Genomic DNA, 56427 nt, shown 5'->3' on the forward strand with positions numbered 1-56427 from the left:
GGCACGGAGCATGCAGCGCCACCTGCTGGCTGACCGAACCGAGCAGGGCCCGGCGGAAGCCGCCGTGGCCGCGGCTTCCCACGACCAGCATGTCGGCACCCTCTGCCTGGTCCACCAAGACCTCGGCGGGATTGCCCCGCACCAAGCGCTCGTGGACCTGGGAGGCACCGCCCTCGCCGAGGACCGTGCGTACCTCCTCGACCAGACGCCGCTCGGCCTCCTCCTCGTCGAAATCGGCGTCCACCGCCGGAGCCGACCACGATCCCGCACCGGGCAGGTCCCAGGCGGACACCACTTCCACTTTCCCGCCCACCAGGCCTGCGTACCGGACCGCCCAGCGCAGCGCGGCCCGGGACGAAGGCGATCCGTCGACACCCACTACAACGCGCGGAGTCTCAAGCTGGCTGTCCATCCCGACTCACCCTTTCGATGGCTGTACATCCACAGTGTGCGAGGCGGGTACGCCCCGCCACGCGGAGCGGCCGTACCCGCGCTCATGACTCGTGCGCCACGCGACGGCCCGTGAGCCGGACCGGGGTGAGTTTCATCCAGTGGGTGCGCGGGCCGCCGGCCCAGGGCTCGGACCGGGCCGTGGCCGTCAGGTGCTGGATCTCCTCGGGGTCCGTGACGGATTCCAGCTCACCCACGGCCAGGACGCTCCAGCCGCCGGCGGTGACGTCGTCGATGTTGTCGATCTCGAAGGCCACCTCCGTACCTGCCGCTCTGGCCGCGAGGGCTTCCGCGGCGGTGCGGAACGCGATGTCGGGGCCTGCGATCAAGTAGTTGACCGGGAGGACGGCCGGCCCTTCGGGGTTGAAGACGGCGATGCGTCCCACTCCGTGCGTACCCAGCAGCGTTCGGCACTCGTCCTCCTCCAGCGACACCAGCGCGGTGTCGCGGCGGGCGGTGGAACGGCCGCGGACGCGGCCTGCGCTCGCGCCGGTCAGGTCGTCGACCGTGACGCCGAGTACGTCGGCTATGCGGACGAGGGTGCCTATGGCCGGAGAGGCCGAGTGCTCCTCCAGGTAGGTGATGTAGTTGCCGTCGGCTCCGCACTTCCGGCCCAGTTCTTCACGGCTGAGGCCGAGGGCGGCGCGTCGGGCCGCCATGCGGCGGCCGAGGTCGGTCCGTCCGGCCGGCTCGTCGGCATGCTGCGGTTGGATGCTCGGCGTGCTCTTCACGGCACTCACTGCTCCTGGGGCGGTACGGCGACGGTGTCGTGCTGCGGTCCGCCGAGCACGACCTTGAGGGCGCCGGTGTCGCCGGCGCGGGAGAAGACGTCGTACGCCTCTTCCATCTGGTCCAGCTCGAAGCGGTGGGTGACCATCGCGGCCCCGGGGAGGCGGCCTGCGGCCATCATGCGCAGCAGCATGGGGGTCGAGTGGGTGTCGACGAGACCGGTGGTGATGGTGACGTCCTTGATCCAGAGGTCTTCGAGGTGCAGGGTGGCGGGCTTTCCGTGGACGCCGATGTTGGCGACCCGTCCGCCGGGGCGGACCATCCGGGTGCACATCTCGAACGTCTCGGGCACACCCACGGCCTCGATGACCACGTCTGCGCCGAGCCCCTCGGTCAAGTCCTCGACCAGCCGCTCGGGCTCCTCCTCCGCGTTCGCGGTGGCTTCGGCACCGAGGTCCCGCGCGGCGGTGAGCCGGGACGCGGCGAGGTCGACGGCGATGATCCGCCCGGGGCTGTAGAGCCTCGCCGTGACGATGGCGGCCAGGCCGATGGGTCCGGCACCGACGACGACGACCGTGTCGCCGGGGCGCACGTTCCCGTTGAGCACGCCCACCTCGTAGGAGGTCGGGAAGATGTCGGCGAGCAGTACGGCATCTTGGCTGCTCACGGCGCTGGGAAGCGGATGGACGGAGAGGTCGGCGAAGGGCACGCGTACGTATTCGGCCTGGGTCCCGTCGATGGTGTGGCCCAGCACCCAGCCGCCGCCCCCGCGGCACTGTCCGTAGCGGCCCTCACGACAGAAGCGGCAGCGGCCGCAGGCTGAGATGCACGAGATCAGGACGCGGTCGCCGGGGCGGACGCTGCGCACGTCGCCGCCGGTCTCGACGACGGTGCCGACGGCCTCGTGACCCAGGATCCGTCCGGGGGTCACTTCGGGCACGTCGCCCTTGATGATGTGCAGGTCGGTACCGCAGATGGTGACGGCGTCGACCCGGACGATCGCGTCCGCGGCGTCCTTGATCGAAGGGTCCGGGACGTCCTGCCAGGAAGTCTGCCCGGGGCCCTGGAAGACGAGTGCCTTCATGACTGCGGCCTCTCTGTGCTGCGCGGGAAGGGGGTCACCGCCAGGCTGTGCCTACCTGCCTCCGTCCCGCTTGGGCCGGTCGGCCCCTCCAAAGGGACCAGTCGGGTCTCTCTGTCGCGTCGTGGTGGGTGCGACGGTGGAATCCGGCGCCACCCGTCCAGGTCCGCCGACCGGGGCCGGACGGCCCCGCGGTCTGACCCGCGCGGCCCTCCCAGGGCCATGACCGGCGAGGCAGGGTGAGGACGAAGGGTTTGAGGCACACCATGAGCGCCGGCGGCACACTCCAGGGCCCCAGGACGCACCACACCCAGGCAGCACGCCTCCCCACCGAGCCAGGGCGTACGCAGAGTCGCCGGAACCGCGGGCCCCTACCCGGTGATGGTGACGCTGCCGAGCCATAGCAGGTCACGAGCCCGGGTCATCGCCACGAAGAGCTGGCTGCGCAGCAGTTCCTCACGCTCCCGGGCCGTCTCCGACGTCTCCGTACCGCCCGCCGTGTCGGCCTGGGTCCCGTTCGCGAGCACCGCATCGTGCCGGGGCAGGAAGACGTTCTTGAACTCCAGGCCCTTGGCCCTGCGATAGGTGCCCAGCTTCACCGCGTCGACGGCACGGCCGTCGTAGTGCTCCAACTGGCACACCGGGATGCCCCCCTGGGTGAGCAGCCGCTGGTAGTGGCCGATGGCGCGCATGGAGGGGCACAGCAGGGCGGTGTCGGCAAGCGCCCCATCGGGCAGGGCGCGCAAGGCGTCCAGAAGTTCCCTGTCGTGGGCGTCCACCGTGGGCCTGGTGACGCGTACGACGTCCCCGTCGTGGTAGGTGAGGTCGACATCGCGGCGGCCCGGGGTGCGCATGCCGTCGAGGTCCTCGAAGGCATCGTCGGCCACGACGGTGAGGGCCGCGTCCAGGATCTGCTTGCTGTTCCTGTAGTTGGTGCGCAGCACCTGCCCGCGGTCGCCGCGGATGTCGATGCCCGCGTCGGTGAGGCGGAAGCCGCCCGGGTACACGGTCTGCTGGCCGTCGCCGACGAGCAGCAGACCGTTGGGCACATCACCGACGAGCGCGTGCAGGAGGCGCACGCCGACAAGCGTGAGGTCCTGGACCTCGTCGACGATGACGGCCGCGTACGGGGGCCGCTCGCGCCGGCGTGACGCTTCGGCCAGGGCGAGGGAGAGGACGTCGTTGAAGTCGTGGACGCCGCGCTCGCCGCGCAGTGATTCGTACGCCTCGTACAGCTCCCACACCGACTGCCGGTGCGTACGGTGGAGGCTCGCTTTCCTCCGCCGCCTGGGGACGGTCGCGTACTCCTCGAAGCGAGTGAGACCTCGCCCCTTGATGACGTAGTCGATCTCTTCGTGCCAATAGGTGGGGGCCGGGTCGAGCTCCGCCAGTCGGCTCTCGCGGCCGACGTGTTTCCAGGCGAGGCTGAAGGCGGTCTCGGCCTTGTCCCCGTGCAGCCGCACCGGTATGCCCCGCTCCTGCAAGAACTCCTGTGCCCAGGAGTGGAGGCTGCGGAAGTCCACCCGGTCGGCGACGGCCGGGGCCATGGTCCTGAGGAAGGTGCTCTGAACACGGGGCAGGTTGTTGGCGAAGGTGACGTACAGGATGCGGCCGGTCGTCCGCCTGGCCAGGTAGGCCGCACGGTGCAGGGCAACGACTGTCTTGCCGGTACCCGCCGGTCCGCTGATGCGTGCCGGGCCCGACCAGTTGCGGCGCACCAGTGATACCTGATCGGGGTGGAGGAAGGTCATCCACTGCTCGATCGGCGCCCGCATCGCCCCCTTCAAGGCCGCATCACGCAGCCCTTCCAGGTCGAACAGCCCATCTGAGGAGCTTCGTTGGTGGCGCTCGGGTGCCGACGGCACCTGCTGGTCGACCGCCGACCCCGCATGATCCGGGAACACCCGCTCGAGATGGTCGGCGATCGCCCGGACCGACTCCACCCGCAGCCTGTGCCGCTGCGCCAGCAACACCGGGCCGATCTCGTGTTCGCCCAGGAGCCGTATCCGGCCGAGGCCCGCGTCGCGACTCTGCCCGGCGAACACCATGAGCGGCTGGACCGCCACCGGTGACATTCCGAGGGAGGCCACTGCGCTCTCGGCAGCCTTCGTGGCGGCGAGCAGCTTGGCCGCGTGTTCCTCCCTCGGCTCGCCGCCGGCTGTGACGTCGATGACGAAGACACCGCCGGGCCCCACCAGCAACATGTCCGCGTCGGCGGTCCGCGGCCCTGGCCACCGCCGGTCGACGCACAACCGCCACCCGCGCGCGGTCAGTACCAACAGCTGGGCGAGAACCCGCTGCTCGCCCTCGTCGGCCGCTTCCCACCGCAGGGCCTGCCGGCGGGCGGCCTGCCACTGCTCCCGGAGTAACCGCTCCTGCCGCCGCGCGTCCTGCGCCCGCTGCGATGCCGCCCCGCCTGCCCCCATACCCAGCCCCCCTCGTACGCGGAGTAGCGATCATAGGACGGAACGCGACCGGAACGGCAGGGCGCATGGCCGCCCGCCGTACGACGGTCCGGCCCGTGGCTTGCCGCAGCCAACCTCGGGTCGTCCCCGAACGTCCGGCCTGGTTGCTCCTCTTACGATGGTCGAATCGACAGAGGAGCAGCGTGGATCTCAGACCGCCGGTACCTGCACGGAGACTTGGACCGCATGCGTTGACCGAGGACGGGATTGCGGCCTTGCTGGCCCGTTACGAGTTCGGCGACGCCTGCGTCCGCCGGGTCGTGCTCGATCAGGAATTCGGTCCACAGGGGCGGGGGCGAGTCGCCAGGCTCGTGATCGATGCCCGGGTGATCGACGAGGGCCTTCGATGGGAGCCAGTATGCCTGGACCTGTTCGGAGTGGACCGATTCCGAATCGACGAGAGCGGTGACTTCGCCTGGACGCTCTACGATCCCCCGCAGTTCACCCGCTTCGACGGGCTGATGCAGGTGGACCTGTGCGCCGAACGCTTCGGCAACCTGCACCCGAGGAACGCTCAGGAAGCCTTCGAGGGCTCCGAGTTGGTGTTCGCTGCGACCGACGGCAGTTGGAGTGCCCTCCAGCCCTGGGAATCATGACGCTGCGCTGATCCTGCTGCGCACGCACCGGGTCAGCTGCCGATGCCGAAGTGCACGTACCGCGGTTCCACGTTGCGGCGGTCGAAACCGCCCTGGAGGGTGTAGCCGGAGGCCACCCACTCCGAGGATTCCGGATCATGGCGGTGACAGGTGAGGTAGTCACCCCACTTGCCTCCTAGGGGGCCGTGCGTGCTGGTACTGGTAACGGCCAGCCGCCATTCACCGCCGTCGCGGAAGCCGACCACGTGCGAGGGATGCCTCGGGCCGCCGCCGAGGAACAGCGTGACGCCGACGATTCCTTGGGCGTTCGGGCATGCCGCGGGCTGGGCGTACGCGGACTCCTGGCTCCAGATGTCAGGCTCCTCCACCAGAGCCTGAGTGGTCACGTCGACGACCGCGGCCTTGACGTACGGCATGGGTCGTCCGGATCGGGGCCCGGCCGTCCACAGGAAGCCCGCACGGGTGCCGCTCACCCAGCCGCCGGTGATGCGCGAGTCGGTACGGGTGAGCCACTCGACGCCGCCGGGTCCGGGAGCGGAGAACGGATCACGGGTCCACGAGCTCACCTGCACGTCGAACGAGCCCACCGTGTTCGAGCCGTCGGGCCAGCCGTGGATCCGCAGGCTCCGGCCGCCTTTGTGGCTGGCGAAGAACATGCTGTCGGCCGCGCCCTGGGTGAGCCGCAGGGAACCGTTCTGCGTCGTCGTCCACCACTGGTACGTCAGCGCGGTCCTGGCCTTGAGCGCGTCGAGGGGCAGCTTGAAGACGAAGGCGCGCTGCCAGCGGCCGGCAGCGTTGAAGGCGTTGAAGGTGATGTAGAGGTGGTTCGAACTCACTGCCGCGTCCGGGTAGTCGAACCACATGTCCGTCCATGAGGGGTCCAGGTCCAGCGGACTGAAGTCTTGCCAGTTCCATGCGGTCGGGTCGTCACCGGGGGCGTACGCCACACGGAAGACGTTGCTGCCCGCCTTGGCGCTGTACTGGAGGATCCAGATCCAGAGGTCCCGGGTGGGGTCGTAGAGGACGATCTGGTCGCAGCAGAAGCCGCCCGCTGCAGAGGGCAGCGCGGTGAACGGATCGACCAGGGACCATCCCGCACCGTTGTCGGTGCTGCGGCTGGCGAACCAGTTACCGGTGATGAAGATGTTGTCGTGGGACGTCGCGACGGTCGGCTCGTGGATGGTACCGGTCTGGATGCCGGTGGCGTTGTCGTCGAGGCCGATGTTCTTGATGAGGCGGACCTGAGCCATGACTGCTGTCCTCCGTCACTGCTCCTCGGGCTCGTCGAGCTCCTGGGGAATGGTTTCGGGCACCTGGTCCTGAGCGGGGCCCATCGGCTTGCGACGTGGGCTGAACCTCGCCTCACGGGCGTCGAGCTCCTCGGGTGTCGGCGTACCTTCCGCCGACTCGGCCAGCGCCCTGGCCCGCTTTCCGGGCTTCGTCAGTGACTTCGGCTTACGGGCATGGCCCACATTCGCTTCCTCCGCCGCGTACGGGGGGCCCTCGGTCCGCTTCTCGTTCGACATCTGGCAGCCTCCGGTTCCTGCTGGTGAGCTCACTCGGTGCGCGGCTGCAGCGCCTTGGCCCTGCGCCATTCACCGCGCGCGAGCAGCGAGAACGTGAGCGTGGCGCAGACGGCGAGGGCGACGATGACCCATTCGAGCGCCCCGCTGTGCTGGTCGGGGTCGACCCCGAAGACCTCTTCGATCCAGTCGCGCCAGACCAGGGTCACGATGAGAAGGATTCCGCTGATCGTGGCGGCAATCGCCTCGATCCAGCCGCGCATACGCACATTACGCATCATCTTGCGCACCCTTCGCGATTCCACGGCCGGACCGGCCGCTCCACAACCGAGGCCAGGGTGAGCGCGCCCGGCCGGACGGACGGGCGACGACGGCCCGTCAGCGGCAGCGCCACTGCAAGCAGGAGGCAACAGAGGATGCCGGGCCGAGGCCTCACTCTCAGTAGGCGCCGCACCCCCGGAACTGTCAAACGCACCGGTACGGGGCGTGCCGTGGAGCGCCGTCTGGACCTCCCGGCGAAGAGCGTGGGCACCCTTCTGCAACAACCTTCAGGTGGGATGGGTGTCGTCGTGCTGGAGTGCGGTGCGGACGCCGGTGATGACCACGGCGATCAGGCAGAGGGCGATGACGGTTTCGGCCCACAGGAAGGCGAACCAGTCCATCACGCAGCCGATCGGGGGTGTGCCGGGAGCGTTGTTGCGGAAGGCCGAGAGGGCGAACAGGGTGGCGGCCATCCAGCCGAGGGCGGCCCAGACCAGGCCCTCTCTGCGGATCGTCAGGTACCAGGCCCCGATGAGCACGGACGCCGCCAGTGCCCACATCACGATCATCATGAAGACCGTGAAGACGAGCAGGCTGCCCGATCGGGCCAGCCCCAGCCCCAGCGCCACGCCGGCAGCCTCTTGCTCTGACGAGGTGGGTGTCGCGGAGATCGAGAAGAGCGTGTCGCTGTTGGAGAACAGCATCCGCACCGGCACCTGCTTTCCGTCCAGCTGTGCCCAGAACTCGATGTCGGTCTCGTAGGTGTCGAACGGGTAGTCGCTGATCGATCCATTCGTGAGCGCGACCTGCACGTCCCTGATCGTGAGCCGCTCGTGCGCCTCGAACTCAAGGTCGCCGAGGGTCTGCGCGGAGGTCTGGAGGCTGAGATCGGCCACCGGGGCGGTCCCCTCCTCCTCGCCGAGGGACCCGAGCGGGGTGACCCGGACCCGCAGTTCCAGCTCTCTGGCCGCGGCGTCGACGCGTTGGACGGTGGCCTCCACGTCCACCCGGTCGGCGGCTTGGGATCCGACGGTGTGGACCGTGTCCATCGCCTGCCGCTCGGAGAACTGGAGCCACGACCCCACGGACACCGCCACCAGGATCAGGATCGCGATGGGCAGCAGGACCGGCAGGATCGAGGCCCCGGAGCGGCGTGGGTGACGTGGTTCCCAGGTTGGGGCCATGGTGACTCCGACGAGGTGGGAAGGGAATGGACTCGTCCGGCCCGACGCCCGTCCTGGTCACCGACAGCGGTGACCAGGACGGTGGCTTCGGAGCTGAGCACGAGCGGTTTCAGGGCTCGGTCTTGAACTCCGGCGCCTCAAGGCTCTTCAGGCATTCGGTCTTCGGTGCCTCCGGGTTCTCGAAGAACGAGACGGCAATGTCCTGGGCGCACTTCGAGGTGGCGATCACCACGTGCGGCTCGTAGGGGATCGTGACGACCTTGGCCTTGCTCAGCGTGCGGGCGACGTACGGCCCATTGTCCGCCCCGGTCTGGGCGTCGAACGCACCCGACAGCGCGAGGGTGGGGATGTCGCTGCGGGTGACGTCCCTGATCGAGGGCGCGGCCGCGGGGACCTTCCAGACGTCGCAGTCCGGATGGAGGGAGGTGAGCAGCGGGGCCTGGGCCTGCACCGAGCGGGGGAACGACGGGAACTCTTCCTGTCCGCCCTGGAGCGCCGCGTCCCTGCTCTCGTACGGCGTCCACGCGCTGCAGAAGATGCCGTAGGCGAGACCGTGCGAAACCACGCCGATGCCCTTGGGGTTGAGCCTCCAGCCCGCCCACTGCTGGGCGATCCGCTGCGGGTTGCCGTTCGCCAGCTCGTCGATGGAGAGGGGTACGGCCTCCGCCGTGTGGGTGGCGGAGGTCAGCCAGTTCACCAGGGTCCCGCCGTCCAGCACGACCTTCACCGGCTTCTCGCTGCCGGGGAGCGTGACGGTGGTGGTGACCGGCTTGGCTTCGAGGTCGCTGACGAGCTTCTCGAAGGTGGCCGACAGGTTCGGATAGCGCTTGTTGCAGGCAGGCTGGTCCGCGCAGGCCTTGAACAGGCCGTCGACGCCCTGCCGGAAGCTGCTCCAGGTCGAGGCCGACCCGGCCTTGGACGGCGGCAGGATGCCGTCGATGCCCACCGAGCGGAGACCCTCGGGGTGCAGGCGCATGGAGACGAGCGCCAGGTGGGTGCCGTAGGAAATGCCGTACAGGTTCCACTGCTTGATGCCCAGCGCCGTGCGCAGATCGTCGTAGTCGGCGGCGCTCTCGGTGTCGTTGTAGGCACTGAGGTCGACGCCGCGGGCCGCCAGCTTCTCGCGGCAGGCCTTCGTGGCCTCGACGTGCAGCCGTTCGGTGGACGGAGCGTCGTAGACGAGGCTGACCACCTGTCCGTTGAACTCGTCGATGTTGGGGCAGAGGAGCTCCGGGTCGGCCGAGTACGTACCGCGCTGGGACATGAGGATCACGTCACGGTCGCGGTTCAGGCCGCCGTCGACGGCCATCTTCGCCTCTCCCACCGCATCGTCCCCGGGTCCGCCCGCGAGCCACACGATGGGGTCGGGTTTCGGTGTGCCGGCCACGGCCGGCACGATCGCGACACCGAGTTCGATCGTTCGACTGCTTGGTTTGGCGCGGTTCTCGGGCACGGTGAGCGTTCCGCAGCGGGCCTCCTTCAGCTCCTCGATCGGTTCCGCCGTCTTCGGGCAGGGACCCGGTTCGAAGCTGGCGTCGCCCACCGTCCGGGCGACCGTGCCGATCGGCGCTCCGGTGCCGTCGTCGGTACGGGACTGCGCCTGGGCGGGCGCTGTGAGCAGGCCGGTGACGAGGAGACCGGTCGCCATACCCGCCGACGTGGCCAGGAGTCGTCGTGTGGTGCGCCGACGACGGCGCGCTTGCTGGAGAGTCATCTGCCCTCCCGGCTATTTCGGGATGATCGTGAACGGCTGGGGCTCGAGATCGTCCACGCAACTGGTGTCGGGCGCGGTCGGGCGAGCGAGGAACGAGGCCAGCACGCTCTGCGCGCAAGGCGACTGCGGAACAACCCAGTGGCCGATTCCGGGGACCAGCACGGAGGTCGAGTTGGACAGGTTGCGGGCCACGCCCTTCGCCCAACTCGCCCCGGTCTTCACGTCGAACGTGCCGGAGACGACAAGTGCCGGCACCGAGCTGAACGTGGGCACCCGCTGGACGGACGCGCGGTCCGGAACGTTCCAGACCCCGCACACCGGATACTGGAAGGGCAGCTGCGGAGCCTGGGACAGGACCGTGTCCGGCCACCCGGGGAAGGCCTTCTGCCCCGCCTTCAGCACGTCGGCCTCCGAGTACCCCGGAGCCCATTCACTGCACGCGATCGAGTTCGTCAGGCCGTGCGCGAAGTCGCCGACCTTCTGGACCGAGCCGGCCGCGCGGGCCTGCGCGAAGCGCTCCGGGTTCCCCTTGCTGAGTTCCTCGAGCGCTGCGGGCATGTCCTTGGGTCGGGGGGTGAAGGCGACGATCAGATTCAGCAGCGCGCCCCCGTCGAGTACGGTCTTGACCGGCTTCCCACCGTCCGGCGGCGCAACGTTCAGCGTCAGGGGCTGCGCCTCCAGCTTGCGGACCTGCTCCGTCAGGAGTTGGGGAAGGTCCGGGTACCGGTCCTTGCAGGCGGGCTGCGCCGCGCACGCCGCGAAAATGTTGTGGATTCCCTCGGCGGTGCTGCCCCATGTCCACGGCAGGGTCACGAACTGGGAAGGTGCGATCGAGTCGATCGCCACGGCGCGGATTCCCTCGGGGTGGAGGCGCAGGTAGGTGAGGGCCAGGTTGCTGCCGTAGGAGTAGCCGTAGACGTTCCACTGGGAGATGCCCAGCGCGTTGCGCAGGTCGGCGAAGTCCGCGGCGTTCTCGGTGCTGTTGTAGGCGCCCAGGTCGACTCCGTCGGCCACGAGGCGGGCCCGGCAGTCCGTCACCGCCTTCAGCATGATCTGTTCCGCCTGCTGTGCGTCATAGCCCAGGCCCACGGCCTGCTCGTTGAACCGGTCGACCTCCGGGCAGGCGAGGTTCGGCTGGTCGTAGAGGTTGCCGCGCTGGGCCATGATGATCAGTTCGCGGTCCTTGTTCAGGCCGGAGTCGATCAGGAACGGGATGTCGTCGAACGTGTCGGCGCCGGGGCCGCCCGCCATGAACACCACGGGGTCCGCGGCGGGTTTGTCGGAGGCGGCCGGGATCCTCGCCACGGCCAGCTTGATGGTGCGGCTGTCGGGGCGGGAGCGGTTCTCGGGGACCTCCAGGAAGCCGCACTTTGCGTCACTCAGCGCTTCGATGGGCTCGGGCGGCTTCGGACAGGCGCCCGGCACGAACCGGGGGGTTACCGGGCTCGGCTGCCCGGCGGGTTGGGCAGGTGCTGACGCGGCGCTACTGGGCGTGGGGCCGAGTGCTGCCAGGCAGACCAGAGCTGCCCCGGCAGTCACTGCGGGGATTCTGTGCTTTGGCATGTGATCTCGTTCCTCTGCCGACATCGACGGCGGCCCTGCTGTGGCCAGGCCAGGCCGCAGCGTTTTGGGCAGAACGCACCTTCTCGACGCTACCGGGTGGCTGCTTCGCGCGCACCCGGGGTAATCGCGGCCCGTGGCAAGGGCCGTGCGCCGCTTCGGGCCACCCGGCGGGTGCCCTCCATCCAGTCCGCACGGAACTGCGGGCGGCGCCGCAGCAGGCAGCCGCATTTCTCAGGTCTTCTCGTATTCGTCGTGGCGGCGCAGCCAGTGCGTCTCCTCGCCCTCCTCGTGGCGGCCCAGCGGTGTCCGGTCGAGGAGGCCGTAGTAGGCCATGGCGGGCTCGAGGCCGCGCGCGGTGGTGACGTACGTCCGGTAGACGATGCCGTCCGACAGCGCGTAACAGCTCAACCCGGGTCCCTCGGTGACGTACCCGAGCACGTCCGTGCCGCACGCCCGCGCCATCTGGCTCACGATCGGCGGAACCCCGGCCTCCAGGAACGGTCTCAGCTCGTCCGCCGTGTACGTGAAACCGAGGTCGCGGTGGAAGTCGCCGCCGCCGGCGGAGACCCAGTCGAAGCTCCAGCCCATCCGCTCCCGGTAGGGGAGGAGCTTGTCGAGCGGCGCCCGCGAGGAGCAGATCAGCGTCACATCACGGGCCTTGAGGTGGACCGCGTTGGGATCGAGGGTGTCCGCGATCGAGGAGCAGACAGGGCATCCGGCCTCGTACGGCGGTCCGAACATGAAGTGGTAGACGAGCAGCTGCGAGCGCCCGTCGAAGAGGTCCGCGAGCGGCCTGGCCCCGCCTTCGGTCTCGAACCTGTAGTCCTTCTCGACCCGCACCCGGGGAAGTTCCCTCCGCTTCCGCGCGAGCGCGTCACCGCGCCGGGTCAGGTCCTTCTCCTCCACGAGCAGCTCCGCTCGCGCAGCCTCGAATTCCTCCTGTGTGCCGACTCTGTGCTCGGGCATGTGCCTTTCCCTCCTGTGCGGGAGCAGAACGCCGCATCGCGGCGGGCGGTCACCCGCAGCGGCTGCCGTCAGTGCCCGCACCGGCGTTACCCGTCGCCCTACGTCCACCGTACGCGCGCGGCGTCGGACCCTCGCGACCAGCTGGGGGCCCTCAGGGCGCACTCGTCGGGCGCCGTCGATGCGCAGGGAGTCGACGGCTGCCGCCTCCGAGGCGCAACCGTGACGCAGGCCGCGCGCAACCGGGCGTGGCAGGTCCGGAAGGCGGGTGCTCTCCTCCCGGGTTTTGGGCTGTCCGGTTCTGTGATCTGCTGGAGAAGTCGTCGGACCGTCGGCTGTCCACGGTGTACCACCGGCATCGGTGTGGCACGGGCGACCGAGGCGGCCGGGGCAACTCGCGTCCTTGGGAGGTTCCCGTGCCGCACCTCCGCCTGGCCCCTCCGGCACCCACGCGGCCCGGAGTCCTGCTTCCCGCGCGGGACCTGGCGGTCGCGTGGTTCCTGATGGTGCTGCTGGCCGCGCTGGCGTGGGTGCTGACCATCGGCCAGTCCCGCCACATGGGGATGGAGCCCGGCACCATGGGCCTGGCGCTCCCCCTCTTCCTGCTGCTGTGGGTGGTCATGATGGCGGCGATGATGCTGCCGTCCGTCGCACCCGTCGCCATCACCTGGGTGCGCGGGATCAACCGCCGTTCGGCCGGCCCTGCCCGCGCCCTGAGGATCGCCGGGTTCGTCAGCGGCTACCTCCTGGCCTGGACCGCATTCGGGCTGCTCGCCTACGGCGCCCTGGCCGCGACCGGGCACCTGGTGGACAGCAATCCCGGGGCGGGCCGCTGGATAGGCGCCGCGGTGTTCCTCCTCGCGGCGGCTCAGCAGTTCGGGCCTCTGAAACGAGTCTGCCTGCGTCACTGCCGCAACCCGATGTTCCAGCTGCTCCAGTACTCGCACTACCGCCCCTGGGCGAAAGACCTGCGGGTGGGCACGCACCACGGGCTCTACTGCGTCGGATGCTGCTGGGGCCTGATGATCGTCCTGATCCCGCTCGGCGTCATGAACGTCGCCGCGATGGCAGGACTGGCGGCCGTGATCTTCCTGGAGAAGCTCTGGCGGCAGGGACCCTGGCTGGCCTGGGCCGTCGGCCTCGTCTTCCTCGTCCTGGCCGTGCTCGCCCCCTTCCAGGACTGGCTGCTGCCCGGCCTGGAGACATCCGGTCCCCCCATGGACCAGATGGCCGGCTGGACAGGCTGAGCCGTGGCTGCGTGCCCCGCGGGAAGCGACCCGTACTGTCCTTCCGTGCGGCGCGAGTCTCCAAGATCGGCACACGGCACGGGCGGCTTTCGCCCACGTGGCAGCGGGGGGAGAATTGATATGACCCGTACGGCCGAGCGCCTGTACTGACGTCCGGCGGGGCAATCGCCGACCGTGCTTCCCGTCCGTACGGGCCGCGAGGAGGCGAGGAGATGTCTGAGACGGCAGCTACCGTTCCGAGATGGCACGCGGCCGGCGACTGGTTCGATACGTGCAGGTGCAACGTTCCCTGCCCCTGCTCGTTCGCCCAGGCGCCCACCTACGGCGAATGCGACGGCGTCCTTGCCTGGCACATACGCGAGGGCAACTACGGCGAGGTACGACTGGACGGCCTCAATGTGCTGATGCTCGGCTCCTTCGTCGGCAATGTGTGGGCCGAGCACACCGATACGTTCGCGGCGGTATTCCTCGACGAGCGAGCCGACGGCACGCAGCGCGAAGCACTACAGATGATCTTCGGCGGCCAGGCCGGCAGCTGGCCTGCCGAAATGGTAAGCATGATGGACGCCGAAATGCGGGGCATGGACTTCGCCCCCATCGAGATCGAGGTCGACGAAGACCTCGGCGGCTGGCGGGCCACCATTCCCGACCGGGTCGAGGCGAGCGCGCAGGCGCTCACCGGACCGACGACTCCCGAAGGCGCCCGAGTCCAGTCGACCAACCTTCCGGGCTGCGAGACCGGGCCGGGACAGATCGCGACCTGGGGCCGCTCGACGGCGGACCGCGCCGACGCCTTCGGTTTCCGCTGGAGCCGCGAAGGCCAGTCCAGCAAGCACATCACCTTCGACTGGACGGGCCCCGACTGAAATCGGCTGCTCCCGCCCGGCGGACGCCAGCCCCGCCGGGTCCTGGGGTGGAAGCAGCCGGCCCACACACCACCGCTCGGCGGCCTCCAGGGCTGCCCGCCGTCCGCGCAGCCGGGCAAGCGGCGGAATCCGGCACTCACCGGGAGTGACCAGGCGTCGCGCGGTGTCGTAGACGACGCCCGCCAGGATCAACGCGGCGGCGAGGACGGCTATCAGCCCAGCCCTGCGGCACGGCGAGACCCGCTGCTCGGTACAACGCGCCGGATCGCCCGCCTCACCGCCATCTGCCAGGAGGCGCGGGCCGCACCCGAGTCCTCGCTCCGCACCCTGGGTCGCCCCTTGAGCAGCGCATCCTGCCGACCGTCGGCGGCACCGCCGGATGAGCACCTTCGACGCAGGTGCCCAAGGCCCCGCTCACCGCAGGCGCGCCAGGGGTTGCTCCGCTCGTCTCGGGCTCGGCCATTCATGCACCCAAGCGCCCGGCGGGCACAAGATCGGATATTCATGTGTATTCAGGCATCAGTTGGAAGATAGGGATTTATCGCCATGTCACGGACCTAACATGCCTGTGGATTCTGGCACCTTGTTACCCGAGGTGCGGAGCCGAACTGAATGGGGACACCGGGATGATGCGCGACCGTCGGACCACCGGGTGGGGTCGCCGCAGTGGGGCGAAATTCATCGCAGGCGTGACCGTGGGCGCAATCGCCCTCACCGGATGTGACGTGCTCAAGCCCTACACACCACCGCGACCTCCCGTCAAGGGGGCCCTCACCTTCTACGTGAGCCCGGAGGGCGACGACGATCAAGACGGGCTGTCCGAGGCGACCGCCTGGCGCACCCTCGCCCGGGCCGACCAGGTGCCGTTCCGGCCGGGAGACCGTCTGCGGCTCAAGGGCGGCGAGCGCTTCGTCGGTGGGCTGACCATCGGCGCGGGCGATGCGGGCAGCACACCCAAGCCCGTGGTGATCGATTCATACGGCACAGGTCGGGCCACCATCGCGGCGCGGGGTACCGCGGGAATCGCCCTGCACAACACCGCGGGCGTGGAGATCCGGAATCTGACCATCGTTGGCGATGCCAAGGCTCAGCGCAATGAGGCCGGCATCAGCCTCTTCAACGACCGCCGCGACAGAAAGCCCTTGGACCACGTGCGGGTCTCCGGAGTCGATGTGTCCCGGTTCCAGTACGGGATCAGCCTCGGAACAGGCCCGAAGTCCTCAGGATTCCGCGACGTCCGGATCAGTGACTCGGCAGTGCACCACAATCAGGACGCCGGGCTGGTCACCTACGGGCCGAGCTTCACGGCCGAGGAGCCGACCTACGCACACGAAAAGCTCGTGATCACGCGGGTCAAGGCGTACAGCAACCCCGGAGACCCGACGGCCGACGACCGCAACACGGGCAGCGGCATCGTTCTCGGCAGCGTCCGGGACTCGACCGTTCAGCAGTCCGTCTCTTACGACAACGGGGCGAAGTCCTCGGCCGGCGCCGAGGAGGGGCCCGAGGGAATCTGGACCTACGACTCGACCCGCGTCGTCATCCAGAACAACAAGGCATACCGCAATCACACCGGCTCTCGGGTCGACGGCGGTGGTTTCGGACTGGACAACAACGTGTCGTCGTCGGTCCTCCAGTACAACCTGTCCTACGGCAACGACGGTGCGGGCTTCCTCGTGTACTCGGGGGAATCGACCAACGCCCACAAGGACAACGTCGTGCGGTTCAACTACAGCTGGGACGATGCCAGAAAGCTGTCCTGGTACGGCGGCATCGTGGCCTTCGGCAACCTCATGCGCAATCTGGACATCTACCACAACACCGTGATCCTGCGGTCGAGCGGCAACGACCGTCCCCCGGCCCTGCGCCTGCGCAACGGCATGCGCGGGGTCGGGGTCCGCAACAACATCTTCGTCACCAACGGTGCTCCCGTGGTGAATTCGGACACGAACTACACACCGGCCCTCGTGCGTCTGCAGGGCAACGACTACTTCAGCACGGGCGACTGGAAGCTGCAGTGGGGCAAGGCGCGGTATTCCGACTTGGATGCCTGGCGGAACCGGGCCGGACAGGAGCAGATGGGCGCCGTCCTCACGGGCAGCACCGCTGACCCGTGTCTCATGGGCGCGGTGGCCCCGGTCACCGATCTGGCCGGAGCCACCCCTCTCGTCTCGCAATGCGCCGACGAGCTCGAAGGTGCCGTCAAACTGCGGTCGGTCGGCGTGGACCCCGGCCCGGTCGACTACTTCGGATCACGGCTGAGCACTGCGCCCTCCGCAGGAGCCGCGCAGCCGCGTGCCGAGGACTGAGCGGGGCCGCCGCCACGCAGGGGTGCGGGCACCGTGGCGGGGCCCGGCCTGCCGAGTGCCCGGACGGTCCAGCCGGCGGAGCGCCACAGCCCCGCATCGAGGTTGTTGCGGGCGTCGACCAGCCGCGGTGCGCAAACCACGCGTGCCAGCTTCACCGGGTCGACCTCCCGGTACTGGCTCCACTCGGTGAGGTGCAGCACGACATCCGCTCCCCGGCACGCGGAGAGCACGTCCGTCTCGTAGCGCAGCTCGGGGTGAGCCACGTGCGCGTTGTAGATCCCCTCGGGGTCATGGACCCGTACCTCACCGCCCTCGCGATGGATCGCCGCAGCCACGGCAAGGGCCGGCGAGTCGCGTACGTCGTCGCTGTTCGGCTTGAACGTGGCGCCCAGGACCGTGATCCGGTGTCCGGAGAACGCACCACCGAGCAGGTCACGGGCGATGGTGACGGTCCGGGACCGCTGGCGCAGGTTGATGTCGTCGACCTGGGTCAGGAAGCTCACCGCCTCCTCGACCCCGAGTTCCCGGGCCCGCGCGGTGAACGCCCGGATGTCCTTGGGCAGGCAGCCGCCGCCGAAGCCGAGGCCCGCATTGAGGAAGCGGCGCCCGATGCGGGTGTCGTGTCCGAGCGCATCGGCGAGGGTGCTCACATCGGCACCGGCCGCGTCGCAGACCTCCGCCATCGCGTTGATGAACGAAATCTTGGTCGCGAGGAAGGAGTTCGCCGCGACCTTGACCAGCTCGGCGGTGGCGGGGTCGGTGCTGATGTACGGGATGTCGGCGTCGAGCATGGGGGCGTACACCTTGCGCAGGGTCCGGTCCGCGCGCGGTGAGGTGACGCCCACCACGAGGCGGTCCGGCCGCAGCGTGTCCTCGACCGCGAACCCCTCTCGCAGGAACTCCGGGTTCCAGGCAACCTCTACGTCAGCCCCCGCAGGGACAAGGCCTCTGAGCCGGGCCGCGATGCGGGGGGTGGTGCCCACCGGGACGGTGGACTTGCCCACGATCAGGCAGGGACTGCTCAGGTGGGGAGCCAGCCCGTCGATGACGGCGTCGACGTACCGCAGGTCGGCCGCGTTCGAACCGGCCTGTTGCGGGGTGCCCACGCAGACGAAGTGCACCTCGCCGAAGGCGGCGGCCTCGCTGAGGGAGGTGGAGAAGCGCAGGCGCCCGGAGTCGATGGCGCGGGTCAGCACGTCGTCGAGACCTGGCTCGAAGAAGGGGGGTCTGCCCTCGGTGAGGGCTCTGATCTTTTCGGCATCGACGTCGACCCCGAGGACCTCGTGTCCGATGTCCGCCATGCACGCGGCGTGCACGGCTCCGAGGTACCCCGTACCGATGACGGTCAAGCGCATGCGAATCTCCTGTCTGACGAGCTGTGTGGTGGGGTGCGATGAACCGGGGGCGGGCTCGGAGGCGTCAGCCGGCGTAGCCCGAGGGGTTGAGTTCCTGGAAGCGCCAGGCGTCGCGGCACATCGCGGCGAGATCACGGGTCGCGGCCCAGTTCCAGGCCTCCGCCACCGCGGTGGGGTCGGCGACGAGCTCGGTCACGTCTCCCGGACGGCGCCCGGTCACTTCGTAGGGGATGGGCCTACCTGACGCCCGCTCGAAGGCGGCGACGAGGTCGAGGACGGAGGACCCCACTCCGGTGCCGAGGTTGAAGACACGCATTCCGTTCTCGTCCCCGAGGTGCTCCAGCGCCCGGCGATGGCCCTCGGCCACGTCCATGACGTGGATGTAGTCGCGGATGCCTGTCCCGTCGGGGGTGGGGTAGTCATCACCGAAGACGCTGAGCCGCTCGCGGCGGCCGACGGCTACCTGAGCCAGGTACGGCATGATGTTGTTGGGCACGCCGCGGGGGTCTTCACCCAGCAGTCCGGACGGGTGCGCGCCGACCGGGTTGAAGTACCGCAGGGCCAGCACGCTGAGCTCGGGGAGGCGGCGGCAGGTATCGGCCAGCACTTGCTCGCAGAGCCACTTCGTCGAGGCGTACGGGTTGGTCGGCGCCGCCGGATCCGCTTCTGTCAGAGGCACCTTGGTGGCGTCTCCGTAGATCGAGCAGGACGAGGAGAACACCAGCCGGTGCACTCCGTGCGCATGCATGGCCGACAGCAGGGCGGTCGTGCCGCCGACGTTGATGTCGTAGTACGCGATCGGGATCTCCACGGACTCGCCCACAGCCTTCTTCGCGGCGAAATGGATCACCGCGTCGATCGCGTGCGAGTCGAATACCGCGTCCAGCGCACGCCGGTCCCGCATATCGGCCCGGTAGACGGCGGCGACCGGGCGTCCCGCGATCTTCGCGACGCGTTCCAGCGCCTCCGGTGAGCTGTTCGAATGATCGTCGACGACGACGACCTCGTAGCCGTTCTCCAGCAGTTCGACACAGGTATGGCTGCCGATGAAGCCGGCGCCGCCGGTGACCAGAACCGTCGTGGGCATGGGGAATCCTTTCTCCGTGATCGTCTGTGGGGGTGGAGAGCAGGTACGCCTGTGTCACCAGCCGAAGATGCCCGCGACGTAGACGGGGAACAGGCCGATGGCCAGGGCGAGCGGCAGCAGTGCGAGGGTTCCGGCGAGCAGGGGCAGCCGGGCCGTCACGACGGCCTTGTACTTGGGCACTCCCGCAGCCCGGGCCATCTCTGCGATGTGCAGCCCGGCAATGGTGAGGGTGACCATCGCGTACGAGAGCGAGCCGAGGATGCTCAGGAACACATATCCCGCGGCGGGGCCGGTGAGCTCGCCGGTCACGGCCGCGCAGGACAGTGTGGTGGTGATGATCAGGTAGGGCGCCATGAGCCGCAGCGGCAGGGGCTCGAGCCCGTCCGTCGACTTGGGGGTCACCTTGAAGACCACCGGCCGGGGGCGCAGCTTCTGTACCAGGGCCGCGCCCACCCCCCAGGCGACGAAGGGCCAGCGGGCGAGCCCGAAGAGCCAGCTCTCCCAGCTCAGGACCGGTGCTTTCGCGGGGCGGAGCAGGCCTCGTCTGCGTACGAGCATGGTCAGGAGCATCAGCCACACGGACATCGCCCAGAAGTGGCCGAGGAACGAGAAGTAGTTCACGTTGATCCACGGCAGACCGGTGACTGCGGCCACCGGAGGCAGAGCCAGCCCCATGGTCGTGGTCGCGGCGAGCAACGGGTAGTACGACAGGGCGAAGGCGAAGCGCAGGCGCAGCCAGCCGCGCATGCGGCCCAGGTGGCGCGGCAGCATCCCGAAGAGCATCACCGCGAGACTGCGGGACCACTGGAACTCCTGGGTGGCCATGGCCGCGAAGGTGACGGGGCCGTCGCCGCTCGCGTGGGCATCGATGGCGAACGAGCCCTGCCAGCCGGCCGAGTTCATCAGGAACGTGGTCGAGAAGTCCTCTGCGAGTTCGGGCCCGATGCCGCCGATGTCCCGCACCGCCTCCGTACGCACCGCGTAGTGGGAGCCGATGCACAGGGGCGCCAGGCCGGCCGAGTGGCCCAGCTGGACCGCCCCGTGGAAGACGGCCTCACGATGCAGTCGGCCCCGGGCGGACCAGGAGACGTCGGCGTTGGCATCGCACACGCTCGGAGCCGCGACGTAGCCGATCGCGGGATCGGAGAACGGCCGCACCATCTCGGTCAAGTACGTACGGCTCGGCACGTGATCGCAGTCCAGCTGCGCGACGACGTCGTAGTCCCGGTAGCCCCAGTGGTCGTAGAAGAAGGCGAGGTTGCCCTCCTTGCAGCGCGTGCGACGCGGCCATGTGAGCCGGTGGTAGTCCGGGCGGTCCCGGCGGCAGGAGACCCGGACTCCGTTCGCCTCGCACCATTCCAGGATGTCGCTGGACGGGTCCTCGTCGCACAGCCATACGTCGTAGGGGTGGGGGTAGTCCTGACGGAGCATCGCCTCCAGGGTGGTGCGGGCGATGTCCCAGTGCTCCGACGGAGCCCGGGTGACCACGAATGCCGCACGTACCACCGGGACTTCGATCCGCGAGTCGAACCGGCGCAGGCGGACGACCGCGACCAGGAAGTGCAGGGGCAGCAGCGCGAGGTAGAACAGCAGCGCACTGTTGACGGTCAGGCCCACCCAGCCGATCCGGTGCTCGGGACGCAGCCACCAGACCCAGAACCAGACGAGGCAGGCGACCCACCCCAGGGTGAGCACCACCACCTTCAGCCTGTCGGCTGTGCCGAACTGGCGGACGAAGCTCGTCGCGCGGGTCTCCCGAGCGCGGCGCGGGTCGGCGAACACGGGCCCGTCGGGGAGGATCTCGGCGACGCGGCCCCGGGAGAGCTCGCGGATCTGGTCCTTGAGTGTGGCCTGCTCTCCGGACGGGCTGGGGATGCGCGCGTCGGTCGCGGCAGCCGCGTGTACGAGCCCTGGCTCGGTCGGGGTCATGTGAACGCACTCCGGGATGATCTTGGTGTGGCGGCGCGAGGGCCTCACGGCCGCCTTGGAGGTGAGGAGCGGGCGGGGAGAGGAGTGCCGTGACGCCGCTCCCCGCCGGAGCGAAGGACCGGACGCGTTCAGGCCGGAGCGGGAACGGATTCCGGCCGGTCGGACACAGCGTCGGCGTGCCTCCTCGGGGGCGGCATCCCGTCCTCCTGGCCGCCGCGGATCGCGGCGGCTCCGGCCGAGAGGTCGGCCGGGCGGGAGGCGAACCAGTCACTCGTCCTGCGCAGCCCCTCCTCGATGTCCACCTCGGGCCACCAGCCGAGCGCGTCCCGCGCCCGGGAGATGACCGGCCGCCTGCGGACCGGGTCGTCGACGGGGAGCGGGTGGTACTGGATCTCCGACGGCGAGCCGGTGAGCTCCAGCACCATCTCGGCGAGCTCGGTGACCGTCCGCTCCACCGGATTCCCCAGGTTGAAGGGTCCGGCCTCGGAGGAGTCGAGCAGGGCCACGAGCCCGCGGACCAGGTCGTCGACGTAGCAGAAACTACGGGTCTGCTTTCCGTCTCCGTAAATGGTCAGGGGTTCGCCTGTGAGGGCCTGGGTGATGAAGCTCGAAACCACCCGTCCGTCGTGCGGGCGCATGCGCGGACCGTACGTGTTGAAGATCCGCGCGATACCGACATTCACACCGTGGGTTCGGCGGTATGCGACTGAGATCGCCTCAGCGAATCGTTTCGCCTCGTCGTATACGCTGCGCGGTCCGACGGAATTCACGTTGCCCCAGTAGTCCTCGTCCTGCGGGTGGACCAGGGGGTCTCCATAGACCTCACTCGTCGACGCGAGGATGAACCGGGCACGATGACGCAGTGCGAGACGGAGGGCGTTCTCCGTCCCCCTGCTGCCGACGGCGAGCGTCTCCAGCGGCTGCCGGAGGTAATCGGGCGGGGACGCGGGGCTCGCCAGATGGGCGACGGCGTCGACAGGGCCGGCGACCTCCGTCATGACGCTGACATCGGCATGGATGAATTCGAACGCTGGATTGGAGAGCAGGTGGGCGATGTTCCTGGGCTCGCCTGTCGAGAAGTTGTCCAGACACACCACGGAGTCCCCGCGCCTCAGAAGGGCCTCGCAGAGATGTGACCCAAGAAATCCACCGCCACCGGTGACGGCAACGCGCATACGCTTCTCCAGAAATCGGGAGCGGAAAGCCTCGGATCGCGTTCCTGGCACAGCCGACCCACATGCACGGCGGCCGGAAGCGAACGGGCTCGGGGGAAACTTGGAAAAGAATATGGAGATACGTAAGACATTTTTGTGCAGCGCAAATCTGCGCTACGCCGATTGGCCGCCCACCCCGGTGCACCACTCGCCGTCGGCCAGGGCGCCCAAGGCTTCGCGCTCCGATCAGTCCACGGTTCCGCCTCACTCGTGCGTGTGAGCCGCCGCCGCGCGCGTCAATGGCCGGATGGCCCAGCACCGCGGCTCGCGCGCCGACTGGACCGGTTCGGGCATCTGGGCATGGTCGCCGCGCCCTGCACGACGCACGCCTCGGCATCACTGGGTGCCGTCCGGAGCGGATGGGCGTGATCCTCGGCGTGGGGGCGAACAGTCTGCAGACCTCGACCGTCCGAACGTGCTGAGACGCAGTGCGTCGTGCAGCAGGTCGACGGGAGTGCGGTCAGCGGGGGGAGGCGAGCCAGCCGAGTACGTCGGTGACCGGGCGGCCGTGCAAGACGGGCAGCCGGCCGACCGTCAGTCCGGAGCGCAGCCTCCGCCCATGGCACTCGCGGACCCCGAGCCGGTCCCGCGGTTCGCCCACTCGATCCCGGAGCTTCATCTCCCGCTGGTCACCGTCCATCCTGCCCCTGGCCCGCAGCAACCGCGGACCGCTGCCCTGTGCATCCCACAAGAACTCGCCACGGCTCTCGATGAACTTGTCGTTATCCTCGCTGACGGGCAGCACGTGGCCGTACACGTCCGCAACAGCCATGGCCCTCGGCGACATCCCGGGGCGAGCCGGGGTGGGCGGGACGGCCGTTGGGCCAGCCCCGCCCACCCCGCTGGTCACCCAGCCGCGATCTCGTTCACGAGCCACGCCCCGAGTTCTTCGGTCATGGTGGTGTGGCCCTCGTTGCGGCCGGCGCAGTGGAAGGCGTCGAGCGCGCCGTCGCCCGCGGTGATCGGACGGTACAGCGCCTGCGGGTCGTTGATGTCGCCGGACGCGACGGCGCTGATGGCGGGGATGAAGCAGGACGTGGTGATGACGCCCGGGTCGACCACGTTGCCGAGAAGGCTCATGAGGAGGGCGGCGAGGCCGAAGCTGCCGGTGTCGCCGGCCGGGGACTGCATGGTGAACAGGCCGCCGGGAGCGCCGTCGATGTCGGGCAGCCCACTGGTGCTCACCATGGTCCCCTCGTCGCCCGCCGTCTGCAGCCTGGCGACGATCTGGTCACCCTTGGCCTGGATCTTCAACCAGGTGTCCTGCAGCGTTTCACCGTCGCCCCTCACCGCGATCGAGCCGGCCTCGGCGCCGTTTCCGACGCCGGTCTTCACGCCGTTGGCGACACCGATCTTGCGGACGTTCCGCGGCCACCCCCCGAGTTCGTCGAGCTTTCGGAGGAACGTCAGCCGCTCCGGTGCCTGCTCCGGCTCGGCGTCGACCTTGCCGATGTGCCACCGCGCCATCTCCTTCGCCGCGGGGCTGTTGAGCAGCCCGGAAAGCTGGCGCAGCACGGGGCCCAGCGTGGGATTGTCTCCCCACTGGTCCGTCGCGTAGTGGGTGAAGGCCTGGAGGGAGACGGGGAACCACGCCCCCTGGTGAGGGGTGTCGTAGGAGAGGTAGGTGGCGGTCTCGTGGTCCGGAAGGCCGGGGTCGTGCTCCATCCTGGCCAGCGCGTAGCGGGTGATGAGCCCGCCCATGCTGAAGCCGCCCACGGCCAGCTTCGCGTCACCCACCCGCTCGTCGACGGCCCGGCGGATGCACTCGATCGCGGTCTCGGCGTTGGCCGTGATCGAGGCGGTCCGGTCGTGGTAGCCGAGGATGATCACATCGCGGCCGGCGCCGTGCAGTTCACTGATGAAGCGGTAGTTCCCGTTCTCCTCCAGCCCGTGCCAGAGCTGGTCCAGGTTGGTCGATCCGCCCGAGAAGCCGTCGGAGAGGATGACGGGCCGAATGAGCTGCCGGCGGTTCAGCGGGCTGTAGTACACCCAGGCCGTGCCGCCCTCCAGGGGCCACTCGTCGTGCGCGTCCGGCGCGGGAGGAAAGGAAGAACGGGCCTGCGGGGAGGCAGGCCCCCAGATGTCAACGACGGTGTTGGACATGCTTGGTCGACTCCTTGCGTAGTCATGGAACACCGCACGCACGCGCAGTGACCCGGGGCAGGCGGGGAGCTCCTGAGGCCCAGCAGCTCCCTGCCGCACGGCATCCTCACACCACGCCCTCGGCCGTTCCCCGTGCCTCTGAACAGGGAAACCATCCCTCCGAGTGATCATCTTCAGCATTCGGGCGAGACGCGGCACACCAAAATCGTTTCGCCATCAGGGGGTTACCCAAGGGATCCCTACGGTTAGGGGAGCCTTTCCGATCACCGTCGGTCCGGGCGTCAGAGAAGCCGAGTTGTCTGACACCGTGTGGCCGGTGATGGCGCCGCTGTTGCCGCCGGTTAGAAGCGCCCGTGACGATGGCGTGGGCACCATCAGGTCCGCCCGCGAACGTGCCGTCGTTGCAAACCGGGCTGGGCTGTTGGCCGTGGGAGATCGGACCGTGCATGCTCTGTGCGGAGCCCATTAACCGTTACGGCCGATCCAGCCCACTCACGTGCCCTGGCTGCCGGGCAACCACCCAAGTCCGGCGAGGGTCACCGCCACGGGCGGCGATTCACGCCGGCTGCGGCACCGGCTGTTGCATCGGTGTGCCCCGCCGCAGCACGCTGCCGGAGATTCACCGTCTCGGTGCCCGGACGACGGGGTGCGGAGCCAGCCGTTGCGGGGAGCTTCGCCGTTCGCCGCAGGCGCCAGACCAGGACGTCCGTGAGGTTGTCCGCTCCGTCGACCCTGCTCGCGCATCGCGCCGAGCGGGGACGCGGAGGACGATCGGTATGCCGCCCGGAGGTGCCAGGCCGCCTGGCGGGCGGCGGCGGCCTGCTGGGCGTGCCCGCGGGCGGAGTGCCAGTGCACGGCGGCGATCGTGGCGAGGGACGAGGGTGGACAACAGCATCGCGGTGGCGCCGCCATCTTTACCTCGGCCGAGGGCGTCGTCGGCGCGGAGGATGCCTCGTGCGGCGGAGCGGATGGCGCGGTTGTCGAGCGCTCTGCGCGGATGTGGGAGCGGGCGACGCGTTCGAAGGCGCGGGCTGCCCGGTTCAGTTCGCCGCGTGTCGAGACGGGTGGCGCCGCAGATCTGGACCGCTACCGGATTCTCCGTACCCGGCCCGCGCACCGCACCTCTGCCGTGGACATCGGAGCTCGCCCCACGGTTCCGAGCGCCCGAAGCCCTGGCTGGTGGCGCACACACGGCTGACGCCTCAGTGGCCGCGCAACTGCCGCACGAGGGCGTCAACGAGGCGGGGCTGCTGCCCGAGACGACCGCAACCAACTCCTGGACACCACCCCATCGCGCAAGGGCAGGCCGGCGCACCCATACACGGCGTCCTCCTGAAGGACTATCAGCAGGTCCCGTGGTGATCCCTCCGGCATCCTCGGTGGAGCCCGAGTCGGACACTCATGCCGACGGAGCCCATGTGGCTACGACTCACCTGGTGTCCACCCATTCAACGCTAGGTTCGCCACAGCCGCGGAGTGCCCCTCCGCTGCTGCGGCAAGGGGGAACTCCGTCCAGACAGTCTTGCCGTCCCGGGTGTAGCGGGTGCCCCATCGTTCGGTGAGCTGGGCCACCAGGAAGAGGCCGCGCCCGCCCTCATCGGTGGTGCGCGCACGTCGTAGGTGCGGAGCGGTGCTGCTGCTGTCGGAGACCTCGCAGATCAGGCTGCGGTCACGGATGAGCCGCAGGGTCACCGGCGTGCCGCCGCCGTACCGGTAGGCGTTGGTGACCAGTTCACTGACGACCAGTTCGGCGGTGAAGGCCAGTTCCTCCAGGCCCCACCTGGTCAGCGTGGTCTCCGTCAGGCGCCGTGCCCGGGCGGCGGTGGTCGGCTCTGCGGGCAGTTCCCAGGAGGCGACCTGCTCCGGCGCCAACACGCGGGTGCGGGCCAGGAGCAGTGCGACGTCATCCGGCGGGTGATCCGGCAGCAGGACGTTCTGCACGTCCGCGCAGGTTTCCTCCAGCGAGCGGCCGGGCCGGGACAGGGCTTCTCGCAGCCGCTCAAGCCCCTCGTCGAGGTCGAGGCCACGGGCCTCGACCAGGCCGTCCGTGTACAGCGCCAGAAGACTTCCCTCGGCGAGTTCCAATTCGGCGGACTCGAACGGAAGTCCGCCCAGCCCCAGCGGCGGCCCCTCGGGAAGGTCGGGCAGGCTCACCGTGCCGTCGGAGGTCACCACGGCGGGTGGCAAGTGACCCGCCCGAGCCAGGGTGCAGCGCCGGGAGGTGGGATCGTAGACCGCGTAGAGGCACGTGGCGCCGACGATCTGCTGGCCCCGCGAGCGTCCGTCGGCAGGCTCCTGCTCAGCTGCCAGGCGGTTGACCAAGTCGTCCAGGTGGGAGAGGACCTCGTCCGGAGCGTAGTCGAGGCTGGCCAGGGTGTGCACGGCCGTGCGCAGGCGGCCCATGGTGGCCGCGGCGTGCAGACCATGGCCGACGACATCGCCGACGACGAGGGCGACGCGTGCTCCGGAAAGCGGGATGACATCGAACCAGTCGCCGCCGACACCGGTGGCGGGATCGGCCGGCAGATAGAGGTGCGCGACCTCGACCGCGCTGTATTCGGGCAACGCCTGCGGCAGCAGGCTGCGCTGCAATGTCAACGCGGCCTGATGCTGCTGGGTGTAGCGGCGGGCGTTGTCGATGCACAGGGCGGCCCGCGCGGCGAATTCTTCTGCGAGCGTGAGGTCGTCCTCCTCGAACGGCTCGGGCCGCTCGGCGCGCCACAGGCTGAGCAGGCCGAGGAGCAAACCGCGGGCCGTCAGCGGTACGACGATCAGCGAGTGAGCGTGCAGACCGAGGGCGCGCTGTGAGCGCTCTGGATCCTGGAAGTACCAGCCGGGGCTGCTCTGGAGCACTGGTTCGAGGATGGGCTGCTGCTCGGCGAGGCACCTGGCCTGCGGGGTACGAGGGTCGAAGTGGAAAACCTCTCCGGCGGAGTACATCACCCGCAGCGCCTCTGCCATGACCGAGTGGACGGCCATTCTGCGGACCGGTCCGGTCGCCTCCTCGGCGGTCTCGTCGCCTCGGGCGACCGACTCCAGCAGATCCACCGAGACGGCGTCCGCGAGGTCGGGGACGGCGACGTCGGCCAGTTCCCGGGTGGTCTGGCCGAGATCCAGTGTGGTTCCGACGCGGGCGCTCGCCCGGTTGAGCAGGGCGAGCCGCCTCCGGGCCCGGTAGCGGTCGGTGACGTCCTCCACCAGTTGGGTGACTCCGAGGATCCCGCCGGAGGGGTCCTCCATCCGAAACGCCGACACCGAGACCACCCGCTCGTGGCCAGGGTCACTCCTCAGGCGACAGGGCTGCTCGGTGAAGATCAGGGGGGCGCCCGTCTCCAACACCCGCCGCAGCCGGGTTTCGATGGTCTCCACGTCCGGACCGATGAGGAAGTCGCCGATGCGTCGGCTCCGGATCTCCGCCGCGGAGAGTTGCGTGAACCGGGCCAGCGCCCGGTTGATCCGCAGGATGCTCAGATCGGGGGCGTGGACGGACAGACCGATCGGGGAGCGCCGGAACAGACCGTCCAGGACCGACCGATCCGTCTCCCACTGGAGCACCTCCTCCGCCGGGGCGACGACCAGGAACCACTCGCGGGCCGAGTCGGCGCGGATGACAGCGCGGGCGCGGAAGCCCAGCTCCACCCGTCGCCCGCTGCGGTGCAGGACGGGCAGGAGGCCGGACCAGCCCCGGTCGCGCTCGCACGCGGCCGCTGCGGCCCGGACCGCCTCACGGTCACGAGAATCGAACAAAAACTCGAAGGCCATGCGGCCCAGCACCTCTTCGGGGAGGTAGCCGAGGTGCTCCTGGGCGCGCTCGCTCCAGCCGACGACCCTGCCGTGGTCGTCCAGAACCGCCGAGGCGGAGTTGTGCAGCGCGAACGGGTCCTCGGGCACCTCACCCGATCCCGGCGCCGGTGCGTCCATCGCTGCCACCCTCCGACCTGCTCGACCTGCCGAACGGACCGCACAGCGGGCATTGCCGCGGCGACTACCCAGAGTGATCAGAGATCAGCCGTTGAGCAGTCGGCTTACCTTCAGTATCGCCGCGCCGCTGTACGTCGGCAGTGGGTCGTCCACCGTCTGCCCCCTAGTTCGTCGGGCCCAACCCGCCGGGGCCGGCGCGTCAGGTGCCGCGCGACCGCCCCGCCATCGGACGACGGCGCGCTCGGGGCCACCCCGGGCAGCGCACCATGAGGTCGAGGATCTCTCGGGCCCGGTCGAGGCGCTGGTGCAGCAGCCACTCCGATGGGCTGAGCCCGGCCTCGGCCGCCCTGGCCGCCCGCCTCGCCGAGGGACGTCCTCCGCGAGACCCGCAGCTCACGAGCGCCCGGACCCGTGCAGGAACATGGGCCCGGCCCGGCAGCTCGAATCGGCGGTGGTGCCACACATGATGAAGACGGAGCACGTCCACCGGACTGCCACTTGACCGGGGCGAGTTGCAGCAGGTGCCGGGCAGGGGTCCGTGAAGCAGATCAGCGCATCCGACCCCGTGTTTTCGACGGCACCGGCGGGAGTTACGGGGCAAGGATCGGGGGCCGGCGTAGCAAGCCCTTGACCGCGCCGTAGCGGGTACCGACGGGTTGCCCCATCGACGACGAGATCGAAGAACTCCCCGGCGTCACCTCCAGCACCACCGACGTACGCAAAGAGCGCACGGTGGTCGAACTGACCGACCCCATCCCCGCGGAACGGATCGTCGCGGCCTTTGCGGAAGCCGGCTACTCCGGCACCCCGCTGGCCTGCCCCCATGGCCGTGGTGTCCCGACTGCCCGGTCCGGGACACCACGGCCGCTGCCGTACAGGAATCGGGTCAGCTTCCCTTGCCCATAGTCAGCTGGCTGCGATGGAAGTCGAAGTGCTGGGTGGGGTACCGGTAGATGTCCGCAAGGGTCATGAAGTCCTTGAAGAAGGGATCCCACCGGACCGGGTAGTGCATGCCGCGGGCCAGACCGGCCTCGGTCTCCGCTTCGAGGTGCCGGTGCAGCGAGGCGATGACCCGGTCGAAGGCGGCGCCCATCCGCCGGGGACCGTAGACCTTGGCCGCGCCGCAGGGGCCGACGTAGTTGATCAGGTCGAACGGGACCGTGGCCGCGTTCAGCAGCCGGGCGAAGACCTTGCTCGCCGTGCGGGGCAGCCGCCCGAAGACGCGTACCAGGACGAGCAGTGCCCGGACGATCATGTAGCCGAAGAGCATGTGCCACAACAGCTGCTTGTTGGTCCAGCGCGTGCCGTCGGTTGCCTTGGCAAGGTCTGCCGCGGAGGGCGCGTCGATCAACCTGTGGAAGGTCAGCCGGGCACGCTCGTAGTCGTCGTGAACGGCTTGGCGGTCCATCGGGTGGGTGTCCGTCATGGTCTGCCGGCTTTCGGTCGGCACTCCGAATTCCGTCGGGGCTTGTGATGATGCCCCCTGCCACGCTCCGGGACCAGTTGCTGGGAAGCGGGTGGTGCGGCGCATTGCCGGGCAGGCCGTATGACGGCTCCGTGCCTACGCTTGAGGTGGGGCGCTGGTCTGGGTGATCAGCTGGAGGCGACACCGATGGGACGACGCCATCATTTCCACGTCGAGTACGTGGGGCACTCGGTCAGTGCCACCGTCGAGGCCGGCCACACGGTCCTGGTGGAGGTTCTGGTCGACGGCAAGGAGACCGGACACGGCACGACGCACGACGACCACCCCGTGACCGTGCACGTCGAGCTGCCCACAGATCCGCCGACTCCGGTGTCCGTACGGGTGACGCCCGCTCCCGGCGTACCGCGTTGCATTCTGGAGGTCCCTGGAGCCGAGGATCACGTCATGTCACCCCGCCCGTTCTGACGGAGCACGCCGGCAGGCCTGGCCAATGAGCGAGTTGCCTGTGGCGCTCCGGCCGTTGCCCCGGGGCTTGGCGCCGACCCTCGTCTTGGCGACCCGGCCTCCGACGTAGGCGTTCATGGTCGGGATGGACATGCAGCGCAGCCGGTGCCGGCGGCCGTGATCGCCTGGCGGTAGGTGTGGTCGACGACGTCACCCGCGGGCGAACACGCCGGGAAGGCTTGTGCGCGTGGACGGGGACTGGACCTCAAGGTAGCCCTCGGCGTCCAGGTCGAGCTGCTCGGTGAACAGCTCGGTGCGCGGGTCGTGGCCGATCGCAATGAACAGGCCCGTGATGTCCAGGTGTTGGGTCTCTTCGGTGATCACGCTGCGGACCCTGAGGCCGGAGAGCTTGCCGTCCTTGTCCTCCAGCTCGGTGATCTCACTGTCGAAGAGGAAGGAGATCTTGTCGTCCGAGAACGCGCGGTTCTGCATGACCTGGGAGGCCCGCAGGGTCGAGCGGCGGTGGACGATGGTGACCGAGCGGGCGAAGCGCGTGAGGAAGGTGGCCTCCTCCATCGCCGTGTCGCCGCCACCGACCACGACGATGTCGCGGTCGCGGAAGAAGAGGCCGTCGCAGGTCGCGCACCAGGACACGCCCCGCCCGGAGAGCTCCTCCTCCACGTCGGTTCAGGCCTTCGGCTTGGCGTCGATCTCGGCGATCAGGCCCTCGATGAGGCCCTTGATCTCGTCGCGGATGGGTCGGACGGCCTCGACGCCCTGGCCGGCCGGGTCCTCGAGCTGCCAGTCGAGGTAGGTCTTGCCGGGGAAGTAGGGGCAGGCGTCGCCGCAGCCCATGGTGATGATGTAGTCCGACGCCTGCGCGGCCTCGGGGGTCAGCACCTTCGGCTTCTGGTCGGAGATGTCGATGCCCAGCTCGGCCATGGCAGCCACGGCGGAGGGGTTGATCCGGTCACCGGGGACGGAGCCTGCGGAGCGCACCTCGACGCGGTCTCCGGCGAGGTGGCGCAAGAAGCCTGCGGCCATCTGCGAGCGGCCGGCGTTGTGGATGCAGACGAACAGCACGGACGCGACAGGAGTGGAGGACATCATTCTTCCTTGGGGAGTCAACTGCGGGGTTGGAACGAGCGGGTGTGTCAAACGCCGAGCTGGGAGAGCAGCTCGGTGATGTGGGCGTCGATCTCGTCGCGGATCTCGCGGACGACGGCGATCGGGGCCCCCTGCGGCTTGAGGTAGGAGGCGGCGCTGACGTCTGCGCCGACCTCGGTGAGCGCCTGGACGACGTGGGGATCTACCGCGGTGGCGGGTCCGGTGCCCGGCGCTCCCTGAATCTTGGCGAGTGCCTCCAAGCGCTCGGCCGTGAGGCGTTCGGCGAGCACGACGAGGTGCGTGTGGACCTGGGCGTCGGTTGCCAGGAGCGCATAGGAGTCGGCGAGGAGTCGCTGCACGGTCTCCGGGGCGAACCCGCCTTCGTGGCCCGCGGCGAGGCGCGCCATTCCGGTGAAGAGCCGCTGATCAGGCAGTGCGGGGGCGGGGGCGAAGACATGAGAACCCTCCACGGACTCCAACAGGTCAGCCCCGGCTGGTATCAGGGCCGGGTGATGTGACAGTATCAGTCCATGATGACGTCAGTCGACACTGAACTGATCCGGGTACTGGCCGACCCGCTCAGGCTCCAGATCGTGACCCTCCTCGCCAAGGAGACGCTCTGCACCACCCATCTCGTGGAGGAGACGGGTGCCAAGCAGACGAACCTCTCGAACCATCTGAAGGTCCTGCGCGAGGCGGGGGTCGTGGATACGGAGCCATGCGGACGGTACATCTACTACCGCCTGCGCCCGGAGGTCATCGAGGCCATCGCCGGTCAGTTCGCCGACCTCGCTCAGACCGCGCGCGCCACCGCCGAAGCGAACCTCAAGCGGTCCTGCCCATAGCCCGCTTCTTGCCTCACCTGCCCGAGGAGAACCGTTGTCCGTCACCGAGCCCGTCGCCGCCCCCGCAGCGGCGTCCGGCATAGCCGCCGACGCGTCCCAACCCGCGCCTGGCGCGACCCCGCCCCAGACCCCGTTGATCGCCCGCGCCGCCGCCGAGCTCGTCGGCACCGCGGCGCTCGTGGCGGTGGTGGTCGGCTCCGGCATCCAGGCCACCGAGCTCAGCCAGGACGTGGGCCTGCAGTTGCTGGCGAACTCCCTGGCCACCGTCTTCGGCCTCGGCGTACTGATCGCCCTCCTCGGCCCGGTGTCCGGCGCCCACTTCAACCCGGCCGTCACCCTGGCCGAGTGGTGGACCGCCCGCCGCGGCGGCGCCGGGGTCACCGCTCGCGAGCTCGCCGTCTACGTGCCCTCCCAGATCGTCGGCGCGATCGCGGGCGCGATCCTGGCGGACGCGATGTTCGGCGAACCGCTGGTGAAGTGGTCCACCCATGACCGTTCCGCCGGCAACCTCCTCCTCAGCGAGGTCGTCGCCACCGCCGGCCTGATCATGCTGATCTTCGGCCTGGCCCGCACCGACCGCCTGCGCTTCGCACCCGTCGCGGTCGCTTCGTACATCGGCGCCGCGTACTGGTTCACCTCCTCCACCTCCTTCGCCAACCCGGCGGTCACCATCGGTCGCGCCTTCACCGACACCTTCGCGGGCATCGCGCCTGCCTCGGTCCCGGGCTTCATCGGCGCCCAGCTGGCCGGTGTCATCGTCGGCCTGGCCCTGGTGGCGCTCATCTTCATGCGCGGCAAGCCCACGATTGCCGGAGCCCCCGCGGCATGACGCAGAGCACGGACGTGGTGGTGATCGGCGGCGGCCAAGCAGGGCTCGCCGCCGGTTACCACCTGCGCCGCCTGGGGATCGAGTTCGTCATCCTCGACGCCCAGGCGGCACCGGGCGGAGCCTGGCAGCACACCTGGGACTCCCTCCGCCTGTTCTCCCCGGCCGCCTACTCCTCGCTGCCCGGTCGGCTCATGCCCGTCCAGTCCGGCGAGGTCTATCCGGACGCGCAGCATGTGGTGTCGTACCTCGCCGACTACGAGAAGCGGTACGAGCTGCCGGTTCAGCGCGGCGTGTGGGTCGATGCCGTCCACCGGGACGGCGCCTTCCTGCGAGTCGAAACCGACTGCGGTGACTGGCAGGCCCGTGCCGTCATCAGCGCCACCGGCACCTGGACCCGACCCTTCCTGCCCGCTGTCCCTGGCCGCCGCGACTTCGCGGGCCGCCAGCTCCACACGGTGCAGTACCGCAACCCCGAGGACTTCGCCGGGCAACGCGTGATCGTCGTGGGCGGTGGAAACTCCGGCGCGCAGATCGCCGCCGACCTCGCGGGTACGGCCGACCTGACCTGGGTCACCCAGCGTCCGCCCCGCTACCTGCCCGACGAGATCGATGGCCGCGCGCTCTTCGACGCCGCGACCGCCCGCCGCCAGGCCCTGGACGCCGGCCGCACGGACACCGGTGGTGTCGCCTCGCTCGGCGACATCGTGGCCGTCCCGCCCGTACGAACGGCCCGAGACGCCGGCCTCCTCAGCGCCACGCCCATGTTCAGTCGCCTCACCGAGGACGGTGTCGCCTGGGCCGACGGAACGAGCGCCCAGGCCGACGCGATCATCTGGTGCACCGGCTTCCGCCCGGACCTGGCCCATTTCTCCTCGCTCCGCCTGCGCGGCACCCGAGGCCACATCGCCACGATCGGCACCCGCGCCGTCGACGAACCCCGCTTGCACCTGCTCGGCTACGGCGACTGGACCGGGCCCGCCTCCGCCACCCTCATCGGCGTCGGGCGCCCGGCGCGCGAGTCCGCCCGGGAGATTGCGGAACTGCTCCGAGCCTGACCGGCAAGTCAATGAGCCCGCAACGCCATGTGGTCGTCGCTGGCCGCAGAGGGGCGCCAGCCCGGAGATGGCCCGGGCATCGCTGCAGGCGCTCGGAGGTCCGGACGACTGATCAGAACCTCTCTCCCCTCCGCTCGACGCACTCGGCACCCCTGGTGTTCGGCGCGGGAGCGGCCATCGGCGTGCTGGGCGGGATGATCGGGCTGGGCGGCGCGGAGTTCCGCCTGCCGCTGCTGATTGGCCTCTTCGGATTCGCGGCACTCTCGGCCGTCATCCTGAACAAGGCGATGAGCCTGGTGGTTGTGCTGGTTGCGCTGCCGGCCCGCCTGGCGGCGGTCCCGGCCGCCGAAGTGGCTGCACGCTGGCCGGTCGCCGTCAATCTTCTGGCCGGGAGCCTGCTGGGCGCCTGGGCCGGAGCGTCCTGGGCAGTACGGAGCGCTCCGCCACCCTCTACAAGGTGCTGGCTGCCCTGATGGTGCTCATGGCGGCCGCCCTGCTGGTCACGCACACCACCACGCTGGACACGCTCGCGCTGCCGCTGTGGGCACAGGTGCCCTGCGGGGTCGTGGCCGGGTTCGGCATCGGGGTGGTCGCGGCGATCATGGGCGTGGCCGGAGGTGAGCTGCTGATCCCGACGATCGTGCTGCTGTTCGGCGTCGACATCAAGACCGCCGGAAGCGTCTCTCTGCTGGTGTCCCTGCCGACCATGCTGGTGGCCTTCGCCCGCTACAGCCGTGACGGCAGCTTCGCGGTGCTCGGCACGAACCTACGCTTCACCCTGGTCGGGGCCGCAGGTTGCGTCGCCGGGGCGGTGTTGGGCGGGTTGCTCCTGGGCGTGTTCCCGGACCTGGTGCTCATCCCCGCGCTGGCCTTGATACTTCTCGTTTCCGCGGTGAAGCTCGCCCGTCACGACTGACCGGCGGTGGGCAGCGACCTACACGCTGGCTGCGCGGGTCAGGAGCTGGGCCATGGCCGCGAGGACCGCCGGCTCCACCCGGTAGTAGACCCAGGTGCCGCGCCGCTCGGAGGAGAGCAGTCTGGCTTCCTTGAGCTTCTTCAGGTGATGGGAGACGGTCGGCTGGGAGACGCCCACGTCGGAGATGTCGCAAACGCAAGCCTCGCCTCCCTCGTGCGAAGCGACTGCCGAGAAGAGCCGCAGGCGCACGGGATCACCCAGGGCCTTGAACATCGTGGCCGTGCGCTCAGCCTCGTCCGCGGTCAGCGGGCGCTCGGTGAGCGGCGGGCAGCACGGCACGACGGCTTCCGGCTCCAGCAGCGGCAACACGTTCACATTCGACATGCGTCTATGTTGACACATGTCGAACTAGGCAGCCAGGGGCACCTCACCTGCGGAGGTCGGAGGCCAGGCGGCGAGCCGTCGCGATGCAGCGGGCGTCCGTGGCCGTCAGCGACGCTGAGGGGCGGCGGTCCGGGGCGGCGGCGTCGACCGCGGCTCGATATCGGCCGGTGTCGAAGACCGGCTGGGTCGGCGGAGTGCACAGGAAGCGCCCGACGGGGGCGGCGTCCACGGCTGAGCGGACGAGTCAGAAGTGCATGTCGTGGCCGAGGATGCGCTGGGGAGCGAACTTCACGGGGGGTGCGGCCGGCCAGTGTCGCCCCAGCTGCGGAGGCGAGTTCGACCGCTATCTGCACCGCCGTGTTGCCCGCGCCCACGACGATCACCCGCTGGCCCGTGAACGCCTGCGGACCGCGGCACTCGGAGGCGTGCAGCACCGCGCCCTTGTAGCGGTCCAGGCCTCGGCCCGGTGGGGATAGCGATCAGGATCCCCGCGAAGGCGGGTTCGTTGTCGCGCTGGAGGACGGCGCCCGGATATCGGCCCTGTCCGACGACCGGCTTCAGCCCGTGCCTGACCAGGGCGTACATCGGCGCCAGTCCGGCTTGGCCTGCTCCGACCACGACGACGTCGACGTGCTCCATTAAATGATCTCCCGATTCGATGGATGTCTATGTTGACGCTCATCGAATCAAGTGCCATGCTGGCTGCGCAAGCCATCGACAGATGTCGAAACACCGAGGAGTCGACCGTGAACGCGCCTGCCAACACCGAGCTGCCCGTCGTTGTCATCGGAGCCGGCCCCATCGGGCTGGCCGCCGCCGCACACCTCGTCGATCAGGGCATCGAGCCCCTGGTCCTGGAGACCGGACCGGCCGTCGGCAGCGCCGTGCGGGACTGGAGCCACGTACGCCTGTTCTCCACCTGGGGTGAGGTCGTCGACCCGGCCGCGGAGAAGCTCCTGGCCCCCGCCGGCTGGGTCAAGCCGGACGAGGCCATCTACCCGACCGGCGGCGACTGGGCCGAGCAGTACCTGCAGCCGCTGGCAGCCGTCCTGGGCGAGCGCGTCCGCGTCGGCGCCCGCGTCACCGGCGTCTCCCGGCTCGGCCGCGACCGGGTCGTGGACGCCGACCGCGAGGCCCAGCCCTTCACCGTTCACATCGCGCACGCCGACGGCAGCGAGGAGCGGCTGACCGCCCGCGCCGTCATCGATGCCTCCGGCACCTGGTCGACCCCCAGCCCCATCGGTGGCGACGGCCTGCCCGCCCTCGGTGAGCGCTCCGCGGCCGACCGGATCTCGTACCGGGTCCCGGACCTGAAGGACCCGGCCGTCCGCACCCGTTACGCCGGCAAGCGCACTGCCGTCATCGGCTCCGGCGCCTCCGCCTTCACCGCGCTCGCCTACCTCGCGGACCTCGCCAGGGGCGAGGAGGGCACCCACGCCACCTGGATCCTGCGGCGCGGTATCAGCGGCTCCACCTTCGGGGGCGGCGAAGCCGACCAGCTGCCCGCCCGCGGCGCCCTCGGCCTGGCGGCCAAGGCCGCCGTCGACAACGGGTACGCCGACGCCGTCACCGGCTTCCGCACCACCGCAGTGGAGAAGTCCGCCGACCAGCTGGTCCTCGTCGCCGAGGACGGCCGCCACCTGGACCCGGTGGACGAGGTCATCGTCCTCACCGGCTTCCGCCCCGACCTCACCTTCCTCGACGAGCTCCGCCTCGGCCTCGACGAGCGCCTCCAGGCGCCCACCGAGCTGGCCCCGCTGATCGACCCCAACCAGCACTCCTGCGGCACCGTCTACCCTCACGGCGTGAACGAGCTCTCCCACCCGGAGAAGGACGTCTACCTCGTCGGCATGAAGTCCTACGGCCGCGCCCCGACCTTCCTCGCCATGACCGGCTACGAGCAGGTCCGCTCCATCGCGGCCGCCCTGGCCGGCGACCAGGAAGCAGCCGAGCGCGTCGAGCTCACCCTCCCCGAGACCGGCGTCTGCGGCGGCGCGGGCCTCTTCGATGAGCCCGAGGCCGCCGAGGCGACCGGTGGTGGCTGCTGCGCGGCGCCCGCCACCCTCACCATCGGCGCCCCGGCCTCTTCCGGCGGCTGCTGACCAGCGAAGTGACAAACCTTCACAACGGCGCGGCCGCGACCGGGACTGGGGTCCGGTCGCGGCCGCGCGGCGCGCTGCCCGCCCTGTGCGCCACCCAGATCACCAGCTGGGGCATCGTCTACTACGCGTTCCCCGTCCTCCTGCCACGCCTGACCGCCGACACCGGCTGGTCCGCCAACGCGGCAACGGGCGCGTTCTCCATGGCCCTTCTCGTCTCCGGCGTGGCAGGAATCCCGGTCGGCCGTGTCCTCGACCAGCGCGGTCCCCGCGCGGTCATGACTGCCGGCTCGGTCATCGGTGTGCTCGCACTCCTGCTGATCGCGGCCGCCCCCAGCCTGCCCGTCTTCTTCCTGGGCTGGATGCTGGCGGGTATTGCGATGGCGGCCACCTTCTACCCGCCCGCCTTCGCTGCCCTCACCCGCTGGTGGGGCCCCGACCGCATCCGCGCCCTGACGATCGTCACCCTCGCCGGCGGGCTGGCCTCCACCGTCTTCGCCCCGCTGACCGCCGTCCTGGCCGAACACCTCACCTGGCGCCAGACGTACGCGGTCCTCGCCGTGATCCTCGCGGCCATCACCATCCCCGCACACGCCCTGGCTCTGCGCGCCCCGTGGCCCGCCGCCCCACCCCAGCCACCCGCAACGGACCGCACCCCGATCCCCCGAACCCGCCCCTTCCTCCTCCTGGCCTCGGCCTTCACCCTCTCCAGCTTCGCCATGTACGCGGTGGTCATCGGCCTCATCCCCCTCCTCACAGAACGCGGCGCCAGCCCGTCAACAGCCGCCTGGGCACTGGGACTCGGCGGCGCCGGACAGACCCTCGGCCGCACCCTGTACGCGAGCCTCTCGGCCCGCACGTCCGTCACGACCCGTACGGCCACCCTCATCGCCCTCGGTGGCGCCACCACAGCCGCTCTCGCCCTCATCTCAGGCCCGATGCCCCTGTTGATCGTCCTCGCGGTCCTGGCAGGAATCGTCCGCGGCAACCTCACCCTCCTCCAGGCCACCGCCGTAACCGACCGCTGGGGCACCACCCACTACGGCCGCCTCTCCGGTCTCCTGGGCGCCCCCGCCCACATCGCCGCAGCCCTGGCTCCATGGGCCGGCGCCGCCCTCGCCGGCCTCCTCGGCGGATACCCGACCCTCTTTGCCGTCCTGGCAGCCCTCTCCGGAGCGTCCGTCCTTCTCGCCCTGGGCACTGCGCCGAAGCCCATCGTGGAGCGCCCAGGACTCAGCGGACGGTGAGGCGGCGGTAGCCGAAGAGCCAGGCGGTCGACCGTTCGATCTTCCAGCGGTGCCGGCCGAGGCGTTCGCCGGACTCGATGCCGGGCCGCGCGATGCGCGCGACGAGTCCGCGCTCGCGCCGCCAGGCCATGTGTTCGGCGGAGAAGTACGCCTTGTCCGCCGAACGGAGTTTGACGGGTCGGCGCCGCCGTGGTCCCGGCGGGACCGGACGGCGGGTATGCCGCGGATGAGCGGGTTGAGGGCGAGGCTGTCGTGCATGTTCGCGCCGGACACGGCGACGGCGAGCGGGATGCCCTGGGCATCGGACAGCACGTGCAGCTTGCCGCCCGGTGCAGCCGACGCCACAGGCCGGCCTCGGTCCATACCGTGAAGCGGCGAGGCGCGGTGGCGGGCGACGTGCCGAACGTCGGCGGCAGATGCCGCCAGGCACAGCCGCTGGTCAGCACGTACACCAACTGCCGTGAACACGGCCCGCTCGTCACACGGAGCGGTCCCACCACCTTGCGGACGAGCAGCGAACGACGGCAGCAACGGGGTGGCCAGCTCCCAGAGTTCATCAGGAACCAGACGCTTCGATGGATCAGCACCCACGACCGGCATCGTCCCGCACGGACATCACGTCACGTGCGACAACCTCTAAGCCTTGATTGGTGCGGCCGACCTGGCGGCCTGCTCGATCTTCGCGCAGTGGGCTGCACGGGCTTCCTCGTCGATCTGCTTCTCGTTTTCGGCGCGCACCCCGGTCCGGCCGTCGAGGCCCTCGCGCAGGATATCGGCGTGCCCGGCATGCCGGATGGACTCGCCGAGGACATGGACCATGATGGCGAACAGGTTCGTGTTGGGATAAGGCTCCGGCCACCACGGCACGTGGCCGGGGGCGTCGAGGGGAAGCTCGTTGATCGTCGCGTCCGAGTGTTCCCACGTGCGCCGATAGAACCCGATGATCTGATCGCGGGTCTCGTCCTCGGTCGCCCACAGATCGCTGCCGTTGGAGTCCTGCCACCGGGGCAGCGGTTCCGGGGAAGGGCGGTCGAAGACCTCGCCGAAGTACCTGGCCTCGACGGTGGCCACGTGTTTGACCAGGCCGAGGAGGTTGGTCCCGGTCGCTGTCAAAGGCCGGCGGGCGTCGTATTCGGACAAGCCGTCGAGTTTCCAGAGCAGCGCCTTGCGGTCCCGCCGCAGTCTCCCGTGCAGGTTGCCTTTCGCGAATTCATCGATCATGCGGCATGAGCCTGCCATGGGCTGCCCGTGGTCTCAAGATCCGGTACGTGGTCCGCAACGACTGGCAGAGCCGAGGCCTGGCCAGGGCCGCCGCCCTGACCTGCTACAAGAAGCTCACGAAACTTGCCACGCGAGACGACCTCTAAAGGGGCGACTACATGTCCGGAGGACTACATGTCCGGAAAAGGGAGGCGGCTCGACGTGCCGCAACGCCGCCCCAGCCCTGAGATCGAGGCAGGACAGCCTGTGGGGGCTCTGCGGCAGGACCAGGCAACGGCCGTCGGCCATCACGAGGTCGCGGCCATGTGCCCATGGGGGCATCCCAGTGGACGGAGCCGTCTCCGCGGTCCAAGCAGACCAGGCGGGTGTGACGCTCATGCACGACGACGCGGTCTTCCCAGGCCGGCCGGGAGCCCACCAGCGCCATGACCAGAGATCGGGGCACCTTGACAACCCAAGTGATTAGCCGCCATATTACTTGCATGACGAGGGACGGCATCGACGGCGAGGCACCCACGCTGGACCAGGCCAGGCGGCAGGTCGAGCACTACGGCCTGGAGGTCGACCCGCAGGCGGTACTGGTCGCGGTGCGGCTGATCTCGGCGGGCGCGCGGGTCGGCCGGGCGGCCGAGGCGCACTTCGCCCGGTTCGGCCTGTCGACGGGGCGCTACCGCCTGCTCGCCGACCTCGAAGACCACGGCGGGGAGAAATCCCCCTCGCACCTCGCGGTCGACCTCGGCGTCTCCAGGGCCACGGTCACCGGACTACTGGACGGTCTTGAGCGCGAGGGTCTGATCGCCCGCCGCCCGTCCACGGAGGACGGCCGGGGAACGGTGGCCGTCCTGACCGCGCGCGGGGCGCAGCGCCTGCGCGACATGGCGTCCGAGCATTTCGGGCGGCTCGAGGCGATGGTGGGCGGACTTTCCGTCGAGGAGCGCGCGGTGTTCCTGGATCTGCTCGCCCGCGTCGTACGCGGCAGTGCGGCCCTGGCCGCCGACTGACCCGGCCCCAGCCGGTTTGGCCCCGCCCTCCGGGTAGGGCCCTTTTTACGGGGCAATAGTTAGCCTCCTAATTACCTGAAGAGAAAGAGGCCCACATGTCCGCAACGAAGGACAGAACCAGCCGAAACCGGGCAGCCTCCCGGCCATCCCGGCCGTTCACCCTGTGGCGCGAGGTGCTGACCGCCTACGCCGCCCCCGCGCTCATGGCCGGTACCGCCGGAGTCGTCACCGGGCAGCAGGACCTGGCCGTGGCCGCTTGCACCTCCATCGCCGGCACCTCCGCCGCAGTGGCATTCCTCGTCGGCACCTGGCTGCGACACGGCGGGCAGCCCCGACGGTGGACCACCACCACGCCGCGCGTCGCCCTGACCGCCGCACTCGTCGTCACCGCCGTCGGCGCGGCGACCCTGCTGGGATGGTTCACCGCCCAATGGCTACCCGCCCACACCCCGATCCCCACACCCCCGTGGCTGGAGCGCCTGCGCATCGACCTGCCCGTCTCCGCAGCCCTCGCCACCACCATCGTCACCCTGCGCTGGCGCAGCACCACCACGACGTCCCGGGCATAGCCCCCTCCGACACCGGCCCGCCCGCCCCACGGCCCCAACCCGACCGAGCCCACCCCGGCAGCACCCGCCGCCGGGAAGTCACCAAGGAATGAGCACACGTTGATCGTTGTCATGGGAGCGACCGGAGCAACCGGGAACGCCCTGCTCCACAGCCTGCGCACACTCGGCACACCCGTCCGCGCACTGACCCGCACCCCGCACAGGCCGATCCCCGGCATGGCCGACGCACACCAACCGCCCGTCGAGGTCCAGTACGCCGACGCCACCGACCCCCACTCCCTGCGCACCGCCTTCAAGGGCGCCGACCGGCTCTTCCTCGCCATGGCCAACAGCCCGGCACAGGTCGAACTCGAAACCCGCGTCATCGACATCGCCGCCCACACCGGCATCGGACACGTCGTCAAGATCTCCGCGCCCGCCGCGGAACCCGACTCCCCCGTCGCCATCTCCCGCGGACACCACGCCGTCGAGGAACACCTGCGCGCCAGCGGCCTCGGCCACACCATCCTGCACCCCTACGCGTTCATGCAGAACGTCCTGCGCCTGGCCCCCACCGTCGCCCAGGGCATCATCCTCGGCACGACGGGCGACGCACCCTTCAACTACATCGACTGCCGCGACATCGGCGACGTCGCTGCCGCCGCCCTCACCAGACCCGACATCGCCGGTGGCACCTACACCCTGACCGGACCCGAGGCCGTCTCCTACCCCGAACTCGCCTCACGACTGACCACCCTGACCGGCAATCAGATCCGCTACGTGAACCTCACCTCGGACGAACTGCGCGACAACCTCATCCAGAACGCCCACATGCCGACCTGGCTCGCCGACCACGTGACGGAGATCCAGCAACTCGCCGTTACCCGGCCCGAAGCCCCCACCACCACCGTCAGCGACATCCTCGGCCGCCCGCCGCGCACCCTCGACGCCTTCCTGCAGGAACACCAGGCCCACTTCCACCGAGGAAGGAGCTAGATGGCGCGACAGCGAGCATCCTCCCGGGAACGCCACGAAGCCAGAGGTGCAGTGGCACCGCGTTCGAACAGCCAGGCAGCCGCGTCCACCAGACCCCTGGCGGCCTCAAGAGGTGTGGTGAAGGTCTATGTGGTCTCTGCGACGGTATGGCCGCCGCCATCCACTCTCTGATCGCATGAGACTTCGACTTCCGCCTCTACCTCCCAGGGGGACCCCATCGAAGATCCCACAGGCATCGGCGGGGAAAGTACAGATCTGCGGCGAAGGAGAAACCCGCGGCCTCGACGAAACCGAACACACCCGCTACTTCGATCCCCTGAACCCGATAAAACTCAAGGCCGCTGCCCGTCCGGCTTGCACGGACACCGAGGTGGTCGGCCGGCGCCCGAATCCGGGCGCCGGCCTCAATCAGCGCGTTCCGGACGGCGTCGGGGGCAACGGCAGTGCCCGTCGGCGTGCCGGGCGTAAGCAGCGCGCCGCCAACGTCACCTCCGGATCAGGCTCCTCGACCATGGGCAGCGGATCGCCGGGCACGCCGAGCAGATACAGCGGGGCTGACCAGCCTCAGCGGAACGCGGCGATATTGCGGGTGGCCCAGTCGGCGAACGGGCGCGGGGCGCGGCCCAGGACCCGCTGGACGTCCGGGCTGACGCGCAATTCGGCCGGGCTCGGGGAGCCGAGGATGTCCAGGGTGTCCTCGGCGAGCTCCGCCGGCATGCTCTGGGCCATGGCGGCCTTGGCCTCGTCGCGGGTGAGGTCGTGAAAGCGCACTGGCGAGTCCAGCGCGGCGGCGAGGGCCTGCGCCTGCTGGCGCGGCGTGATCAACTCCGGGCCGGTCAGCTCGTACACGCCGCCGGTGTGCCGGTCATCCAGCAGGCAGGCCGCCGCGACCTCGGCGATGTCGGCCGGGTCGATGATGGGCACCCCGACGTCGCCGAAGGGCGCGGCGACGACCCGCCGCGCACGGATGGACTCGGCCCACCACAGGGCGTTGGAGGCGAAACCGCCCGGCCGCAGGATGGCCCACTCCAGGCCGGACTCCCGCAGCACGTCCTCCACCGCGCGCATCGCGATCCGCGTGGGGCCGAACGGCCTGGTCGCCACGCCCTGCGAGGAGAGCAGGACGACGCGGCGGACCCCGCTGACCGCGGCCTCGCCGATGATGTCGGCCGGGCCGGCTCCGGCGGCGTGCATGTCGCCGGACAGCAGCAGGAACAGCGCCTTCGCTCCGGCCAGCGCGGGCTCGAGGCCGGCCGGCTCGGTCAGGTCGGCCGCCACGTGACGGACGCCGTCCGGCACGGCCGCCACGTGCCGCGACACCGCCGTCACCTGCTTGCCCGCCTCGGCCAGTGCCCGCGTCAACGGCCGGCCCACATTCCCTGTAGCCCCGGTCACCACGATCATGATCGACTCCTTGTCCGATGCCCTCTGTGGCCTTCACCCTAGGAGTCGGGCTAACTTTTGGTAAGGACATACCTTGAGGTAAGCTCATCACGTGACAGGAAGCGCGCAGCACAGACCGGCCGAGGCGGGGGCGCCGTATGAGGTGTTTCACACCGACTGCCCCGCGCGCGATGTGGTCGACCACGTGACCAGCAGGTGGGGCATCTGGGTGTTGATCTCCTTGCGGAGCAACGACCTTCGGTTCTACGAGCTGCGCGAGAGCATCCAGGGCATCAGCGAGAAGATGCTCGCCCAGACCCTGCGCGCGCTGGTCCAGGACAGCCTGGTCTGGCGGGAGGTCACGCCGACGACGCCGCCCCAGGTCACGTACGGGCTGACCGAGTTCGGTCGGGACGTCGGCGAGCCGCTGGAGGAGCTGTTCGACCGGATCACCCGGCGGCTGTCACCGCGCAACGCGGGGTAGTGACCGACCACGGATCCCCGCTACACCACCTGGCGGGACACCGCCTCCGCCCCTCCACCCCACACAGAAGCCGCCTCCCGGCAGGGCGTGCAGCCCAGGAGGCGGCTTTCCATCCATGACGGGCCGTCAGTGCCGTCAACCGGTTCCGGCTCATGCCCCCGCATCGTCAAGGCTCGCGCGGCGGACGACACGTCCTCGCTGCTGCACCTGCCCCTTCGCGGCTGTCTGCCGTCGACCGGTCCGTCGGCGTCAGTCGATTCCCCCGCATTCCAGTGGGGAAACGGGCGGATCCTTCAGTCGCCACCCGGTGTGGACTCCATGGTCCGTGCGGCCTCCTCGGAGCGCCTCTCCATCTCGTCCGGCGGTACGTCCTCGATGTGCGTGGCGATGTTCCAGCGGTGGCCGAACGGGTCCTCGAACTGGCCGGTGCGGTCGCCGTAGAACTCGTCCTTGATCGGCCGCAGCTCGGTAGCGCCCTGGGCGAGGGCCTCGGCGAACACCGCGTCGACGTCCTCGACGTACACGTGCAGGGTGACGGGCGTACCGCCCACCGACTTCGGCGAGCGGAATCCCATGTCCGGGTACTCGTCCGCGAGCATGATGACCGAGTTGCCGAGCTCCAGCTCGGCGTGGCCGATCTTGCCTCCGGGTGCGGCCATCCTCATCCGCTCCCGTGCGCCGAGCACGGAGACGTAGAACTCGATCGCGGCCGCGGCGCCGTCGATGCAGAGGTACGGAGTGACGCGCGGGTATCCCTCAGGAATGGGCTGGACACTCACCGGCCACCTGCCTTTCCGGACCGTGGCGGCCACGCCGACCGCCGCCTGCGACCAGGGATATCCCGAAGGTGACGCACACGTGCCCGCGCCGCGCACAGCCGGCCACCCCGGATACCCCAACGGGCTGCACGCTGCGCACCCCGGCACCGCCGACGCGGCCGCGGAAACGCACTCGGGACCCGGCGTAGCGGTAGTGGCTCCGCGTGCCGCAGGTGAGAGTTCTTCAGTTGATCACTTCAGAGACTGATGGCAGGATCGCCCGCCGGTCCGGAATTCGGACAAGTGAGATACACGAACGGGGAGTTGGGGCATGCGTGTGAAGACCGGGACGGGCACTGCCACAGTGCTGCTGGTGGTGTCGGCGCTCTTCGTGCCCGGCTGCGGCGCCGAACCGTCGAAGGGCGCGGGCACACCGGGGACGGGGGCCGCCTCCAAGCCTGCGGCGGGTGCGGGCGCCGGCGCGGGCTCGGGCACTTCCGCGGCGGAGTTCTCCACCGTGTTCAACACCGAGCGGAAGATCCAGGCGGCGCTGCCCGACCCCGATTCGATGAAGGGCTGGAAGCCGAAGACGGGCAGCGCGACCGTCGTCGAGCAGCCCACGCCGCCGGCACAGTGCGGCCCCGACTGGGACTGCGCCGCCGTGGCCGAGGGCTCTGCGAAGTTCGAGGAGGTCGGGGAAACCGTCATCTTCCGTCTGCACGCCTTCACCGACCAATCCACTGCGCAGGACGCCTGCCGCAAGGAGGCGACGCAGATGGCCAAATACACCAGGGCTGAGGTCGTACCCCTCGACGGCGCCACGAGCCACGCGTACTACCGCAATGCCGGAGGCCTCGACGGCATCAACGTCAGCCTCTGCCTGGGTACCGTCGTCGGCCGGGTCACCATTGAGGGCGGGGGAAGCAACCTGGATCCCGAAACCGCGCACTCCATGGCCCGCATCCTCATCGACCGTGTCCGCAAGGCCGCCGCAGCATCCTGACCCCCCTCCCGCAGCCGCACCACAGCCGCAGCGAGAAAGGCATCCGCTTGGGCGGACGACTCCTCAGTGCAGCCGCCTGACGGGCCACGCCGGTTTAGGCGTTAGGCCGACTGGAGTGGTGGGACGCTCCTCGCGATCGCGGCAGCCGGCAATAGAATGCTCGGCTCGGCGCCGGGATCCTCGACCATGACGACGCCAGCCGTCTGAATGTCGAAGCCCATCGGCCAGATGGTGAGGTCGCTTGCCAGTGCGCCCTCCAATTTCGCCCGTGTCAGGTCGGCACCAGTGAGGTCGGTTCCTCGAAGGTCCGCCAGTCTCAGGTCCGCGCCAACAAACTTGGTGCCACGGCCCAGCGCCTTGCGCAGATTGGCCTCCCGCAGGTCGGCATCGGAGAAGTCGGCGTTGCCGAGGTCGGCCCTGACCATGCGAGCGCCACGCAGGTCGGCTTCAATGCAGCGGCTCTCGTGGAGAATCGACGTCCCGAGCTCCACGTGCCGCATGTTGGCCGCGATCAGCGATGCCTTGGTCAGGTTGACCTGGTAGATGCTCGCCGCTTCCAGGCATGCACCGTCGAAGTTGATGTGGTGCAGCCACAGTCCGTCGCAGTCGGCCCGGCGCAGGTCGGTATAGCTGACGTTGAGCCAGTCGGGCTGGCGTTCCTGGCACAAGACTCCGAGACGGGTGAGCGCCACCTGGGCATCCGCGGCACGGGTCTCCAGCGGAGGCACGGAGTTGATGGCGGCATCCGCTGCCGGGGAGTCCTGCCCGTGCGGAGGCCATGGCAAGTGGGTCCGAAGGAACGCGGCCATGATCGATATGACCGCCTCGCGGTCGTGAGGCGAATGGTCCGCGATTCGCCACAGCGCGTAGAGAGCACCGATCCGCACGTCCAGCTTCTCGCTGCCGAGCTGGTCGACTGCCCGGCTGAAGCGGTCAGTGATGTGCCCTTCTCGAGTGGCGTTCAATCCCTCCTGGCTAACCCTCAACTGCCGCCAGGTGGCGTACGCCCCGAAGAGGAGGACAGCGCCACCGGCCGCCTGCAGAAGTGTCGTGCGCACACTGTTGACGGCTCCGAGCCGTTCAGCGGCCGTGATCCGGGCACCCGCCAGATCGCGGTCGACCACCAGCCCCGGCAGCACCACGACGACTACGGCCAGCGCGGCCAGCACGGCCAGCACCGCCCCCGTGGTGAGGAGTGCGTTACCGACCCGACGATGTCGCAAGGCGCCCGGTATCCGGCGGCCATGAGCAGATCCCCCCGTATCCATGCGCACATGATCGCAGGGCGATCCGGAAACCGGGCCGTCGCGATGCGTTCGGCAACCGGTCGGCGGCGCTGCCCCGTTGTCGACGGCCGAGCGTGCAGTATGAACCCGACTGACCTGTCGTCATGACCGAGGTGGGTTCGCATGCCCCGCAGCACCGCCGATGACGCCGGGCGGCGACACCCTCGGCTCCCGCGACGCATCGGTACCTGGCCGGCCGTGGGAGTCACGGTGGCCGTCCTCGTCGCCGCCAACCTGGCCCTGCACCGCTGGACGGGCCTGTGGGACCTGGTGACGGCCGTCGTCGTCAGCGGCCTGCTGCTCGGTGTGCTCCGCTGGGCCGGCGGTACTCTCGCGGACGCGGGTCTGGCCCGGGACACGCTGGCCCGCGGTGCCCGCTGGGCGCTGGTCCTGATCGGCCTGGTCGGCGTGGTCTACCTGGCCGGGGCCCTGTTGCCGGCCACCAGAGGGCTGTTCGAGGACCGGCGGTACGAGGCGATGGACGGGGGCGAGGTGATGCTCCGCGCGTTCGTGCTGGTCCCCGTCGGCACGGTCTTGGTGGAGGAGATCGCCTTCCGCGGCGTGCTCTACGGCCTGGTGTACCGCGTCCGCGGGGCGCTCCGGGCGACCGCCGTGTCGAGTCTGCTGTTCGGCCTGTGGCACGTACTGCCGTCGCTGCACCTGGCGACCGCCAAACCGGCCGTGAACGCGGTCGTCGGCGATTCCGGGGTCGGGGCCGTACTGGCGGTGCTGGGGACCGTGCTGTTCACGGCGGCGGCCGGCGTCCTGTTCTGCGAACTGCGTCGGCGCAGCGGCAGCCTGCTGGCCCCCATGGGCCTGCACTGGGCGGTCAACGCGTTCGGCTACCTCGTCGGGTACCTGCTGCGCTGACCGGCGCTGCGGCGGGCTCAATTCTGCGGCGAGACGATGTTCTTCAGCTCGTTCAGGTCCTGCGCGGTGAATCCGCCGGGCCGCATGATGTCGTTCCAGGCGTCGACGTACGCGGCCTTGTACGTGTGGCCGTGGCCGTCCGGTACGCCGGTCGAGAACGGCAGGTCGGCGGTGACCTGCCAGAAGGTCACGAACGGAATCCAGACCATGTCTTCGAGCACGTCCGAGCCGGGCCGCTCCCCGATCCAGTCGGGCTCGGTGAGAGCCAGATTCGGGCTCCACCAGACGATCGGATCGGACGGGTGCATGAGGTAGAGCACCCGCGCGCCGTCCCACGGCCGGTCCGCCGGAGGCGTCCCGGTGGCCGGGTCGTCGGTGAACCGGACGGTCCGCCCCTCCTTGTAGACGGGTTCGATCTCGGAGCTGCCCGCGTCACGGTGGTCGCTGAACTCGCGGAAGAGGGTATTGAAGTTGGGCGGGCCGGCGAACACGGTGCCGGCGGTGCGGTTGCGCAGGTCGGCCTCCCCGCTGAAGGCCGTCTCACCGCCGAACGACCCCAGGCTCTCACCCGCCACGAACAGGCGCGGGCGCCGGTCCTGGGGCAGCTTGGACCATTTGTCGTAGACCGCGTCGAAGAGATCGCGGCCGGCTTCGCGCGCCTTGGACTGGTCCACCAGGTACGACATCCACGACGGCAGGTACGAGTACTGCATCGCCACGGTGGCCGCGTCGCCGTTGCCCAGGTACTCGAACGAGTCCACAGCTGCGGGATCGACCCAGCCGCTGCCCGTGGTGGTCATCACGAGCAGGTTCTCGCGGGTGAAGCCGCCCGCCCGTTCGAGGTCCGCGACCGCCCGGGCCGCCCGGGTCTCCGTGTCGTCGGAGGTCTCCAGCCCGGCGTAGGCGCGGATGGGCTCCTGCGCCGTACGGTGGGTGAACGCGCCGATCTCCTGGGCCGAGGGTCCGCCGTCGGCGAACGCCCGGCCCTCCCGGCCCAGTGAGTCCCACGGCACGAGCGAGCCGGGTCCGCCCGAGCGCAGCGCCGACGTGGGCTGGTGCACACCTTCCGGGGTCTCCGTGTCACGCAGCGAGAAGGCCTCGTTGGCCGCGTTCACGAAGCTGCTCAGCAGCAGCCCGGAGAACGCGGCCCACGCCAGGCCCGCCACCAGGAGCCAGCCGACCACCCTCGCCGCCCGCCTGCCGATCCAGCGCCCGAGCAGGTCGGCGGCCCGGTGGTACAGGGCCCGGAGCCCCCGCCCGGCCAGGAGCAGGAGCAGGAAGACGAGGGCGGCGACGAAGGGGCAGGCGACGGTGGCCAGCGCGTTGTAGTCGGTGACGCCCATGAGCCGGCGGATCTCGTGCTGCCAGTACTGGCCGAGCCCGAACGAGAGGCCGAAGAGCACGACCGCGCTGACGATCAGGACGAGCCACGACCGGCGCGAGGGGCTGCGCGCGTCCCGGTCGGCGAAGGCGCGCCACACGAAGGCGGCGACCACGCCCAGCCCGTACCCGATGGCCGCGCTGATGCCGCAGACCAGTCCCTGCAGTACGCCTCCGCGGGGAAGCAGCGACGGTGTGAAGGACAGGCACGCCAGGACGAGGGCGCCCCAGCAGCCGGGGACCGTGAGGTGAAGCCGTCGGCGGTGCCCGGGCGGTGCCGGCTCCTCCGACGGAGGGACCGGCGGGGGGTCATGCGTCATGGTGTCCTCCGCGGTCATGGTCCCAAGGCCCGGCTGGTCGTGCCATCCGGCGCGGACGGCCGCGGTTGGCAGGCCGCGCGGGGGCGGCGCTCGTAGCCTGAAGTGGGTGCCCGACTCATGTCCGGCAGCCCGTGGAGCCGCGGGAGGTTGTCTAATGAGCAGGCGTTGGACCGCGCGTCTGGCCCTGGCGGCGGGCCTGGCGGCGCTCGTGGTGCTGGTGGTGTTCGGAGGCCTCGCGAGCCTCCTGCTGATGGCGGTGGGGTGGGCAGGACTGGTCCTCACGGCGGCAGGCGTGTGGTGGATGCTCACCCACACCGGCTGGATCAGGGTGCTCGCCGGGCTTCTGGTGGTCATCGCACCGCTCGCCGTCCTGCTTCTGTACTCGGCCGCCGGGCTGCTGTGGGTCGTGCTGGCCTCAGTTGGCCTGTGGGCGCTGGCCGTCGCCGCGGGCAGCGCCGCTCTTGCCGAGGACACCGCGTCGAGCATGCCGGAGCGCCCCGCCGTCCGGGCCGAGCGGCCCTTCGTGATCATGAATCCGCGCTCGGGCGGCGGAAAGGTCGGGAAGTTCCGCCTGGCGGAGCGGGCCAGGGCCCTGGGTGCCGAGGTCGTCGTGCTGGATCCGGCCCGGCGGCAGGACGTGGCCGAGCTGGCACGGCAGGCCGTCGAGGGCGGGGCCGACCTGCTGGGTGTTGCAGGCGGCGACGGTACGCAGGCCCTGGTCGCCGCCGTGGCCGTGGAGCACGACATTCCGTTCATGGTGATCAGCGCCGGCACGCGCAACCACTTCGCCATGGACCTGGGCCTGGACCGGCAGGATCCCTCCCACTGTCTGGAGGCACTGACCGACGGCGTCGAACTCCGCGTCGATCTGGGCTTCATCCATGAGGGAGAACCGGCGGACGGGAACACTGGGCGCGTCTTCGTCAACAGCGCCTCGTTCGGCGTGTACGCGGAAGTCGTGCAGAGTCCGGCCTACCGTGACGACAAGGCCCGCACCATTCTGGAGATGCTGCCGGCTCTGCTGACCCAAGCCAGCGGCTCGCGGCTGAGCGTCCGTGCGGATGCGCTGGTCCTGGACGGTCCCCAGGCCGTGCTGGTGAGCAACAACCCTTACCAGAAGGGCGATTCTGCGGGGCTCGGGCGCCGGGAGCGACTGGATTCCGGTGAACTGGGGGTGCTCGGCGTCGAAGTCTCGAGCGCCGCCGAAGCGGCGGGGCTGCTGCTGCACGGCAGGCAGGGCCGTGGGCTGACCGCCGTCACAGCCCGCGAGGTCGTCGTCGACGCCGACGCTCCCGCCATCCCGGTCGGTGTCGACGGGGAGGCCCTGGTGCTTTCCACTCCCGTGCACTGCCGTATCGCGTCCGGCGCCCTGCGCGTGCGCGTGCCACGGCACCGTCCCGGCGTGCCGCGGACCGCGCCCCCGATGGACTGGCGCCGGGTACGGCGGCTGGCGCTGACCATGGGACGGACCGCGGCAGGACAGGGCGCCGCCTGAGCGCCGGCTGTCGGAGCCTTCCGGTATCTCCGACCCGGCGGGCGGTCACTGCCCGCCGGTGGGCGTGGGACCGGTGGACCCGGGTTCGGGCCCGGCGGGCGGTTCGGCGGTGGCGGGGGACGTCCACTGCGCTCCGGTGCGCAGCCGGAAGGCGGCGACCGCGGCCTCCACGGTGGGGAAGAAGTGGCGGGGGTCGATGGTCCGGGTGAGTTCGTACCGCTCGATCTTCCGCCGCACGGGGTCCTTGAGCTCGGCGAACACGAGGTGGATGTCTTCCGCGTTGAGCGCCTCGTCGAGCTCTTCCAGAACGTCGGCGGCGGTGGTGTCCACGTCGGTCATGGGCTCCGCCGCGACCACGATCCACCTCGGCCGCGGGTCCGTGCCGGCCATCCGCCTGATCTCGTCCCGGAAGCTCCTGGCGTTGGCGAAGAAGAGCGGGGCGTCGAAGCGGTAGATCACCAGGCCCGGCAGCTGCTCGGCCTGCGGGTAGAAGCGGATGTCGTGGTAGCCCTCCAGGCCCTGCACCCGCCCCAGCACGGTGTCGTACGGCCACCAGGCCCGCCGGAAGACGTTGAGGACCGACAGGCCCACGGCGATGGCGATCCCGGGCAGCACGCCGAGCAGAGCCACGCCGGCGAAGGCCGCGAAGCACAGCAGGAACTCCGCCCTGCCCTGCCGCCACAGCCGTACGGCTCCCGGCAGGTCGGCCAGGGACAGTGACGCGGTGATGACCACGGCGGCCAGGGCCGGCTGGGGGAGGTTGCGGAACAGACCCGGAGCCAGCACGAGCATGAGGACGATCAGCACCGCTCCGACGACCCCGGTGAGCTGGCTCCTGGCCCCCGCGCGCTCCGCGACCGCCGTCCGGGACCCGCTGGTGCTGACGGGGAAGCCCTGGAAGAGGGCGGCCGCCAGGTTGGCCGCACCGACGCCCGCCATCTCCTGGTTGCCGCGGACCTCCTGCCCCGTACGGGCTGCGAAGGCGACGCGTTGGAGATCGTGTCGGCCAGGGACACCAGGGCGATGCCCAGCGCACCGCCGAGCAGCGGCGCGAGGTCGGCGAGCCGCACGTCGGGAATCGTGAACGGCGGGAAGCCCTCGGGCAGTACCCCGACCAGGCCGACGCCGTGCTCGTCAAGGTCGAAGGCGGCGGCCGCGGCGATCGCCAGGACCACCATCACGAGCACCGCGGGGACCTTCGGCAGGAAGCGCTGCAGGACCAGGATCAGGGCGATCCCGCCGAGGCCCACGGCGGCGGCGGCCGGCACCGTCGCCCCGTCGGCGATCTTCCGCACGAGGCCGGCACACTCGCCGATCAGGTTGTCCGCCTCGACCTTGAAGCCGAGCAGTTTGGGCAGCTGACCGATCAGGATGGTCAGGGCCAGGCCGTTCATGTAGCCGATCATCGTCGGTTTGGAGACCAGGTCGGCGATGAAGCCGAGCTTCGCCACCGAGGCGAGGATCATGATGGCCGCGACCATGACAGCGAGCATCGACGCCAGTGCGACGGCCCGGTCGGGATCCCCGTCGGCGGCCACCAGGGGCAGTACGGTGGCGGCGATCATCGGCCCCAGCGAGGAGTCCGGGCCCAGCACCAGGATCCGGGACGGGCCGAACACCGCGTATCCGAGCAAGCAGAGGATCGTCGTGTACAGGCCGGTGATGGCCGGCAGGCCTGCCAACTCCGCGTACGCCATGCCCTGCGGCACCAGCAGCGTGGTCAGGACGACTCCCGCGACCAGGTCCTTGACCAGCCACTCGCGCCGGTAGGACGACACTGCGCGGATCCCGGGAACTGCCCGGAAGCGGGAGAGCACCCCGTGGCCGTAACGCCGAGTGGTCACGGACAGGCCTGCGCGAAGCCGAAGGAGGCGTTGACGACGAAGTGGATCCACAGCACCTGCGGCGGGGTGAAGGGCTCACCGGCGGCGATGTTGAAGACGGGGGCCCCGAGGAACGTCAGTACGAACGTGACCAGCAGGAGCAGGACGAACCGGATGTACTTGGTGAGGTTGTCGTAGATCGTCCGGCCCTGCTCGACGGCGTAGACGATGGTGGCGAAGTCGTCGTCGGAGAGGATCATGCGGCCGGCGTTCTTGGCCACGTCCGTGCCGCTGCCCATGGCGATGCCGATGTCGGCGGCCTTGAGCTTGTACTCGGGGTCGAACGGCAGGGTGGCGAGCCGGGGAAGGGCGTCCCTCGTGGCGTCGGCGTCCTCGGGGGAGCGCGCGTACCAGCCGTCCCCGGCAGCCCGGGGCTGTTCCGCCACGGAATCCGACCGCACCGTCATGGTTGTGCCTCCGATCCGGGGCCGCGGACGCGTCCGGGCCGGCCGCGCGCCGCCCGAGGGCCGCTAGCCACGCTTCTTCTTCGGCTTGCTCCTCGGCTTGCCGTGCCGGGCGGCGTACGGGTCGGCCGGGGCGCCGGCGGGCGCCTCCTTCTCCAGCGCCCGTTTGGTGACGAGCAGGTCCTTGCGGGCCTCCTCGCCCACATCGGGGTACTGAGGATCGATGTCCATCAGGGTGTGCGCGAGGATCGCCCCCGCGCAGAGCCGCGCGAACCACTTCCGGTCCGCCGGTACGACGTACCACGGCGCCCACTTCGTACTCGTGGCCGACAGCATCTCGGAGAACGCATGCTGGTAGTCGTCCCAGCGGCGCCGCTCCCGGACGTCCGCCGCGGAGAACTTCCAGTTCTTCTCCGGCCGGTCGATCCGCTTCAGGAAGCGGGTGCGCTGCTCCTCCTTGGACAGGTTCAGGAAGATCTTCACCACCTTGAACCCGTTGTCCGTGAGGTAGTGCTCCCAGCGGTTGATCTCCCGGTAGCGCCGGTCCCAGATGTCCGGCCCGAGTACCTCCTCCGGCAGCTTCTGCCGCAGGAGGAGTTCGGGGTGGACCCGTACGACGAGGACCTCCTCGTAGTGCGAGCGGTTGAAGATGGCGATCTCGCCGCGCTCGGGCAGCCGCCGGGCGTAGCGCCACAGGTAGTCGTGGTCGAGTTCCTCGGAGGAGGGCACCTTGAAGCTGCTGACCCGTACGCCCTGGGGGTTGACGCCGCTCATCACGTGGCGGATCGTCCCGTCCTTGCCCCCGGCGTCCAGCGCCTGGAGGGCGAGCACCACGCCGTACGTGTCCTGGGCGGCCAGCCGCTCCTGGTACTCGGCGAGCAGCGACACCCCGGTCCGCAGCAGCTCCATCCCCTGGCGCTTCTTCATGCCGGCCTTGTAGCGGGGATCGAAGTCCCGTTCCAGACGCACCTTCGACCCCGGTCGCACCCGTAGCGGCTCGATGAAGTCCGCGATGCGTTCGGCTCTGTCGTCGGACATCAGCGCTCGCCCCTTCCCCGGCCCCCGGCGGTCACGGCCCGTCCCCCGCTGTGTCCGGGGTGCTCCCGGTGGCGGCGGCGAGCGCCTTCCGGGACCGGCGTTCGGCCAGGATCGGGACGTACTTCCTGACCCTGGCCTGCCGGAACGCGTCGTACGAGGCCCCGACCGTCGCCTCCACGGTGTCCGCGTCGACCGACGGGTAGGCCGCCTTCAGCCGAGCCACGGTGGTCCGGACGGACGCGAGTTCCTCCGGGGTGGGTGACGACTCTTCCGTTGTCCGCGCCCCAGGATCTTCCATGGCGGGTGAGGTCCCGGTCCGTTCCGCGCCCTGGAGCGTTGCAGGTGCCATATCCCACGACCTTCGGACCGCCGGTCCGCGCATGCCGACATCGGGTGAGGGTGTTCGTCATGGCGATTCTCTGCCAAACGGAACAAGATCGCCCATCGGGTGCGCGGATGTGGGAAGGCGAGCCGTGCGGCCGGGCCCGGCAAGGTCCGGAAGGGACGGCTTAGGGGTGTCTTGCCGTGGGTGTGGCGGCGTTCGAGCTCGGTGTAGGCCTCGCGCACTTGCTCCAGCGGGTAGACGTTCGCGATCGGCACTGCGGAACGAGCTGGCAGCCACTACGTCAGTCCACCCTGGACAACATCATCGCAGTTCAGCGCACTCTTCCCCTGGCCTTCAAGCGAGTTGGGGGGAGTTCCGGAGCCGGAATCGGAGCGCCGTCGTAGCCCTTGACCTCGCCGTAGCGGGTGCCGTTCATCCAGTCTTCGCGGAAGCCTGCGACATCCTCTTGGGGCCGTCCGATCCAGTTCCAGAACGTAACACGAGATATCCGTCTTCGTGCAGGTCAGGAATGGATTGGAACCTCTGGGGTCAGCAAAAGGTCAGCATTGGCGCCCCAGCAGTCCCGCACCGCATGGCAACGAAGTCGCTCGCCCACGGCATGGGCACCTTCTACAAGGACTGCGAGCACCCGCATATCGAAAGGACCACGGCAAGGTCGTCGGCCTCCTCCGGCAAGTCACCCCCAGCCACGCTTCACACCTTTGCTGCCTCGCCCGTGACCGCCGCAGACCAGGGTAGGAGACGGAGTGATGGCCGGGATGGGAATTCGAAGATCTTCCCCTCGATCGCCGCCAGCTCGATTACAGCTTGAGGATCACGGCTCACGGCGGCTGCGATCCTCTCGGGCGGCGTCCGACGAGGCACCGCCCCGCCGTTCCCCGCGCCCTCAGCTCGACGCCGGGCAACAAGCCATTGGCCCCGATATCTCACCCTCCCACCGTGCACGAGCTCGTCAGCATCCGTCGCCGAGGTTGATCCCCGCCGCGGCGGCCGAGTAGACGACGTACAGCTGGATCAGTTCCATCGGGATCGCCAGAACGTTGAACCAGACGGTGGTACCGGCGACGAGGCCCGGCCAGCTCTCCCCGAGCCGGCGGCC

General features: G+C 69.9%; 52 protein-coding genes and 4 pseudogenes (2 of these 56 running past the window's edge). 20 read left to right on the top strand and 36 right to left on the bottom strand.

Annotated elements, in window-relative coordinates; genetic code table 11:
• From OHA89_RS05550 to OHA89_RS05565, 4 genes are all read right to left on the bottom strand, one after another.
• On the bottom strand, nt 1-412 hold the 5' portion of the coding sequence (locus OHA89_RS05550) for a universal stress protein (RefSeq protein WP_257553056.1). It extends 38 nt beyond the left edge of the window; 412 of the gene's 450 nt are visible here — the first part of the coding sequence; its start codon is at nt 410-412; the stop codon falls past the left edge of the window.
• A gap of 82 nt (nt 413-494) precedes the next feature.
• Nucleotides 495-1181: a pyridoxamine 5'-phosphate oxidase family protein gene (locus OHA89_RS05555; protein ID WP_266613277.1), complete on the bottom strand. Its 687-nt coding sequence runs from the start codon at nt 1179-1181 to the stop codon at nt 495-497.
• 5 nt (nt 1182-1186) lie between these two features.
• A complete protein-coding gene (locus OHA89_RS05560) occupies nt 1187-2263 on the bottom strand; it encodes a zinc-dependent alcohol dehydrogenase family protein (RefSeq protein ID WP_406365448.1) in 1077 nt (358 codons plus the stop codon).
• Nucleotides 2264-2631: 368 nt separating this feature from the next.
• Complete coding sequence (locus OHA89_RS05565; RefSeq protein WP_406365449.1) at nt 2632-4686, bottom strand: UvrD-helicase domain-containing protein; 2055 nt, start codon at nt 4684-4686, stop codon at nt 2632-2634.
• Between the two features lie 230 nt (nt 4687-4916).
• On the opposite strand from OHA89_RS05565, the gene OHA89_RS05570 reads away from it, so the two are divergent.
• Complete coding sequence (locus tag OHA89_RS05570; protein ID WP_266613282.1) at nt 4917-5321, top strand: hypothetical protein; 405 nt, start codon at nt 4917-4919, stop codon at nt 5319-5321.
• Between the two features lie 32 nt (nt 5322-5353).
• Here OHA89_RS05570 and OHA89_RS05575 read toward each other — a convergent pair whose 3' ends face one another.
• From OHA89_RS05575 to OHA89_RS05605, 7 genes are all read right to left on the bottom strand, one after another.
• On the bottom strand, nt 5354-6571 hold the full coding sequence (locus OHA89_RS05575; protein WP_406365451.1) for a hypothetical protein: 1218 nt from the start codon (nt 6569-6571) through the stop codon (nt 5354-5356).
• A 15-nt stretch (nt 6572-6586) separates the two neighbouring features.
• Nucleotides 6587-6847, bottom strand: a complete 261-nt coding sequence (locus OHA89_RS05580) for a hypothetical protein (protein ID WP_266613286.1) — start codon at nt 6845-6847, stop codon at nt 6587-6589.
• A gap of 29 nt (nt 6848-6876) precedes the next feature.
• Nucleotides 6877-7125: an ABC transporter permease gene (locus OHA89_RS05585; protein WP_251065759.1), complete on the bottom strand. Its 249-nt coding sequence runs from the start codon at nt 7123-7125 to the stop codon at nt 6877-6879.
• Nucleotides 7126-7392: 267 nt separating this feature from the next.
• Nucleotides 7393-8289: a DUF4436 family protein gene (locus OHA89_RS05590; RefSeq protein ID WP_266613287.1), complete on the bottom strand. Its 897-nt coding sequence runs from the start codon at nt 8287-8289 to the stop codon at nt 7393-7395.
• A 109-nt stretch (nt 8290-8398) separates the two neighbouring features.
• Entirely contained in the window at nt 8399-10003 is a 1605-nt protein-coding gene (locus OHA89_RS05595; protein WP_406365453.1) for an alpha/beta hydrolase, read from the bottom strand.
• Nucleotides 10004-10015: 12 nt separating this feature from the next.
• A complete protein-coding gene (locus tag OHA89_RS05600; RefSeq protein ID WP_323186069.1) occupies nt 10016-11428 on the bottom strand; it encodes an alpha/beta fold hydrolase in 1413 nt (470 codons plus the stop codon).
• A 369-nt stretch (nt 11429-11797) separates the two neighbouring features.
• Nucleotides 11798-12532: a DUF899 domain-containing protein gene (locus OHA89_RS05605; protein WP_406365454.1), complete on the bottom strand. Its 735-nt coding sequence runs from the start codon at nt 12530-12532 to the stop codon at nt 11798-11800.
• 413 nt (nt 12533-12945) lie between these two features.
• Between OHA89_RS05605 and OHA89_RS05610 the strand changes: the two genes are divergently transcribed.
• The 3 genes from OHA89_RS05610 (at nt 12946) to OHA89_RS05620 (ending at nt 16951) form a co-directional block, all read left to right on the top strand.
• Entirely contained in the window at nt 12946-13776 is an 831-nt protein-coding gene (locus OHA89_RS05610) for a DUF2182 domain-containing protein (RefSeq protein ID WP_257553069.1), read from the top strand.
• Between the two features lie 212 nt (nt 13777-13988).
• Nucleotides 13989-14642, top strand: coding sequence for a DUF1326 domain-containing protein (locus tag OHA89_RS05615; protein WP_266613294.1), 654 nt, complete (start codon nt 13989-13991; stop codon nt 14640-14642).
• A gap of 695 nt (nt 14643-15337) precedes the next feature.
• The gene (locus OHA89_RS05620; protein ID WP_406365456.1) at nt 15338-16951 is read left to right on the top strand and encodes a right-handed parallel beta-helix repeat-containing protein; all 1614 of its coding nucleotides are present in this window, start codon (nt 15338-15340) and stop codon (nt 16949-16951) included.
• On the opposite strand, the gene OHA89_RS05625 is transcribed toward OHA89_RS05620, so the two are convergent.
• From OHA89_RS05625 to OHA89_RS05660, 8 genes are all read right to left on the bottom strand, one after another.
• Entirely contained in the window at nt 16885-18306 is a 1422-nt protein-coding gene (locus tag OHA89_RS05625; RefSeq protein ID WP_406365457.1) for a UDP-glucose dehydrogenase family protein, read from the bottom strand. The genes OHA89_RS05620 and OHA89_RS05625 overlap by 67 nt on opposite strands.
• 64 nt (nt 18307-18370) lie before the next feature.
• Nucleotides 18371-19393: a UDP-glucose 4-epimerase GalE gene (gene galE, locus OHA89_RS05630; protein WP_257553072.1), complete on the bottom strand. Its 1023-nt coding sequence runs from the start codon at nt 19391-19393 to the stop codon at nt 18371-18373.
• A 54-nt stretch (nt 19394-19447) separates the two neighbouring features.
• Nucleotides 19448-21322: a glycosyltransferase family 2 protein gene (locus tag OHA89_RS05635; RefSeq protein WP_406365458.1), complete on the bottom strand. Its 1875-nt coding sequence runs from the start codon at nt 21320-21322 to the stop codon at nt 19448-19450.
• 128 nt (nt 21323-21450) lie between these two features.
• Complete coding sequence (locus tag OHA89_RS05640) at nt 21451-22497, bottom strand: UDP-glucuronic acid decarboxylase family protein (RefSeq protein WP_257553073.1); 1047 nt, start codon at nt 22495-22497, stop codon at nt 21451-21453.
• Between the two features lie 499 nt (nt 22498-22996).
• A complete protein-coding gene (locus tag OHA89_RS05645; RefSeq protein WP_266613301.1) occupies nt 22997-23308 on the bottom strand; it encodes a hypothetical protein in 312 nt (103 codons plus the stop codon).
• 74 nt (nt 23309-23382) lie between these two features.
• A complete protein-coding gene (locus OHA89_RS05650; RefSeq protein ID WP_406365461.1) occupies nt 23383-24639 on the bottom strand; it encodes an esterase/lipase family protein in 1257 nt (418 codons plus the stop codon).
• A 1422-nt stretch (nt 24640-26061) separates the two neighbouring features.
• Complete coding sequence (locus tag OHA89_RS05655) at nt 26062-28560, bottom strand: SpoIIE family protein phosphatase (RefSeq protein WP_406365462.1); 2499 nt, start codon at nt 28558-28560, stop codon at nt 26062-26064.
• A gap of 886 nt (nt 28561-29446) precedes the next feature.
• Nucleotides 29447-30010, bottom strand: coding sequence for a DinB family protein (locus OHA89_RS05660; protein WP_266613307.1), 564 nt, complete (start codon nt 30008-30010; stop codon nt 29447-29449).
• 162 nt (nt 30011-30172) lie between these two features.
• On the opposite strand from OHA89_RS05660, the gene OHA89_RS05665 reads away from it, so the two are divergent.
• Nucleotides 30173-30451, top strand: coding sequence for a hypothetical protein (locus OHA89_RS05665; RefSeq protein ID WP_257553078.1), 279 nt, complete (start codon nt 30173-30175; stop codon nt 30449-30451).
• 113 nt (nt 30452-30564) lie between these two features.
• On the opposite strand, the pseudogene OHA89_RS05670 reads toward OHA89_RS05665, so the two are convergent.
• The 3 genes and pseudogenes from OHA89_RS05670 to OHA89_RS05680 form a co-directional block, all read right to left on the bottom strand.
• Nucleotides 30565-31108: pseudogene (locus OHA89_RS05670) on the bottom strand (NAD(P)/FAD-dependent oxidoreductase); the annotation flags it as partial.
• A gap of 9 nt (nt 31109-31117) precedes the next feature.
• On the bottom strand, nt 31118-31537 hold the full coding sequence (locus OHA89_RS05675) for an arsenate reductase ArsC (protein WP_406365464.1): 420 nt from the start codon (nt 31535-31537) through the stop codon (nt 31118-31120).
• 47 nt (nt 31538-31584) lie between these two features.
• Nucleotides 31585-32007 carry a three-helix bundle dimerization domain-containing protein gene (locus OHA89_RS05680; RefSeq protein ID WP_406365465.1) on the bottom strand — a complete coding sequence of 141 codons (423 nt, stop codon included), beginning with the start codon at nt 32005-32007 and terminating at the stop codon, nt 31585-31587.
• A 60-nt stretch (nt 32008-32067) separates the two neighbouring features.
• Here OHA89_RS05680 and OHA89_RS05685 point away from each other — a divergent pair, with 60 nt between their 5' ends.
• The 5 genes from OHA89_RS05685 (at nt 32068) to OHA89_RS05705 (ending at nt 35182) form a co-directional block, all read left to right on the top strand.
• A complete protein-coding gene (locus OHA89_RS05685) occupies nt 32068-32382 on the top strand; it encodes a helix-turn-helix transcriptional regulator (RefSeq protein WP_112447650.1) in 315 nt (104 codons plus the stop codon).
• 34 nt (nt 32383-32416) lie between these two features.
• Nucleotides 32417-33211, top strand: coding sequence for an MIP/aquaporin family protein (locus tag OHA89_RS05690; protein ID WP_266613314.1), 795 nt, complete (start codon nt 32417-32419; stop codon nt 33209-33211).
• On the top strand, nt 33208-34266 hold the full coding sequence (locus OHA89_RS05695) for an ArsO family NAD(P)H-dependent flavin-containing monooxygenase (RefSeq protein WP_406365466.1): 1059 nt from the start codon (nt 33208-33210) through the stop codon (nt 34264-34266). Before OHA89_RS05690 ends, OHA89_RS05695 begins: the two co-directional genes overlap by 4 nt.
• Nucleotides 34267-34421: 155 nt before the next feature.
• A complete protein-coding gene (locus OHA89_RS05700; protein WP_406365467.1) occupies nt 34422-34739 on the top strand; it encodes a TSUP family transporter in 318 nt (105 codons plus the stop codon).
• Nucleotides 34724-35182 carry a TSUP family transporter gene (locus tag OHA89_RS05705; protein ID WP_406365469.1) on the top strand — a complete coding sequence of 153 codons (459 nt, stop codon included), beginning with the start codon at nt 34724-34726 and terminating at the stop codon, nt 35180-35182. The genes OHA89_RS05700 and OHA89_RS05705 overlap by 16 nt, the downstream gene beginning before the upstream one ends.
• A gap of 18 nt (nt 35183-35200) precedes the next feature.
• Here OHA89_RS05705 and OHA89_RS05710 read toward each other — a convergent pair whose 3' ends face one another.
• A complete protein-coding gene (locus tag OHA89_RS05710; RefSeq protein ID WP_406365471.1) occupies nt 35201-35566 on the bottom strand; it encodes an ArsR/SmtB family transcription factor in 366 nt (121 codons plus the stop codon).
• Nucleotides 35554-36000 (bottom strand): hypothetical protein, encoded by a 447-nt coding sequence (locus OHA89_RS05715; RefSeq protein WP_406365473.1) that lies wholly within the window; start codon nt 35998-36000, stop codon nt 35554-35556. Before OHA89_RS05715 ends, OHA89_RS05710 begins: the two co-directional genes overlap by 13 nt.
• 312 nt (nt 36001-36312) lie before the next feature.
• Here OHA89_RS05715 and OHA89_RS05720 point away from each other — a divergent pair, with 312 nt between their 5' ends.
• Both OHA89_RS05720 and OHA89_RS05725 read left to right on the top strand, forming a co-directional pair.
• The gene (locus tag OHA89_RS05720) at nt 36313-37668 is read left to right on the top strand and encodes an NAD(P)-binding domain-containing protein (RefSeq protein WP_406365474.1); all 1356 of its coding nucleotides are present in this window, start codon (nt 36313-36315) and stop codon (nt 37666-37668) included.
• A gap of 8 nt (nt 37669-37676) precedes the next feature.
• Nucleotides 37677-38912 carry an MFS transporter gene (locus tag OHA89_RS05725; RefSeq protein WP_406365476.1) on the top strand — a complete coding sequence of 412 codons (1236 nt, stop codon included), beginning with the start codon at nt 37677-37679 and terminating at the stop codon, nt 38910-38912.
• On the opposite strand, the gene OHA89_RS05730 is transcribed toward OHA89_RS05725, so the two are convergent.
• From OHA89_RS05730 to OHA89_RS05740, 3 genes and pseudogenes are all read right to left on the bottom strand, one after another.
• A complete protein-coding gene (locus tag OHA89_RS05730) occupies nt 38899-39042 on the bottom strand; it encodes a hypothetical protein (RefSeq protein WP_266613327.1) in 144 nt (47 codons plus the stop codon). The two genes, OHA89_RS05725 and OHA89_RS05730, sit on opposite strands and share 14 nt — an antisense overlap.
• 211 nt (nt 39043-39253) lie before the next feature.
• Nucleotides 39254-39469 (bottom strand): annotated as a pseudogene (locus OHA89_RS05735) (transposase); the annotation flags it as partial.
• Between the two features lie 79 nt (nt 39470-39548).
• Complete coding sequence (locus OHA89_RS05740) at nt 39549-40133, bottom strand: DinB family protein (RefSeq protein WP_266613328.1); 585 nt, start codon at nt 40131-40133, stop codon at nt 39549-39551.
• 5 nt (nt 40134-40138) lie between these two features.
• Here OHA89_RS05740 and OHA89_RS05745 point away from each other — a divergent pair, with 5 nt between their 5' ends.
• From OHA89_RS05745 to OHA89_RS05760, 4 genes are all read left to right on the top strand, one after another.
• Nucleotides 40139-40279 (top strand): hypothetical protein, encoded by a 141-nt coding sequence (locus tag OHA89_RS05745; RefSeq protein ID WP_406365478.1) that lies wholly within the window; start codon nt 40139-40141, stop codon nt 40277-40279.
• A gap of 336 nt (nt 40280-40615) precedes the next feature.
• Nucleotides 40616-41134, top strand: coding sequence for a MarR family winged helix-turn-helix transcriptional regulator (locus tag OHA89_RS05750; protein WP_257553092.1), 519 nt, complete (start codon nt 40616-40618; stop codon nt 41132-41134).
• Nucleotides 41135-41229: 95 nt separating this feature from the next.
• Complete coding sequence (locus OHA89_RS05755) at nt 41230-41703, top strand: hypothetical protein (RefSeq protein ID WP_406365480.1); 474 nt, start codon at nt 41230-41232, stop codon at nt 41701-41703.
• Nucleotides 41704-41814: 111 nt separating this feature from the next.
• Complete coding sequence (locus tag OHA89_RS05760; RefSeq protein ID WP_406365482.1) at nt 41815-42678, top strand: NmrA family NAD(P)-binding protein; 864 nt, start codon at nt 41815-41817, stop codon at nt 42676-42678.
• 564 nt (nt 42679-43242) lie between these two features.
• Here the strand turns inward: OHA89_RS05760 and OHA89_RS05765 are convergent.
• Nucleotides 43243-44082 (bottom strand): SDR family oxidoreductase, encoded by an 840-nt coding sequence (locus tag OHA89_RS05765; RefSeq protein WP_266613334.1) that lies wholly within the window; start codon nt 44080-44082, stop codon nt 43243-43245.
• Between the two features lie 91 nt (nt 44083-44173).
• On the opposite strand from OHA89_RS05765, the gene OHA89_RS05770 reads away from it, so the two are divergent.
• A complete protein-coding gene (locus tag OHA89_RS05770; RefSeq protein ID WP_406365484.1) occupies nt 44174-44545 on the top strand; it encodes a winged helix-turn-helix transcriptional regulator in 372 nt (123 codons plus the stop codon).
• 293 nt (nt 44546-44838) lie between these two features.
• Here OHA89_RS05770 and OHA89_RS05775 read toward each other — a convergent pair whose 3' ends face one another.
• Nucleotides 44839-45324, bottom strand: a complete 486-nt coding sequence (locus OHA89_RS05775; RefSeq protein ID WP_266613335.1) for a VOC family protein — start codon at nt 45322-45324, stop codon at nt 44839-44841.
• 310 nt (nt 45325-45634) lie between these two features.
• Here OHA89_RS05775 and OHA89_RS05780 point away from each other — a divergent pair, with 310 nt between their 5' ends.
• Entirely contained in the window at nt 45635-46306 is a 672-nt protein-coding gene (locus OHA89_RS05780) for a hypothetical protein (RefSeq protein WP_266613336.1), read from the top strand.
• Nucleotides 46307-46407: 101 nt separating this feature from the next.
• Here the strand turns inward: OHA89_RS05780 and OHA89_RS05785 are convergent, their stop codons facing one another.
• Entirely contained in the window at nt 46408-47484 is a 1077-nt protein-coding gene (locus tag OHA89_RS05785) for a pentapeptide repeat-containing protein (protein WP_266613337.1), read from the bottom strand.
• A gap of 231 nt (nt 47485-47715) precedes the next feature.
• On the opposite strand from OHA89_RS05785, the gene OHA89_RS05790 reads away from it, so the two are divergent.
• A complete protein-coding gene (locus OHA89_RS05790) occupies nt 47716-48462 on the top strand; it encodes a CPBP family intramembrane glutamic endopeptidase (RefSeq protein ID WP_406365486.1) in 747 nt (248 codons plus the stop codon).
• 17 nt (nt 48463-48479) lie between these two features.
• Here the strand turns inward: OHA89_RS05790 and OHA89_RS05795 are convergent, their stop codons facing one another.
• Nucleotides 48480-50162 (bottom strand): alpha/beta hydrolase, encoded by a 1683-nt coding sequence (locus OHA89_RS05795; protein WP_406365488.1) that lies wholly within the window; start codon nt 50160-50162, stop codon nt 48480-48482.
• Between the two features lie 154 nt (nt 50163-50316).
• On the opposite strand from OHA89_RS05795, the gene OHA89_RS05800 reads away from it, so the two are divergent.
• Nucleotides 50317-51657 (top strand): diacylglycerol kinase family protein, encoded by a 1341-nt coding sequence (locus OHA89_RS05800; protein WP_266613342.1) that lies wholly within the window; start codon nt 50317-50319, stop codon nt 51655-51657.
• A gap of 45 nt (nt 51658-51702) precedes the next feature.
• Here the strand turns inward: OHA89_RS05800 and sulP are convergent.
• From sulP to OHA89_RS05825, 5 genes and pseudogenes are all read right to left on the bottom strand, one after another.
• A pseudogene (gene sulP, locus OHA89_RS05805) lies at nt 51703-53806 on the bottom strand (sulfate permease); the annotation flags it as partial.
• 204 nt (nt 53807-54010) lie between these two features.
• The gene (locus OHA89_RS05810; RefSeq protein WP_266613344.1) at nt 54011-54982 is read right to left on the bottom strand and encodes a polyphosphate kinase 2 family protein; all 972 of its coding nucleotides are present in this window, start codon (nt 54980-54982) and stop codon (nt 54011-54013) included.
• A 31-nt stretch (nt 54983-55013) separates the two neighbouring features.
• Nucleotides 55014-55331: a three-helix bundle dimerization domain-containing protein gene (locus OHA89_RS05815; RefSeq protein WP_406365490.1), complete on the bottom strand. Its 318-nt coding sequence runs from the start codon at nt 55329-55331 to the stop codon at nt 55014-55016.
• Between the two features lie 307 nt (nt 55332-55638).
• A pseudogene (locus OHA89_RS05820) lies at nt 55639-55806 on the bottom strand (pirin family protein); the annotation flags it as partial.
• A gap of 474 nt (nt 55807-56280) precedes the next feature.
• Nucleotides 56281-56427, bottom strand: partial view of a hypothetical protein gene (locus OHA89_RS05825; protein ID WP_406365492.1) — the final stretch only. 294 nt of this gene lie beyond the right edge of the window; the window shows 147 of its 441 coding nt (coding positions 295-441); the start codon falls outside the window, past its right edge; the stop codon is at nt 56281-56283.

The organism is Streptomyces sp. NBC_01546, from assembly GCF_045208355.1.
Classification (GTDB): Bacteria; Actinomycetota; Actinomycetes; order Streptomycetales; family Streptomycetaceae; genus Streptomyces.

Coding starts and splice junctions, on each gene's coding strand:
- OHA89_RS05765 (WP_266613334.1), bottom strand. CDS start 44,082: ATGATCGTGGTGACCGGGGCTACAGGGAATGTGGGCCGGCCGTTGACG.
- OHA89_RS05635 (WP_406365458.1), bottom strand. CDS start 21,322: ATGACCCCGACCGAGCCAGGGCTCGTACACGCGGCTGCCGCGACCGAC.
- OHA89_RS05645 (WP_266613301.1), bottom strand. CDS start 23,308: ATGGCTGTTGCGGACGTGTACGGCCACGTGCTGCCCGTCAGCGAGGAT.
- OHA89_RS05745 (WP_406365478.1), top strand. CDS start 40,139: ATGAGCCTGCCATGGGCTGCCCGTGGTCTCAAGATCCGGTACGTGGTC.
- OHA89_RS05560 (WP_406365448.1), bottom strand. CDS start 2,263: ATGAAGGCACTCGTCTTCCAGGGCCCCGGGCAGACTTCCTGGCAGGAC.
- galE (WP_257553072.1), bottom strand. CDS start 19,393: ATGCCCACGACGGTTCTGGTCACCGGCGGCGCCGGCTTCATCGGCAGC.
- OHA89_RS05710 (WP_406365471.1), bottom strand. CDS start 35,566: ATGTCGAATGTGAACGTGTTGCCGCTGCTGGAGCCGGAAGCCGTCGTG.
- OHA89_RS05590 (WP_266613287.1), bottom strand. CDS start 8,289: ATGGCCCCAACCTGGGAACCACGTCACCCACGCCGCTCCGGGGCCTCG.
- OHA89_RS05750 (WP_257553092.1), top strand. CDS start 40,616: ATGACGAGGGACGGCATCGACGGCGAGGCACCCACGCTGGACCAGGCC.
- OHA89_RS05585 (WP_251065759.1), bottom strand. CDS start 7,125: ATGATGCGTAATGTGCGTATGCGCGGCTGGATCGAGGCGATTGCCGCC.
- OHA89_RS05580 (WP_266613286.1), bottom strand. CDS start 6,847: ATGTCGAACGAGAAGCGGACCGAGGGCCCCCCGTACGCGGCGGAGGAA.
- OHA89_RS05695 (WP_406365466.1), top strand. CDS start 33,208: ATGACGCAGAGCACGGACGTGGTGGTGATCGGCGGCGGCCAAGCAGGG.
- OHA89_RS05655 (WP_406365462.1), bottom strand. CDS start 28,560: ATGGACGCACCGGCGCCGGGATCGGGTGAGGTGCCCGAGGACCCGTTC.
- OHA89_RS05800 (WP_266613342.1), top strand. CDS start 50,317: ATGAGCAGGCGTTGGACCGCGCGTCTGGCCCTGGCGGCGGGCCTGGCG.
- OHA89_RS05575 (WP_406365451.1), bottom strand. CDS start 6,571: ATGGCTCAGGTCCGCCTCATCAAGAACATCGGCCTCGACGACAACGCC.
- OHA89_RS05780 (WP_266613336.1), top strand. CDS start 45,635: ATGCGTGTGAAGACCGGGACGGGCACTGCCACAGTGCTGCTGGTGGTG.
- OHA89_RS05685 (WP_112447650.1), top strand. CDS start 32,068: ATGATGACGTCAGTCGACACTGAACTGATCCGGGTACTGGCCGACCCG.
- OHA89_RS05565 (WP_406365449.1), bottom strand. CDS start 4,686: ATGGGGGCAGGCGGGGCGGCATCGCAGCGGGCGCAGGACGCGCGGCGG.
- OHA89_RS05790 (WP_406365486.1), top strand. CDS start 47,716: ATGCCCCGCAGCACCGCCGATGACGCCGGGCGGCGACACCCTCGGCTC.
- OHA89_RS05665 (WP_257553078.1), top strand. CDS start 30,173: ATGGGACGACGCCATCATTTCCACGTCGAGTACGTGGGGCACTCGGTC.
- OHA89_RS05815 (WP_406365490.1), bottom strand. CDS start 55,331: ATGGCACCTGCAACGCTCCAGGGCGCGGAACGGACCGGGACCTCACCC.
- OHA89_RS05595 (WP_406365453.1), bottom strand. CDS start 10,003: ATGACTCTCCAGCAAGCGCGCCGTCGTCGGCGCACCACACGACGACTC.
- OHA89_RS05755 (WP_406365480.1), top strand. CDS start 41,230: ATGTCCGCAACGAAGGACAGAACCAGCCGAAACCGGGCAGCCTCCCGG.
- OHA89_RS05795 (WP_406365488.1), bottom strand. CDS start 50,162: ATGACGCATGACCCCCCGCCGGTCCCTCCGTCGGAGGAGCCGGCACCG.
- OHA89_RS05640 (WP_257553073.1), bottom strand. CDS start 22,497: ATGCGCGTTGCCGTCACCGGTGGCGGTGGATTTCTTGGGTCACATCTC.
- OHA89_RS05650 (WP_406365461.1), bottom strand. CDS start 24,639: ATGTCCAACACCGTCGTTGACATCTGGGGGCCTGCCTCCCCGCAGGCC.
- OHA89_RS05730 (WP_266613327.1), bottom strand. CDS start 39,042: ATGGCCTGGCGGCGCGAGCGCGGACTCGTCGCGCGCATCGCGCGGCCC.
- OHA89_RS05605 (WP_406365454.1), bottom strand. CDS start 12,532: ATGCCCGAGCACAGAGTCGGCACACAGGAGGAATTCGAGGCTGCGCGA.
- OHA89_RS05615 (WP_266613294.1), top strand. CDS start 13,989: ATGTCTGAGACGGCAGCTACCGTTCCGAGATGGCACGCGGCCGGCGAC.
- OHA89_RS05740 (WP_266613328.1), bottom strand. CDS start 40,133: ATGATCGATGAATTCGCGAAAGGCAACCTGCACGGGAGACTGCGGCGG.
- OHA89_RS05675 (WP_406365464.1), bottom strand. CDS start 31,537: ATGTCCTCCACTCCTGTCGCGTCCGTGCTGTTCGTCTGCATCCACAAC.
- OHA89_RS05760 (WP_406365482.1), top strand. CDS start 41,815: ATGGGAGCGACCGGAGCAACCGGGAACGCCCTGCTCCACAGCCTGCGC.
- OHA89_RS05625 (WP_406365457.1), bottom strand. CDS start 18,306: ATGCGCTTGACCGTCATCGGTACGGGGTACCTCGGAGCCGTGCACGCC.
- OHA89_RS05810 (WP_266613344.1), bottom strand. CDS start 54,982: ATGTCCGACGACAGAGCCGAACGCATCGCGGACTTCATCGAGCCGCTA.